Origin of the sequence: Streptomyces sp. T028, from assembly GCF_048159505.1 — a bacterium.
Classification (GTDB): Bacteria; Actinomycetota; Actinomycetes; order Streptomycetales; family Streptomycetaceae; genus Streptomyces.
Genome location: NZ_JBLRVZ010000002.1, coordinates 112724 through 168642 on the forward strand (window position 1 = coordinate 112724; position 55919 = coordinate 168642).

At 71.9% G+C, this 55919-nt stretch carries 51 protein-coding genes and 1 pseudogene (2 of these 52 running past the window's edge); 18 read left to right on the forward strand and 34 right to left on the reverse strand.

Annotated elements, in window-relative coordinates:
- Positions 1–784 carry the 5' portion of a glycoside hydrolase family 10 protein gene (locus ACLZN2_RS02040; protein WP_416976563.1) on the reverse strand. 461 nt of this gene lie to the left of the window's left edge, so the window shows 784 of its 1245 coding nt (coding positions 1–784); its start codon is at positions 782–784; its stop codon lies off the left edge, out of view.
- A 186-nt stretch (positions 785–970) separates the two neighbouring features.
- Here ACLZN2_RS02040 and ACLZN2_RS02045 point away from each other — a divergent pair, with 186 nt between their 5' ends.
- Together ACLZN2_RS02045 and ACLZN2_RS02050 are read left to right on the forward strand one after the other, a co-directional pair.
- Positions 971–1828: a 3-hydroxybutyryl-CoA dehydrogenase gene (locus ACLZN2_RS02045; RefSeq protein ID WP_416976631.1), complete on the forward strand. Its 858-nt coding sequence runs from the start codon at positions 971–973 to the stop codon at positions 1826–1828.
- A gap of 182 nt (positions 1829–2010) precedes the next feature.
- Positions 2011–2268 carry a hypothetical protein gene (locus tag ACLZN2_RS02050; protein WP_416976564.1) on the forward strand — a complete coding sequence of 86 codons (258 nt, stop codon included), beginning with the start codon at positions 2011–2013 and terminating at the stop codon, positions 2266–2268.
- Here the strand turns inward: ACLZN2_RS02050 and ACLZN2_RS02055 are convergent.
- The 9 genes from ACLZN2_RS02055 to infC form a co-directional block, all read right to left on the reverse strand.
- Entirely contained in the window at positions 2265–2813 is a 549-nt protein-coding gene (locus ACLZN2_RS02055; RefSeq protein WP_416976565.1) for an NUDIX hydrolase, read from the reverse strand. The genes ACLZN2_RS02050 and ACLZN2_RS02055 overlap by 4 nt on opposite strands.
- 79 nt (positions 2814–2892) lie before the next feature.
- On the reverse strand, positions 2893–4233 hold the full coding sequence (locus ACLZN2_RS02060) for a transcriptional regulator (protein WP_416976566.1): 1341 nt from the start codon (positions 4231–4233) through the stop codon (positions 2893–2895).
- A gap of 362 nt (positions 4234–4595) precedes the next feature.
- Positions 4596–7118, reverse strand: a complete 2523-nt coding sequence (pheT, locus tag ACLZN2_RS02065) for a phenylalanine--tRNA ligase subunit beta (RefSeq protein ID WP_416976567.1) — start codon at positions 7116–7118, stop codon at positions 4596–4598.
- Positions 7118–8239 (reverse strand): phenylalanine--tRNA ligase subunit alpha, encoded by a 1122-nt coding sequence (pheS, locus tag ACLZN2_RS02070; protein ID WP_416976568.1) that lies wholly within the window; start codon positions 8237–8239, stop codon positions 7118–7120. The genes pheT and pheS overlap by 1 nt, the downstream gene beginning before the upstream one ends.
- A gap of 149 nt (positions 8240–8388) precedes the next feature.
- The gene (locus tag ACLZN2_RS02075) at positions 8389–9504 is read right to left on the reverse strand and encodes an ATP-binding protein (RefSeq protein WP_416976569.1); all 1116 of its coding nucleotides are present in this window, start codon (positions 9502–9504) and stop codon (positions 8389–8391) included.
- A 55-nt stretch (positions 9505–9559) separates the two neighbouring features.
- Positions 9560–10411 carry a TrmH family RNA methyltransferase gene (locus tag ACLZN2_RS02080; protein ID WP_416976570.1) on the reverse strand — a complete coding sequence of 284 codons (852 nt, stop codon included), beginning with the start codon at positions 10409–10411 and terminating at the stop codon, positions 9560–9562.
- A gap of 278 nt (positions 10412–10689) precedes the next feature.
- Positions 10690–11073 carry a 50S ribosomal protein L20 gene (rplT, locus tag ACLZN2_RS02085; protein ID WP_055492778.1) on the reverse strand — a complete coding sequence of 128 codons (384 nt, stop codon included), beginning with the start codon at positions 11071–11073 and terminating at the stop codon, positions 10690–10692.
- A gap of 101 nt (positions 11074–11174) precedes the next feature.
- Positions 11175–11369, reverse strand: coding sequence for a 50S ribosomal protein L35 (gene rpmI / locus ACLZN2_RS02090; protein ID WP_004933563.1), 195 nt, complete (start codon positions 11367–11369; stop codon positions 11175–11177).
- 111 nt (positions 11370–11480) lie between these two features.
- Complete coding sequence (infC, locus tag ACLZN2_RS02095; protein ID WP_416976632.1) at positions 11481–12152, reverse strand: translation initiation factor IF-3; 672 nt, start codon at positions 12150–12152, stop codon at positions 11481–11483.
- A gap of 394 nt (positions 12153–12546) precedes the next feature.
- On the opposite strand from infC, the gene ACLZN2_RS02100 reads away from it, so the two are divergent.
- A complete protein-coding gene (locus ACLZN2_RS02100; RefSeq protein ID WP_055638854.1) occupies positions 12547–12921 on the forward strand; it encodes a DUF1844 domain-containing protein in 375 nt (124 codons plus the stop codon).
- Positions 12922–12975: 54 nt separating this feature from the next.
- On the opposite strand, the gene ACLZN2_RS02105 is transcribed toward ACLZN2_RS02100, so the two are convergent.
- Positions 12976–13707, reverse strand: coding sequence for an SseB family protein (locus ACLZN2_RS02105; protein WP_416976571.1), 732 nt, complete (start codon positions 13705–13707; stop codon positions 12976–12978).
- 150 nt (positions 13708–13857) lie between these two features.
- Here ACLZN2_RS02105 and ACLZN2_RS02110 point away from each other — a divergent pair, with 150 nt between their 5' ends.
- Complete coding sequence (locus ACLZN2_RS02110; protein ID WP_416976572.1) at positions 13858–14853, forward strand: serine hydrolase; 996 nt, start codon at positions 13858–13860, stop codon at positions 14851–14853.
- A 37-nt stretch (positions 14854–14890) separates the two neighbouring features.
- On the opposite strand, the gene mycP is transcribed toward ACLZN2_RS02110, so the two are convergent.
- Both mycP and ACLZN2_RS02120 read right to left on the reverse strand, forming a co-directional pair.
- On the reverse strand, positions 14891–16090 hold the full coding sequence (gene mycP / locus ACLZN2_RS02115; RefSeq protein WP_416976573.1) for a type VII secretion-associated serine protease mycosin: 1200 nt from the start codon (positions 16088–16090) through the stop codon (positions 14891–14893).
- Positions 16087–17214, reverse strand: a complete 1128-nt coding sequence (locus tag ACLZN2_RS02120) for a hypothetical protein (protein WP_416976574.1) — start codon at positions 17212–17214, stop codon at positions 16087–16089. Before ACLZN2_RS02120 ends, mycP begins: the two co-directional genes overlap by 4 nt.
- A gap of 2463 nt (positions 17215–19677) precedes the next feature.
- Between ACLZN2_RS02120 and ACLZN2_RS02125 the strand changes: the two genes are divergently transcribed.
- Positions 19678–20880 carry an amino acid deaminase/aldolase gene (locus tag ACLZN2_RS02125; RefSeq protein WP_416976575.1) on the forward strand — a complete coding sequence of 401 codons (1203 nt, stop codon included), beginning with the start codon at positions 19678–19680 and terminating at the stop codon, positions 20878–20880.
- Positions 20881–20883: 3 nt separating this feature from the next.
- Here the strand turns inward: ACLZN2_RS02125 and ACLZN2_RS02130 are convergent.
- The 3 genes and pseudogenes from ACLZN2_RS02130 to ACLZN2_RS02140 all read right to left on the reverse strand — a co-directional run bounded on the left by ACLZN2_RS02130 (position 20884) and on the right by ACLZN2_RS02140 (position 24419).
- Positions 20884–21667 (reverse strand): annotated as a pseudogene (locus tag ACLZN2_RS02130) (3-oxoacyl-ACP reductase).
- Positions 21664–23049, reverse strand: coding sequence for an aldehyde dehydrogenase family protein (locus tag ACLZN2_RS02135; RefSeq protein WP_416976576.1), 1386 nt, complete (start codon positions 23047–23049; stop codon positions 21664–21666). Before ACLZN2_RS02135 ends, ACLZN2_RS02130 begins: the two are co-directional and overlap by 4 nt.
- A gap of 11 nt (positions 23050–23060) precedes the next feature.
- Positions 23061–24419: a glutamine synthetase family protein gene (locus ACLZN2_RS02140; RefSeq protein ID WP_416976577.1), complete on the reverse strand. Its 1359-nt coding sequence runs from the start codon at positions 24417–24419 to the stop codon at positions 23061–23063.
- 114 nt (positions 24420–24533) lie between these two features.
- On the opposite strand from ACLZN2_RS02140, the gene ACLZN2_RS02145 reads away from it, so the two are divergent.
- Positions 24534–25268 (forward strand): FadR/GntR family transcriptional regulator, encoded by a 735-nt coding sequence (locus ACLZN2_RS02145; protein WP_416976578.1) that lies wholly within the window; start codon positions 24534–24536, stop codon positions 25266–25268.
- A 46-nt stretch (positions 25269–25314) separates the two neighbouring features.
- Positions 25315–26034: a gamma-glutamyl-gamma-aminobutyrate hydrolase family protein gene (locus ACLZN2_RS02150; protein ID WP_416976579.1), complete on the forward strand. Its 720-nt coding sequence runs from the start codon at positions 25315–25317 to the stop codon at positions 26032–26034.
- Here ACLZN2_RS02150 and ACLZN2_RS02155 read toward each other — a convergent pair.
- The 4 genes from ACLZN2_RS02155 to ACLZN2_RS02170 form a co-directional block, all read right to left on the reverse strand.
- A complete protein-coding gene (locus ACLZN2_RS02155) occupies positions 26009–26971 on the reverse strand; it encodes an aminoglycoside phosphotransferase family protein (protein WP_416976580.1) in 963 nt (320 codons plus the stop codon). The two genes, ACLZN2_RS02150 and ACLZN2_RS02155, sit on opposite strands and share 26 nt — an antisense overlap.
- A 125-nt stretch (positions 26972–27096) precedes the next feature.
- Positions 27097–28014 (reverse strand): LysR family transcriptional regulator, encoded by a 918-nt coding sequence (locus ACLZN2_RS02160; protein ID WP_416976581.1) that lies wholly within the window; start codon positions 28012–28014, stop codon positions 27097–27099.
- Positions 28015–28089: 75 nt separating this feature from the next.
- Positions 28090–28809 (reverse strand): helical backbone metal receptor, encoded by a 720-nt coding sequence (locus tag ACLZN2_RS02165; protein WP_416976582.1) that lies wholly within the window; start codon positions 28807–28809, stop codon positions 28090–28092.
- Positions 28809–29378, reverse strand: coding sequence for a helix-turn-helix domain-containing protein (locus tag ACLZN2_RS02170; protein ID WP_416976583.1), 570 nt, complete (start codon positions 29376–29378; stop codon positions 28809–28811). The genes ACLZN2_RS02165 and ACLZN2_RS02170 overlap by 1 nt, the downstream gene beginning before the upstream one ends.
- A gap of 406 nt (positions 29379–29784) precedes the next feature.
- Between ACLZN2_RS02170 and ACLZN2_RS02175 the strand changes: the two genes are divergently transcribed.
- The 3 genes from ACLZN2_RS02175 (at position 29785) to ACLZN2_RS02185 (ending at position 33514) form a co-directional block, all read left to right on the forward strand.
- Complete coding sequence (locus ACLZN2_RS02175) at positions 29785–30753, forward strand: 5'-3' exonuclease (protein ID WP_416976584.1); 969 nt, start codon at positions 29785–29787, stop codon at positions 30751–30753.
- Positions 30754–30923: 170 nt separating this feature from the next.
- Positions 30924–31769, forward strand: coding sequence for a siderophore-interacting protein (locus ACLZN2_RS02180; RefSeq protein WP_416976585.1), 846 nt, complete (start codon positions 30924–30926; stop codon positions 31767–31769).
- Between the two features lie 158 nt (positions 31770–31927).
- Positions 31928–33514, forward strand: a complete 1587-nt coding sequence (locus ACLZN2_RS02185; protein WP_416976586.1) for an amino acid permease — start codon at positions 31928–31930, stop codon at positions 33512–33514.
- Here the strand turns inward: ACLZN2_RS02185 and ACLZN2_RS02190 are convergent.
- Together ACLZN2_RS02190 and ACLZN2_RS02195 are read right to left on the reverse strand one after the other, a co-directional pair.
- A complete protein-coding gene (locus tag ACLZN2_RS02190; RefSeq protein WP_416976587.1) occupies positions 33411–33854 on the reverse strand; it encodes a tyrosine-type recombinase/integrase in 444 nt (147 codons plus the stop codon). The two genes, ACLZN2_RS02185 and ACLZN2_RS02190, sit on opposite strands and share 104 nt — an antisense overlap.
- 387 nt (positions 33855–34241) lie before the next feature.
- On the reverse strand, positions 34242–34685 hold the full coding sequence (locus ACLZN2_RS02195) for a hypothetical protein (protein WP_416976588.1): 444 nt from the start codon (positions 34683–34685) through the stop codon (positions 34242–34244).
- A 227-nt stretch (positions 34686–34912) separates the two neighbouring features.
- On the opposite strand from ACLZN2_RS02195, the gene ACLZN2_RS02200 reads away from it, so the two are divergent.
- Positions 34913–35578, forward strand: coding sequence for a PASTA domain-containing protein (locus ACLZN2_RS02200; RefSeq protein WP_416976589.1), 666 nt, complete (start codon positions 34913–34915; stop codon positions 35576–35578).
- Positions 35579–35868: 290 nt separating this feature from the next.
- Here ACLZN2_RS02200 and ACLZN2_RS02205 read toward each other — a convergent pair whose 3' ends face one another.
- A complete protein-coding gene (locus ACLZN2_RS02205) occupies positions 35869–36201 on the reverse strand; it encodes a hypothetical protein (RefSeq protein WP_416976590.1) in 333 nt (110 codons plus the stop codon).
- Positions 36198–36407, reverse strand: coding sequence for a hypothetical protein (locus tag ACLZN2_RS02210; RefSeq protein WP_416976591.1), 210 nt, complete (start codon positions 36405–36407; stop codon positions 36198–36200). The genes ACLZN2_RS02205 and ACLZN2_RS02210 overlap by 4 nt, the downstream gene beginning before the upstream one ends.
- Positions 36408–36580: 173 nt before the next feature.
- Between ACLZN2_RS02210 and ACLZN2_RS02215 the strand changes: the two genes are divergently transcribed.
- Together ACLZN2_RS02215 and ACLZN2_RS02220 are read left to right on the forward strand one after the other, a co-directional pair.
- Positions 36581–37336, forward strand: a complete 756-nt coding sequence (locus tag ACLZN2_RS02215; RefSeq protein WP_416976592.1) for a DUF6879 family protein — start codon at positions 36581–36583, stop codon at positions 37334–37336.
- Between the two features lie 15 nt (positions 37337–37351).
- Positions 37352–38203 (forward strand): helix-turn-helix domain-containing protein, encoded by an 852-nt coding sequence (locus ACLZN2_RS02220; RefSeq protein WP_416976593.1) that lies wholly within the window; start codon positions 37352–37354, stop codon positions 38201–38203.
- Between the two features lie 6 nt (positions 38204–38209).
- On the opposite strand, the gene ACLZN2_RS02225 is transcribed toward ACLZN2_RS02220, so the two are convergent.
- Positions 38210–38350 carry a hypothetical protein gene (locus ACLZN2_RS02225; RefSeq protein ID WP_416976594.1) on the reverse strand — a complete coding sequence of 47 codons (141 nt, stop codon included), beginning with the start codon at positions 38348–38350 and terminating at the stop codon, positions 38210–38212.
- Between the two features lie 273 nt (positions 38351–38623).
- On the reverse strand, positions 38624–39010 hold the full coding sequence (locus tag ACLZN2_RS02230) for a hypothetical protein (protein ID WP_416976595.1): 387 nt from the start codon (positions 39008–39010) through the stop codon (positions 38624–38626).
- A gap of 56 nt (positions 39011–39066) precedes the next feature.
- Between ACLZN2_RS02230 and ACLZN2_RS02235 the strand changes: the two genes are divergently transcribed.
- Complete coding sequence (locus ACLZN2_RS02235; RefSeq protein ID WP_416976596.1) at positions 39067–40014, forward strand: RluA family pseudouridine synthase; 948 nt, start codon at positions 39067–39069, stop codon at positions 40012–40014.
- A gap of 18 nt (positions 40015–40032) precedes the next feature.
- On the opposite strand, the gene ACLZN2_RS02240 is transcribed toward ACLZN2_RS02235, so the two are convergent.
- The 6 genes from ACLZN2_RS02240 to ACLZN2_RS02265 form a co-directional block, all read right to left on the reverse strand.
- Positions 40033–41514, reverse strand: coding sequence for a cytochrome P450 (locus ACLZN2_RS02240; RefSeq protein ID WP_416976597.1), 1482 nt, complete (start codon positions 41512–41514; stop codon positions 40033–40035).
- A gap of 63 nt (positions 41515–41577) precedes the next feature.
- A complete protein-coding gene (locus tag ACLZN2_RS02245; protein ID WP_416976598.1) occupies positions 41578–42198 on the reverse strand; it encodes a GTP-binding protein in 621 nt (206 codons plus the stop codon).
- Complete coding sequence (locus ACLZN2_RS02250) at positions 42179–42589, reverse strand: DUF742 domain-containing protein (protein WP_416976599.1); 411 nt, start codon at positions 42587–42589, stop codon at positions 42179–42181. The genes ACLZN2_RS02245 and ACLZN2_RS02250 overlap by 20 nt, the downstream gene beginning before the upstream one ends.
- Positions 42586–42993, reverse strand: a complete 408-nt coding sequence (locus tag ACLZN2_RS02255; RefSeq protein WP_416976600.1) for a roadblock/LC7 domain-containing protein — start codon at positions 42991–42993, stop codon at positions 42586–42588. The genes ACLZN2_RS02250 and ACLZN2_RS02255 overlap by 4 nt, the downstream gene beginning before the upstream one ends.
- Positions 42990–44624, reverse strand: a complete 1635-nt coding sequence (locus ACLZN2_RS02260; protein WP_416976601.1) for a sensor histidine kinase — start codon at positions 44622–44624, stop codon at positions 42990–42992. Before ACLZN2_RS02260 ends, ACLZN2_RS02255 begins: the two co-directional genes overlap by 4 nt.
- A gap of 298 nt (positions 44625–44922) precedes the next feature.
- Positions 44923–45558 (reverse strand): TetR/AcrR family transcriptional regulator, encoded by a 636-nt coding sequence (locus ACLZN2_RS02265; RefSeq protein WP_416976602.1) that lies wholly within the window; start codon positions 45556–45558, stop codon positions 44923–44925.
- 183 nt (positions 45559–45741) lie between these two features.
- On the opposite strand from ACLZN2_RS02265, the gene ACLZN2_RS02270 reads away from it, so the two are divergent.
- From ACLZN2_RS02270 to atzF, 4 genes are read left to right on the forward strand one after another with little or no spacing between them, the layout of a single operon-like run.
- Entirely contained in the window at positions 45742–46569 is an 828-nt protein-coding gene (locus ACLZN2_RS02270) for an urea amidolyase associated protein UAAP1 (RefSeq protein WP_416976603.1), read from the forward strand.
- On the forward strand, positions 46566–47171 hold the full coding sequence (locus ACLZN2_RS02275; RefSeq protein WP_416976604.1) for an urea amidolyase associated protein UAAP2: 606 nt from the start codon (positions 46566–46568) through the stop codon (positions 47169–47171). The genes ACLZN2_RS02270 and ACLZN2_RS02275 overlap by 4 nt, the downstream gene beginning before the upstream one ends.
- Positions 47168–50674 (forward strand): 5-oxoprolinase/urea amidolyase family protein, encoded by a 3507-nt coding sequence (locus ACLZN2_RS02280; RefSeq protein ID WP_416976605.1) that lies wholly within the window; start codon positions 47168–47170, stop codon positions 50672–50674. The genes ACLZN2_RS02275 and ACLZN2_RS02280 overlap by 4 nt, the downstream gene beginning before the upstream one ends.
- Before the next feature lie 14 nt (positions 50675–50688).
- On the forward strand, positions 50689–52338 hold the full coding sequence (gene atzF, locus ACLZN2_RS02285) for an allophanate hydrolase (RefSeq protein WP_416976606.1): 1650 nt from the start codon (positions 50689–50691) through the stop codon (positions 52336–52338).
- A 71-nt stretch (positions 52339–52409) separates the two neighbouring features.
- On the opposite strand, the gene ACLZN2_RS02290 is transcribed toward atzF, so the two are convergent.
- Entirely contained in the window at positions 52410–55265 is a 2856-nt protein-coding gene (locus tag ACLZN2_RS02290; RefSeq protein ID WP_416976607.1) for a DEAD/DEAH box helicase, read from the reverse strand.
- Between the two features lie 196 nt (positions 55266–55461).
- Positions 55462–55919: the end of a twin-arginine translocase subunit TatC gene (tatC, locus tag ACLZN2_RS02295; RefSeq protein WP_416976608.1), read on the reverse strand. It continues 487 nt past the right edge of the window; 458 of the gene's 945 nt are visible here — the last part of the coding sequence; the start codon falls outside the window, past its right edge — the gene reads right to left on this strand; its stop codon occupies positions 55462–55464.

Below are 55919 nucleotides of genomic sequence, written 5' to 3' on the forward strand. Positions count from 1 at the left end.
TGCCCGGGCGTACGGCCTTGATCCGGGCGGCCATCTCCCGCACCAGCCGGTTGACGTTGTCCCGCCGCCAGGCGGCCCGGGTGGCGAAGGCGCCGCCGTGGGCGTCGTACGCCTCGTCGTCGTCGAAGCTCTGGCCCGCGACGGGGTAGGGATAGAAGTAGTCGTCGAAGTGCACCGCGTCGACGGGGTACCGCTTCACCGCGTCCAGCATCGCGTCCTGGACGAAGTCGCGGACCTCCGGCAGGCCCGGGTTGTAGTAGAGCCTGCCGCCGTACTCCACCGCCCAGTCCGGGTGCTGGCGCACGGGGTGGGAGGTGACCAGTCTGGAGCGGTCGGCGTGGGTGGCGACCCGGTACGGGTTGAACCAGGCGTGCAGTTCGAGGCCGCGGGCGTGGGCCTCGGCGACGGCGGTGCCCAGCGGATCCCAGCCCGGGGACCTGCCCTGGGTGCCGGTGAGGACCTGGGACCAGGGCTCGAACGTGGACGGCCACAGCGCGTCGGCCGTGGGCCGCACCTGGAACACCACCGCGTTGAGCCGGCCTCGCACCGCCAGGTCCAGCCAGTCGATCAGCTCCTTGCGCTGCTGGGCGGCGGTCAGCCCCGGTTTGGACGGCCAGTCGCGGTTCGCGACCGTCGCCAGCCACACCCCCCGCATCTCGGCCGTCGCCCGGCCTTCCCCCGCTCCGCCCTGTGCGGGAGCGGGGGCCGCCGAGCCCGCCGCTCCCGTCGTGGTGAACGCCGTCAGCGCCGCAAGCGCGAACGTCCTCCGGGTCAGTCGCCCCATCGCACCCATCCCTGTGTCACGCCATGGATCCGCTCGGTCACGGATCGTCTCCGCGCACAGCATGCACCGACCCCGGTGATCGATCATCGATACTTGCTAGTAACGTGCACGATCGGAGCAGGCCGACCGGGACCCGGCAGACCTGTCACGGGCAGAGTCAGCGTGAGCGTCAGCGAAGGGGACGATGTGACGGACATCGAACGCGTCGGAGTCGTGGGCTGCGGCCAGATGGGAGCGGGCATCGCCGAGGTCTGCGCCCGCGCCGGACTCGACGTCAAGGTCGCCGAGACGACCGGCGAGGCCCTGGAGTTCGGCCGGACCCGGCTGTTCGGCTCCCTGGCCAAGGCCGCCGAACGCGGCAAGATCACCGAGGCGGAGCGGGACGGGACGCAGGCGCGCCTGAGCTTCACCACGGACCTCGGCGAGTTCGCCGACCGCGACCTCGTCATCGAGGCCGTCGTGGAGAACGAGCAGGTCAAGACCGAGATCTTCCAGGTCCTCGACCAGGTGGTAACCCGCCCGGACGCGATCCTGGCCTCCAACACCTCCTCCATCCCGCTGGTGAAGCTGGCGGTCGCCACCTCGCGGCCCGACCAGGTCGTCGGCATCCACTTCTTCAACCCGGCCCCCGTGCAGAAGCTGGTCGAGCTGATCCCGGCGCTGACCACCTCCGAGGGGACGCTGAGCCGGGCGCAGCTGTTCGCCGAGAAGGTGCTGGGCAAGCACGCGATCCGCGCCCAGGACCGCTCCGGCTTCGTCGTCAACGCGCTGCTGATCCCGTATCTGCTGTCCGCGATCCGGATGTTCGAGACGGGCATCGCCAGCCGCGAGGACATCGACAACGGCATGGAGATGGGCTGCGCCCACCCGATGGGCCCGCTGAAGCTGTCCGACCTGATCGGCCTGGACACGGTCGCCTCGGTCGCGCAGTCGATGTACGACGAGTACAAGGAGCCGCTGTACGCCGCTCCCCCGCTGCTGGCGCGGATGGTGGACGCGGGCCGGCTGGGCCGTAAGACCGGCTCGGGGTTCTACACCTACTGATGACCCACCGTGTTCGGTACGGGCCCGGCGCTCCGCGGAGTGCCGGGCCCGTCCGTTTCACACACCGTGTGCGGGCCGGGCCCGCATATGCCGCGCGCACACGCTCCCCACCGGCCCACCAGGCGAGTTGACTCACCATGCACATGCAGGGATGTGAGACGACTACGGAAAGGAGCGGACACGTGACCGCCGATCCCGAGCATCCCGTCGTCCATGGAGAACTCGCAGAGTTACGTCGCCGGCTCGACGTGGCGTACGCCCGCGTCGAGGGCGGGCTGGCACTGATCACTCATCGCGCCGAGGAGACCGCCAAGGAGCTCGACGACCTGAACACCCGCATGGCCACGCTGGAACACGCACGCTGGCCGCTGCCCTCCCTCGCGGTGCTCGCGGCGCTGGGCGCGCTCGTCGTGACGCTGTGGCAGGCGCTGGCCCGCTAGGGCCTGTCCTGGTCTCCCGTCAGCCTCAGATGGTGCAGGAGCATTAACGCGGCCGCCATGTTGGCGGCCGGGACCTCCCCCCGGGCGACCAGGTCGGGTACGACCTTCAGGGGGACCCACTCCCGGCGGTCCGACTCGAAGTCGTCCACGGGGTGTCCCACGTACTCGCCCCGGTCCGACCAGTAGATGTGGTGGACGGCGTCGGTGAGACCGTTGGACGGTTCCACGCTCATGAGGTGGTGCAGGGGCCCCGGCCGCCAGCCGGTCTCCTCCTCGAGTTCCCTGGCGGCCGCGCGGGCGATGTCCTCGCCGTCCTCGACGACCCCCGCCGCGAGTTCCCAGCCCCAGCTGTCGGTGATGAAGCGGTGGCGCCACAGCAGCAGGACCTCGTTCGCCTCGTTGACCACCGTGGCCACGGCGACGGGCCGCAGCCGTATCAGGAAGTGGTCCAGGTGCCGGCCGTCCGGCAGCTCCACATCGGCCAGGTTGACGCTGAACCAGCGGTTTTCATACACAGTTCGTTCGTTCTGCTTCGTCCACTGCACGGTTCTGCCACCTTCCGTCGGGTGAGTGGCAATATCGCAGCAGGGACTGTGGACCGCCCCAGAGGTCGGAAGCTGAGGTCTACAGCGGTACGCGCAGTGCTCCGTCGATGAGTTCGGCCGCGTCGGACGTGCCGGCGCAGCCGCTGCGCACCAGATGTTCGCGTACCGCCCGGAGTCTGTCGCGCAGCCGCTGGGACTCCATCCCCCTGGCCTGTTCGGCCATCTCGACGGCGGTGACCACGGCCTTGTCGGCGTGGCCCTGGCGCAGTTCGATCGTGCTGAGCATGGCGAGCCGGTGCACCCGGCCCCGGTCGTGCGCGGGCGTGCCCACGGCGGCATGGGCGTGCTCGGCGGCCGCGGCGATCTCACCGAGGCTGAGCAGCGCCTCCGCCACCTGGACGTTGACCAGACCGGGCTGGACATAGCCGGTCTCGTCGGGTTCGACCCCGCGCCGGATGCGTTCGGCGGCCGTCTCCGCCCGCCGGATGCACGACAGCGCGCTCGTGCCGTCGCCGAGGTGGGCGTACGCCTTGGCCTGCATCGCGTACAGGTCGGAGGAGAGAGCGGGCGTGATGTGCTTGCCGGCGGCCCGCAGCGCGGCCTCCGCGAAGGCCACGGCCTGCCGGTACTCCCGCATGAACAGCGACTGGTTGACGAGGAGCGCGATGACGTACGCGCCAAGTCCCCGGTCTCCGCTGGCCTTTGCGAGCCTGAGTGCCTGGTGGAAGTAGCGCTGGGCGAGGCCGTGCGCATCGGAGTCGTACGCGCAGATCCCGGCGACCGCCACCAACCCGCCCGTCGCACGGTGCAGTTGACGCCCCGTCTCGTCGGTGTAGCTGCCTCGCAGCAGGGGCGCGGCCTCGGCGTTGAGGAAGCCGACGATACGGCTGCGGGTCGCGATGCCGCCCGCCTTGCGGTACATCTGCTCGTAGTGGGTGCGGGCGGCGCGCAGCATCTCGAGGTCGGCGGAGGTCACGCGGTGCCGGCCGCCCCGGGATACGTCGACGTCCTCGGGTGGGTTCTCCCACTCCCACACCGGCATCACCGCCGGGGTCCCGGTCACGGCGGGCGCGCCGAGGAGGTGCGGGCGCTGCTGCTCGTCGGAGCGCCAGAGCGCGGTGGCCCGCTCGACGAAGCCGGAGAGGGAGGTGCCGTGCGGGGCGGACGGCTCGCCCGGTACGCCGAGGCCGATGTCGTCGAGGGTGACCGGCCGGTGCAGACGCCCCGCGAGGACCTCGCAGATCAGGTCGGGCACCTGGCCGCGCGGCCGCTGTCCCTTCAGCCACCGGGCGACCGCCGTGTGCTCGTAGCGCAGGGCCAGTCCGCGTGCTCGTCCTGCCTGGTTGACGTGGGCGGCGAGGCCCGCGTGCGAGATGCCCGCCTCGTCCAGGATCGCGTCGAGCAGAGTGTTGGGCTGCATTGGGTGCCCCCCGGTGCCTCGGTGCGCCCAGGTTAGTGGGTGCGTCTTCACACGGGGTGTGAAGAGAGTGCGCGCATCCGCACCGTGTGCGCGCTGTCGCGCAGAGTTTCCGCCCGGTTGACTGAAACGCCTCGAAAGAGGTTCGCCGGGCCGTCGGCTCCCCCTCACATACGCGACGGCCCGGCGGTGCGCCGTGATGAGGGTGCCTTGTCGGGTGCGGGTGCGTCGTGGTTGTTCGCGCCCGCGCGGCGGAGCCGCTGATGTCACAGCCCCGCGCCCCTGAAAGCGCTTGAGTGCAGCCCACCGAGGGGCGCGGGGAACTGCGCGACCAGCCGCAGTCCACCCGCACCCGGCGAACGACATCAGCCCCGCAGGACCGCTCCCGTCCGCTCCCCCGCGAGGGCAACCGCCGCATCCCGAGCGGCCGAAGCCTCGTCGACCGTCAGCGTCCGGTCCCCCGCGCGGAAGCGCAACGCGTAGGCCAGCGACTTCTTCCCGTCACCGAGCTGCTCGTCGTTGACGTACACGTCGAACAGCCGGATCCCCTCCAGCAGTTCACCCGCGCCCTCACGCAGCGCGGCCTCGACCTCGGCGTGCGGGACGAACTTGTCGACGACGAGGGCGACGTCCTGCGTGGCCACGGGGAACGTGGAGATGCTCGGCGCCTGCGGGGTGTCGTCGCCGACCGCCTCCAGGACGTCGAGGTTCAGCTCCATCGCGCAGCTGCGCGCGGGCAGACCCAGCGCCTTCAGCACCCGGGGGTGCAGCTCCCCCGCGTGACCGACGACCCGCTCCGCACCGTCGACGACGACCGCGAACTCGGCGCAGCGCCCGGGGTGCCACGGCCCGTACTGGCCCCTCCGCACGATCAGGTCGGCACCGGCCTCCCGCGCGACCGCGCGCCCCGCCTCGACGGCGTCGGCCCAGTCGGCCGGGCGGCCCTTGCCCCACCAGCCGGCCTGCTCGCGGGCGCCCGCGAGGACGACGGCGACATGGCGCGGCTGCTCGGGCAGGACGGCGTCGATCGCCGCGATCTCCTCGTCCGACGGACGGCGGTCGACCGGCAGGTGACCGGCGACACCGGCGCCCTCACGCGGGTGGAAGACCAGTCCGGTTTCGAAGAGGGCCAGGTCGTGGCTGCCCCGGCCGTCGTTGCGCCGGAGCGCGGCCAGCAGGCCCGGCAGCAGCGACGTACGGAGCGCGGGCTCCTCGTCGTTGAGCGGGTTGGTGAGCCTGACGACGCGGCGGTCCGGGTCGTCGGGGTCCAGGCCGAGCTGGTCGAAGACGCCTTCGCCGATGAACGGGTAGTTCGGCGCCTCGACATAGCCGGCGCCGGCCAGGGCGCGGCCGACGCGGCGGTGCAGGCGCTGGCGGTGGGTGAGACCGCGGCCCGACGGGGGCTTGGGCAGCGTGGAGGGCAGGTTCTCGTAGCCCTCCAGGCGGATGACCTCCTCCGCCAGGTCGTTGATCTCGGCGAGGTCGGGCCGCCAGGACGGGACGGTGACGATCAGCTCGTCCTGCCCGTAGACGTCGCAGCCGATCTCCTGGAGGCGGCGGACGACGGTCTCCCGCCCGTAGAAGACACCCGCGACCTTGTCGGGGTGGTTCGCCGGGACGGTGATGGTGTGCGGGCCGGACGGGGTGGTGATCTCCGTGACGCCCGCGTCGGCCGTACCGCCCGCGAGCAGCACCAGCAGGTCGACCGTGCGCTGGGCCGCCGCCGCGGCGGCGGCCGGGTCGACGCCCCGCTCGAAGCGGCGGGAGGCCTCGGAGGACAGCTTGTGGCGGCGGGCCGTGCGCGCGATGGACACCGCGTCGAAGTGGGCGGCCTCGATCACCACGTCGCCTGTGGAGTTCCCCCCGTTCTCGAAGGCATCGTGGTCGGCGATCTCCGTGTTGGCGCCGCCCATGACACCGGCGAGGCCGATGGGGCCGCGGTCGTCGGTGATGACCAGGTCCTCGGCGTGCAGCTTGCGGGTGACGCCGTCGAGGGTGACGATCTCCTCGCCCTCTCCCGCCCGGCGGACGCCGATGGTGCCCTGGACCAGCGAGCGGTCGTAGGCGTGCAGCGGCTGGCCGAGCTCCATCATCACGTAGTTGGTGATGTCGACGGCGAGGGAGATCGGGCGCATGCCGACCTTCTGCAGCCGGCGCTTCAGCCAGATCGGGGAGCGCGCCTCGGGGCTCAGTCCGGTGACGGTGCGGGCGGTGAAGCGGTCGCAGGCGAGCGGCTCGGAGACCTGCACCGGGTAGCCGAAGGCGTTCGGCGCCGGTACGTCGAGCAGGGCGGGGTCGCGCAGGGGCAGACCGTAGGCGATGGCGGCCTCGCGGGCGACACCGCGGATGGACAGGCAGTCGCCGCGGTTGGCGGTGACGGCGATGTCCAGGACCTCGTCGACCAGCTCGAGCAGCTCGATGGCGTCCTTGCCGACCTCGGTCTCCGGCGGCAGCACGATGATGCCCTTGGTGCCGTCGTCGCCCATGCCCAGCTCGTCGCTGGAGCAGATCATGCCGTGCGAGGTCTTGCCGTACGTCTTGCGGGCGGCGATCGCGAAGCCGCCGGGCAGGACGGCGCCCGGGAGGACCACGACGACCTTGTCGCCGACGGCGAAGTTGCGGGCGCCGCAGACGATCTCCTGCGGCTCGCCGGTGCCGTTGGCCGTGCCGACGTCGACCGTGCAGAAGCGGATCGGCTTCTTGAAGCCCTCCAGCTCCTCGATGGTCAGCACCTGGCCCACCACGAGGGGGCCCTTGAGGTCGGCGCCGAGCTGCTCGACCGTCTCGACCTCGAGGCCGGCGGACACCAGCTTGGCCTGCACGTCACGGCCGGTCTCGGTGGCGGGGAGGTCGACGTACTCCCGCAGCCAGGAAAGCGGGACCCGCATCAGATCTCCATCCCGAAGGGTCGGGTGAACCGGGTGTCACCCTCGACCATGTCTCGCATGTCTTCGACGTTGTGGCGGAACATCAGCAGCCGTTCGATGCCGAAGCCGAACGCGAAGCCGCTGTACTTCTCGGGGTCGACGCCGCAGGCGGTGAGCACCTTGGGGTTGACCATGCCGCAGCCGCCGAGCTCGATCCAGCCCTCGGAGGAGCAGGTGCGGCAGGGGCGGTCGGGGTTGCCGACGGACTCGCCGCGGCAGACGTAGCACACCATGTCCATCTCGGCGGACGGCTCGGTGAACGGGAAGAAGTTGGGCCGCAGCCGGGTCTTGATCCCCTCGCCGAACAACGACTGGACCATGTGGTCCATGGTGCCCTTGAGGTCGGCCATGGTCAGGCCCTCGTCCACGGCGAGCAGCTCGACCTGGCGGAACACCGGGGTGTGCGTGGCGTCCAGCTCGTCGGTGCGGTAGACGACGCCGGGGCAGATCACGTAGACCGGCAGCTCGCGGCTGAGCATGGAGCGGATCTGCACGGGCGAGGTGTGGGTGCGCAGCACGACACCGGACTCGGTGCCGCCGTCCGGGCCCTGCACGAAGAAGGTGTCGGCCTCGCCGCGGGCCGGGTGGTCGGGGCCGATGTTGAGGGCGTCGAAGTTGAACCACTCGGCCTCGACCTGCGGGCCCTCGGCGACCTCGTAGCCCATGGCCACGAAGATGTCCTCGATGCGCTCGGAGAGCGTGGTGAGCGGGTGGCGGGCGCCGGCCGGGACCCGGTCGTACGGCAGGGTGACGTCCACCGCCTCCTCGACCAGCACCCGGGCGTCACGCTCGGCCTCCAGCTCCTCCTGGCGGCCGGAGAGCGCCTTGTTCACCGCGCCCCGGGCCTGGCCGACCAGCTTGCCGGCGGCCGCCTTGGCATGCGGGGGCAGCGCGCCGATCTCGCGGTTGGCGAGGGCCAGCGGAGAGGTGCCGCCGGTGTGGGCGACCTTGGCCTCCTGGAGCGCGTCGAGGGAGTCCGCTGCGGCGAAGGCGGCGAGCGCCTCGTCCCGCATGCGCTCGATCTCTTCCGGTTTCAACGCCTCGACCTCGACAGGGTCGTACGACTTATTGGGTGCCGACATCTCTTCCCGTGCTTCCGATTAGCTGGCGGATGGTCCCCGTCACCGGCTCATGGACAGTGCTCTTGGCCAGTGCGTCTTGGTTTTCGGGACACAAAGGTGCCAAAGGCCGAGTCTAACGGGGTTGAGGTATACGAAGAGCCCGCGGGCCGTCAGGCGAGATACGCCGGGGCGCCCACAGGCAACGTAAATCGAAACTCGGCGCCGCCGCCGAGGGCGCGGCCGACTGTGATGGTGCCGCCGTGGGCTTCGACGATGCCCTTGACGATGTACAGCCCGAGGCCCGTGCCGCCGCGCTTGCTGCCCCGCCAGAAGCGGGTGAAGACGCGGTTCATGGACTCCTCCGGGATGCCGGCACCCTCGTCGCTCACGGTGACCGACGTGCCGGTGTCCTCCCCTTCCCGGGGGGACGCGGCGGGCGTGACGTCAATCGTGACGGTTCCCTCGCCGTGGCGCACCGCATTTTCGATCAGGTTGCTGAGCACCTGGTCGACCTTGTCGGGGTCGGCCCACAGAGCGGGCAGCGGCTGCTCGAGGCGGAGCAGGAACCGGTCGGCGGGCTGCCCGGCGGCGACGTAGGCCTGGATGTGCCGTCCCACGGCCGCGCCTATGTCGACGGGCTGGCGCCGCACCTCCAGCCGCCCGGAGTCGATCCGCGAGATGTCGAGCAGCTCGGCGATGAGCCGCGTCACCCGGTCGGCATCCGCATCGACGGTCTCCAGCATCAGCCGCTTCTGGTCGTCGGTGAACCGGGCCCATTTGGCGAGCAGGGTGGCGGTGAAGCCCTTGACGGAGGTGAGCGGGGAGCGCAGTTCGTGGGCGACGGTGGCGATCAGCTCGGCGTGGCTGCGCTCGGTGCGGCGGCGGGCCTCGGTGTCGCGGACGGAGACGACGACCCGGCGGACGGGTCCGGTCGGTTCGGTGCGGACGTACCGCACGGTGACGAGCACCTCGCGGCCGCCGGGCAGCAGCAGATTCCGCTCGGGCTGCCCGACCCGGATGGCGAGCCCGCCGTAGGGGTTCGTGAGCTGCCACCAGCGGCGGCCTTCGAGGTCCTCTAACGGCAGGGCCTTCTCCAGCCGCTGCCCGAGGGCTTCCCGCGCCGGTAGCGAGGTGATCCGGGCGGCGGCGGCGTTGAAGCAGATCACCCGCCCGTGCTCGTCGGCGACGACGAGCCCGTCGGGCAGGTCGTCGGGGTCGATGCCGAGTTCGGCCAGGTCACCGGCAGGCTGGACCGCTTCCGGTGCGCTGCTCGTGCCGACACTCATCCCCGTACCTCACCTCCCGTCCTCCCAGAGGAGGCCCCCCGAGCTCGTCACCCTACTAGCTCTCGGTGACGGAGCGGCACCCTCCGGAGGCGCGCTGTGCACGGGCCGATGCGTAGAGACATACGGCCGCGGCGGTCGCCAGGTTCAGGCTCTCGGCCTTCCCGTGGATCGGGACGCGGACGACGGCGTCGGCGAGGGCGCGGGTCTCCTCCGGGAGCCCCCAGGCCTCGTTGCCGAAGACCCAGGCGGTGGGGCCGCCCATGGTTCCCTTGTCGAGTTCGTCGTCGAGGTCGTCCTCGCCCGCCCCGTCGGCGGCGAGGATCCGCACTCCGGCGTCCTTGAGCCCCGCCACGGCCCGCTCGACGGGCACGCCGACGGCGACGGGCAGGTGGAACAGCGATCCGACGGAGGCGCGGACGGCCTTCGGGTTGTACAGGTCGACGGACGCGTCGGTCAGTACGACGGCCTCGGCGCCGGCGGCGTCGGCACACCGCAGGACGGTGCCGGCGTTCCCTGGGTCCCGCACATGCGCGAGCACGGCGACGAGCCTGGGCCGGGCGGCGAGGATCTCCTCGAAGGGCGTGTCGACGAACCGGCAGACCCCGACGAGCCCCTGCGGGGTGACGGTCGTCGAGATGTCGGCGATGACCTGCTCGTCGGCGAGATGGACGCGGGCGCCGACGGCTCGGGCCTCCCCCACGATGTCGGCGTACCGCTCCGCGGCCTCGACGGTGGTGAACAGTTCGGTGAGGGTGTCCTCGCCGTACGCCGCCGCCTCCCGTACGGCCTGCGGGCCCTCCGCGAGGAACAGTCGCTCCTTGCCCCGGAAGTTCCGGCGCGCGAGCCGGCGGGCGGCGGAGACGCGGGGGGAACGGGCGGAGATCAGCTCGGGGCTGGCGGGGGGCATGTTCTGGTTCACCTTCGGTATCCGTACTGCCGGAGGACGCTCACCGGCGCTGGCGGGGTGCCGCTGCGCCCACCCGTGCCGCCCCATCGGCACGACTGCCCGCAGCGGCGGCACGTTTTCGGGCAACGCAGCTGCAACCCCCCAGGGGCGCGGGGAACTGCGCGATCAGCCAACGACTGTCCGCAGGCGAACGACTGCCGGTGGGTGTCAGCAGCAAAGGACCCGCAGGCGTGAAACCTGCGGGTCCCCGGTCACGTCGACTCAAAGCCAGCGCAGCGTCACGCGGCCTTGGGCGCGTTGACGTCCGCCGGCAGCGCCTTCTGCGCGACCTCGACGAGCGCGGCGAACGCACCCGCGTCGTTCACGGCGAGCTCGGCCAGGATCTTGCGGTCGACCTCGACGTTCGCGGCCTTCAGACCCTGGATGAAGCGGTTGTAGGTGATGCCGTTGGCGCGGGCAGCGGCGTTGATGCGCTGGATCCACAGCTGACGGAAGTCGCCCTTGCGCTTCTTGCGGTCGTTGTAGTTGTAGACCAGCGAGTGGGTGACCTGCTCCTTGGCCTTGCGGTACAGGCGCGAACGCTGACCGCGGTAGCCGGAAGCCTGCTCGAGGATCGCCCGGCGCTTCTTGTGGGCGTTGACTGCCCGCTTGACGCGTGCCACTTGTTAACTCCTTGTAGCGGGGCCGTGGGTGTCGTCACACGGCCCGGAATCGATGGGGTCCCGGTCCAGACGTACGGCGCTCACGCAGAGCGCCGCGTACGTCACTTGCCGAGAAGCTTCTTGATCTTCGCGGCGTCGCCCGGGGCCATCTCGGCGTTGCCGGTGAGGCGACGCGTCACTCGGGACGACTTGTGCTCGAGCAGGTGGCGCTTGCCGGCGCGCTCACGGAGCACCTTGCCGGAGCCGGTGACCTTGAAGCGCTTGCTGGCACCGCTGTGCGACTTGTTCTTCGGCATAGCGCCGTTCTCTCCTCGTCGGTGGCGCTCCGGTGCCCGGTCGTGAAACCGGGCACGGGGTGGAGCGTCGCTGCTGTATGGGTTGCGTCCAGGGGACGTACGTCCCTCGGATCACGCCTCGGCGGAAGCCTCGGCAGGGGCCTCGGCGGTCTCGGTGACCTCGGCGTCGGTGATCTCGGCGTCCGCGGGGTTCTGCGAGCGGCCGGGGTTGGCCTTCGCTTCTGCCTTGCGGGCCTCCTGCGCCTGACGCGCCTCGGCCATCGCCTCGGTCTTCTTCTTGTGCGGACCGAGGACCATGATCATGTTGCGGCCGTCCTGCTTGGGGTTCGACTCGACGAACCCGAGCTCCTGGACGTCCTCCGCGAGGCGCTGCAGCAGTCGGTAGCCCAGCTCGGGCCGGGACTGCTCGCGACCACGGAACATGATCGTGATCTTGACCTTGTCGCCCTGCTTGAGGAACCGGACGACGTGACCCTTCTTGGTGTCGTAGTCGTGCGGGTCGATCTTCGGCCGGAGCTTCATCTCCTTGATGACCGTGTGCGCCTGGTTCTTGCGCGCCTCACGGGCCTTCATGGCCGACTCGTACTTGAACTTCCCGTAGTCCATGAGCTTGCAGACCGGCGGGCGGGCGTTCGCCGCGACCTCGACCAGGTCCAGGTCGTACTCCTGCGCAAGCTCCAGTGCCTTGGCCAGGGGGACGATGCCCACCTGCTCGCCACTGGGACCGACAAGTCGCACCTCGGGAACGCGAATCCGGTCGTTGATGCGGGGCTCGGCGCTGATGGATCCTCCTCGGTAGCACCACGCGAGCGTCTGGCGGACGGCCGCGTAACGTCTGTGTCGTTAGACCTGTAACCACGCCGAAGCACAAAAAATGCCCCGAACGATCACATGCGGGGCTCCAAGCACTACCGGAGCACCGTCGCGATGGATCGCGGGGCGCACTACCGGGCGACTCCATCGTCCGTACGGAACGATGGCGGCCGCCTGACCGGATGACCCGCCGTCCCGGAGGACAGTCGGGTGGGAGCTCGGAGTCTCCACTTGTGGGCCGGGCCCGCCTGCTGGGTGGCACGCGTGTCCGACCGGTCGTTAATCGAGATTAGCAGCCCGTGCCGGGAAGGGCGAATCGAGCCTAGGTGCGGGGGCCCGGCGGCCTGCGCCTATCGTGTGGGGCATGAGTGAGACCTCCCCCGCCGGCTCCCCGGACCCCGCCTCCGCCGACTTCGACGAGATGACCCGCGACATCGCCGAGGTCCCGGCCGTCGAGGTGATCGTCACGGTCGCCGTCAACCTGATGAGCGCGGCCGCCGTGAAGCTCGGACTGACCGAGGAAGGCGACAAGTACAAAGACCTGGACGAGGCCCGCAAGCTGGTCACGGCCCTCGCCGGGCTGCTGGACGCGAGCGCGACCGAGATCAGCTCGTTCCACGCGGCCCCGCTGCGCGACGGCCTGAAGTCGCTGCAGCTGGCGTTCCGCGAGGCGTCGATCGTCCCGGACGAGCCGGGCCAGGGCCCGGGCGAGAAGTACACCGGGCCCGTCTACGGCTAGTCGTCCGTCGCGGCTGGTCGTCTGTCTGCGGCTGGTCCGCCCGGTCGGGCCGGCTCATCCACGTACGTACAGGGGCTCGCCCGGAGGCGTGGTCCCGGCCGGCAGGAGTGCCAGGTCGAGGCCGCGCACCAGGCGGGCCCTCAGTGTCTCGTCGGCGGCGAGGCGGCCGGCCACGGCCCGGGCGGCCTCGGCGGGGGCCGCGGCCGGATCGAGGACGAGGGCGAGGGTGCCGTCCGCCTCCCCCGGCCCGAGGTACGCGCCGACCACGGCGGACTCGGCGGCCACCGCGGCGCGCACCGCTTCGCGTACGGCCGGATCGGCGAGCGGATCGGTCGTCGTACGGCCCTCCGCGAGCGCCAGCAGCGCCGGTCCCGTCAGTTCGAACGCCACCGGCCCGGCCATGTCGAGCACCACGGTGTCCGCCTTCTCGTGCGCGGCGGCCCGCAGCGCCTGGTGCAGGGGTACGGCGACGGGGCGCGCCGCCGGGTCCCAGCGGGCCAGGGAGTCGGTGGACGTGAAGGCGGGCAGGGCGGTGCGGCCGCCGGCCTTCAGGGTGGGGACGGCCATGTCGCTGGTCTTCTCGCGGCGCAGCCCGTTCTCGTCCACCTCGACCTCGCCGAGCACGGCGACCACGGGGACGAGCAGCCGGGTACCCTCGAGGGCCTCCAGGACGGGGCCGACGGCGGTGCGGTCCTCGGCCCAGGCGGCGAGCGCCGCGCTCAGCCGGGGGTCGGCGGAGCCGTCGTCGTCGGAGTAGCCGGGGTCGGGAATGTTCTTGTTCGCCACGGTCACCGACCTTATCGGGGGGATGCTGCTGGGCTTGTGCGGGGTCCGAAACGCGGCGGAGACAGCTTTCACAGGATTCTCAGCCTCCGCTGACGTACCTCTTACGTGCGTCTAACGGCCCGCACAGTCGGTGCCGCCACCATCACGGGCATGGAGTCTCGCAGAGCTCGTCGCGGTCGCCGCGCCCGCCCGTCCAGGCGCCGTTCCCTCCTCTACACCGCGCTCGCCACCGTGGCCGTCCTCGGCGCCACGGCGGGCGGCACCGTCTATGTGAAGGCGCAGGCGCACTCCGGTGAGGGGGCCGTATCGTCGTCCTCCGCGGAGCCGTCGGCGTCCGCGTCGGAGTCGGCGGACGGAGGGGTGAGCGTGGAGTCGGTGGCGGCGCCCGAGGTGGACTACGACGCGCTGCTGGCCGGGGCGATGGAGTCGGTGACCGTGCCGGACACGGCGAAGGTGTCCGTGGCCGTGCTCGACGTCGACTCCGGGGACAGCGCCACGTACGGCTCCGCCGCGTTCGACACGGCGAGCATCGTGAAGGTGGACATCCTGGCGACACTGCTGCTCCAGGCGCAGGACGCGGGCCGGCAGCTCACGGCGACCGAGAAGTCGTACGCCACCGCGATGATCGAGAACAGCGACAACGCCTCGGCGTCGGAGCTGTGGCGGACCATCGGCAAGGCGGAGGGGCTGGACGCGGCGAACGAGCGGTTCGGGCTCACGGGCACCGAGGGCGGCGACGACATGCTGTGGGGGCTGACCCAGACCACGGCCGCCGACCAGCTCAGGCTGCTCCAGCAGGTCTTCGGTGACGACTCGGAGCTGAGCGAGGCGTCGCAGACGTACATGCGGGGCCTCATGAAGCAGATAGCCGCCGACCAGCACTGGGGTGTCTCGGCGGCGGCCGACGGCTCGTCGTGGGCGCTGAAGAACGGCTGGCTGGCCAGGAGCACCACCGGGCTGTGGGACGTCAACAGCATCGGGCAGGTGACGTCCGGCGGGCGCACGTATCTGGTGGCGGTGCTGTCGAAGGGCAACGCGACGCAGGCGAAGGGCATCTCGCTGGTGGAGGCGGCGGCGCAGGCGGCGGTGTCGACGTTCGCGGACGACAGCGCGTCGGCATCGGCGTCGGCATCGGCCACCGAGTAGCCGTGCGCTGTACGGACCTCCAGGACGTCTCGTAGATCTAATAGGTCTCGAAGTTCTCGAACTCGTCCGGCTCGCGTCGGCCGCGCCACACGACGACCGCGCCGATCAGGAGCACCGCTCCGGCGCCGCCCGCGAGCGGGGCGGCCCAGCTGGAGGTGTCGTCGGCGGCGCGGGCGGTGTCGGGGCCCGTGCCGAAGTACTTCTTGCCGTAGGACGCGGACTTCAGGCCCTCCGGCTCGAGGTCACCGGCGGCCCGGATCGCGGCGGCGGGGTCGATGAAGCCGAAGCCCCGGGAGTCGTCGCGGCCGCCGGCGGGGGCGTTACGGGCGGTGTCCTCCAGGAGCTTCTTGATCTGCGCCGGGGTGAGACCGGGGTGGGCGGCCTTGATGAGCGCGACCGCGCCCGAGACGAACGCGGAGGCCGCGCTGGTCCCCCAGCCCTCGTAGTACTTCTGGTCGGGGTCGGCGATCACGACCTTCTGGCCGGGGGCGGCGACCGTGGCGTACCAGCGGCGGGTGGAGAACCAGGCGCGGGTGCCGTAGCGGTCGACGGCGGTCGCGACGATCACGCCCGGGTAGGCCGCAGGGTAGGAGATGTGGTCGTCCTTGTCGCCGCCGTTGCCGGCCGAGGCGACGACGACCACCCCCTTCTTCAGGGCGTACTGCACGGCCTCGTCCTCGGCGGGTTCCGGGTGGGCCGAGGCGGAGTCGTCGCCCAGGGAGAGGTTGATGACGTCGACACCCTGGTCGGTGGCCCAGCGGATGCCCTCGGCGAGGGCGTTGCCACGGCTGTTGCGGGCCTTGGTCCGCTGCGGGTCCTCGTCCTCAAGGATCACGCGGACGGGGAGGATCCTGGCCTCGGGCGCGATGCCCATGACCCCGTCCCCGTTGCCGTATCCGTGGCCGTGACCGGCGATGATGCCGGCCATGGCGGTGCCGTGCCGGGCCCAGGGGCGCTGTCCCTCGACGGCACCGAAGCCGACCATGTCCTTGCCTTCGAGGACGTTGCCCTCGAGGTCGGGGTGGTCGGCGTCCACGCCGGTGTCCAGGACGGCGACGGTGATGCCCTTGCCCTTGGTGGTCTCCCATGCCTCCTGGGTGTGCATGGCGTCGAGGGCCCACTGCTGGGCGCGGATGCCGTCGGCGTACGCGGGGGCGGCGGGCAGCAGGGCCACGGCGCCGGCGAGGAGACAGCAGAGCAGCCCGGCCCGGTGTTTGTGACGGCTACGACGGCTCATGAGGGCTGCTCCGAGGGCGGTGTGACGGCGGTCTTGCGCAGGCTTCGCTCGATGCGGTCGGCCAGGCCCTGGGCCTCGTTGCCGAGGCCGGCCTGGGCGGGGGCCGTGGTGGCGCCCGAGGCGGTGGCCTGCGAGGCGGGCTGCGGGCTGTCGACGGTACGGCCGTCGGCCCAGCCGGAGACGGCGTAGACGACGACCGGCGCGTCGGTGAGGACGGAGATCGTCCACGAGGCACGCTGCTTGTCCCCGAAGGACGCGGCCGCGGTGCCCTTGGCGGCGTACGGCTTCGGCATCAGGTCGGTGCGGCGGGCCAGGCCCTCCTTGTCGAAGCGGGTGTCGAGGGCGCGCATGTCGGCCGCGTCGGCGGTGGTGAACAGCAGGCCGACGGTGGTGACGTAGCTCTGGGTGGCGTCGGTGTAGGTGGCGCGCAGGAGCCGCTGGCAGCCGACCGGGGTGAGGGCCTGGCGCAGCAACGGGTCGAAGGCGTCGGCGCAGCCGCTGTCCGGGGCGACGGCGATCCGCGTCCAGGTCCGGTCGGCGCCGCCGGGCCCGGCGCCCTGGCCGTTGATGGTGACCGGGAAGAGCTCGTCGACGGGAACGTTGTGCCACAGCCCGCCGGCGGCGGCGTACGTGTCCCGCGCGCCGCTTCCCTCCGCGTCCCCGATGAGCCAACTCCCGGTGACGGCCCCGCCGATGAGGCCCAGCCCGAGCACGACACAGGCGGCGGCCACGACGGCACGCGTCCGCCGCCCGGCCGCGCGGGGCGCGTCCCCGAAACCCTCCGGCTCCCCGAACGTCACGACGGGCCGCGTGGCGCCCGGGGCACCGCCGGGGGCCATGGGGGCACTCCAGGAAAGAGCGGGGTCGGGCGAGACCCCGCCGGCGCCGAGGGGGACGGTGGGCCGGGCGGGGGCGCCCTGTCCCGTGGCGGAACCGGGCGGGGCACTCGCGGAAGCGCTCGGCCCGGCGCCCTGTCCGGTGGCACGGCTGGGCGGAGCGCTCGGCGCCGCAGGGGCGGGGATGTGGGCGAAGGAGCCCGGAGCGGACTTGGGACGCGGGGGCGTGTTCGGCGCGGCGGTGGGGCGCGGGGGCGTGCTGGGCGCGGCCGTCGGACGCGGGGGCATGCTGGGTGTGGCAGGGGGGCGGCCGGAGCCGGCTTGCCCAGCCGTGGGGCCTGCGGGGGCGCCCGGCCCGGCATCACCGAACGCGGAGGGCCGAGCGGAGGCGTCCGCCCTGGCAGCGGGGCGCGTCGCGGTTCCCGACCCGGAGGCGGGGCGCATGGAGGTGTTCGGCCCGGCATCGGGACGACCCGAGGCTCCCGGACCGGTGGCGGGGCGGCCGGAGGCCCCCGGACCAGCAGTGGGACGCACGGAGGTGTTCGGCCCGACGTCCGAAAGCCCCGAGGCTCCGGGACCCTCAGTGGGACGGCTGGAGGCTCCCGAACCCATAGCGGGACGGGCCGAGGCCCCCAGCCCGGAGACGGGACGCACGGACGCCCCCGGACCGGCATCGGGACGCACGGACGCCCCCGGACCGGCATCGGGACGACTGGAGGCTCCCGGCCCCATAGCGGGACGGGCGGAGACGTTCGGCCCCGAGGCGGAGCGCACAGACGTCCCCGGACCGGCATCGGGACGACTGGAGGCTCCCGGCCCCATAGCGGGACGGGCGGAGACGTTCGGCCCAGCATCGGGACGACCCGAGACGCCAGGCCCCGTAGCGGGACGGCCGGAAGCTCCCGCACCCGTGGCGGGACGCCCGGAAGCTCCCGCACCCGCAGCGGGACGGCCGGAGACGTTCGGCCCAGCATCGGGACGACCCGAGACGCCAGGACCCGCAGCGGGACGCCCGGAAGCTCCCGCACCCGCAGCGGGACGGCCGGAGACGTTCGGCCCAGCATCGGGACGGCCCGAAGCGCCGGGACCCGCAGCAGGGCGGCTGGGGGCTCCCGGACCGGTGGCAGGGCGGGCGGCGGAGGTGCCCGGCGCGGAAGCGGGACGCACAGAGGTCCCCGGCCCGGCGCCGGGACCGGCATCGGTGGCAGGGTGAGCGGAGGTGCCCGGAGCGGGAGTGGGGTGCGTGGGGGGTGTGGGGCGGGTGGTCGTGTTCGGGGTCGGCGCGGGGGGCGTCGGGGCGGGGTTTCCGGCCGTGGGACGGGTGGTGGGTTTCGGGGGCACCGTCCTGGGCGCCGGCTGCGGGACGGTGAAGTCGGGGGGCGGTACGGCGGAGGTGGGCGACCAGGCCGGCTGGGAGTCCGCTTCGGCTGCCGCCGACTGCGCGGAGGCGGCCCGCCGGACGGACGCGGCGCCCTCCCGCGCCTCCGGCTCCACGCCCACACTCGGGCTGGGGACCCAACTGCGGGGCAGAGGGCTCCAGGCGCTGCCGGAGACGGGAGCGGTGGGACGCGAGCCGATGCTGTCGACGGGCTCGGCGGGACGCGCGCCGAAGAAGTCGGAGGGGCGGGGAATCGACGAGCCCGGGGTGTGGGGGTTACCCGGTTCGGCGGCTTCCGGGGCGCGAGCGGCGCCGGGACCGCCGGGGCGCGCGTCGGCACCGCTTCCCGCACGGCCGGTGCCGCTTCCCGCACGGCCGGTGCCCGGGGTACCGGCGCGCGAAGTGTCGGAACCCTCCGGGGCCGAGGACCTGCGCGGCGCCTCGGTGTCGGCCGTGCCGCACGGTCGGTACGTGGGTGAGCCACTGCCCGGGCGGGAGGCACCGGGGACGCCGGGCGTCCGTGAGGTGGGCGACGCGGGGGGCTGCGGCCGGGGAGGCGCGTCGGGGAAGCGGGCGGACGCGGGAGGCGGAGGCGGCGCGCTCGCGGGGTCCGTACGGAAGGGGGAAGGAAAGCGGGACGCAGGGTCCGAGGCGCCCTGGGCAGGCGTCGAGGTGCCCCGTCCGGGGGCCTCCGGGGAGGTGTTCCCCTCCTGGCCGGCCGACGGGGCGTACGGGCGGACCCAGGGGGCCGGGATCCTCGGGGACCTCGGGGTGGTGGCTCCGGTGGGACGGGCCGGCCGGGTTCGCGGGGCGGTGTTCCGCGCCCCGGCCGCGCCTGCCGTGCCCTCGGTACCAGGCGTAACGTCTCTGCGGTTCACACCGCCGCCCGCGCCACTCACGTCACCCGCACCATTCACGCCGTACGTGCCGTTCTCGTCGGCGCCGGACGGCCTCCCTGTGTCGTTCGCGGGTTTCTCCCCGAGTGCGTCGCTCTGCTGGTCCTCCCCGCTCTCGCCCGCCGTGGGCGGCTGGGGTGGGAGGGGTGGGACGTCCGGGCGCGGGGGGATCGAGGCGCGGCGTGCTTCCGTACTCATGCACCCCCCGTTTCCTCTGGCCCGGGCCGTCGTTCTCGTACGCGGGCCGTCCTGCGCGTGCCCGGGCGGCCCGTGCGGACACGGTCGTCCGTTCAGGCACGCATACCCGCGCGAAGGGAGCGGCATCCCGGCGCGGATCTCCGGCCGGAGCCGTCCTCCGTGCGTGCGCGTCACTCTACGGCTTGTTGCCGAGCGAACGGGAACCAGTCCGGGACCCGTGGGGCATCTGCCCGGAACATCCCCCTACCCTGCGGTAATCGAGTCTGGCAGGCTTCGTTCATGACTGCGCGCGCCGCCGACCGGGCCCGTTACGACCGGGCCACCGAGCATCTCGACGCCCCTCTCGCGATCGTCGACCTGGAGGCTTTCGACGCCAACGCCGGGGACCTCCTCCGCCGGGCCGGCGGCAAGCCGATCCGTGTGGCCAGCAAGTCCGTGCGCTGCCGGACCCTGCTGGAGCGCGTCCTCGCGAAGGACGGCTTCGCGGGGATCATGTCGTTCACCCTGGCCGAGTCCCTGTGGCTGGCCCGCTCCGGCTTCGACGACATCCTGCTCGCCTACCCCTCCGCCGACCGCGCCGCCTTCGCCGAACTCGCCGCCGACCCCAAGCTCGCCGCCGCCGTCACGGTCATGGTCGACGACGTCGCGCAGCTCGACCTGATCGACGCGGCGCGCGCCGGCGGTACCGAAGTCGTGCGGGTCTGCCTGGAGTTGGACACCTCGCTGAAGCTGCTCGGCGGCCGGGTGCGGGTCGGCGCCCTGCGTTCCCCGCTGCACTCCCCCGCCCAGGTCGCCGAGGTGGCACGGGCGGTGGCCCGGCGGCCGGGGTTCAGCCTCGTGGGGATCATGGCGTACGAGGGTCATATCGCCGGTGTCGGCGACGACGTGGCGGGGCGGCCCTTCCGGTCGCGGGCGATCCGGCTGATGCAGGCCACGGCCCGCCGTGAACTCGCCGAGCGGCGCGCCGCGGTGGTGCGCGCGGTGCGGGCCGTCGCCCCGGACCTGCAGTTCGTCAACGGCGGCGGCACCGGCAGTGTGCAGCACACGGCCGCCGAGGACGCGGTGACGGAGATCGGCGCCGGGTCGGGGCTGTACGTGCCGCGGCTGTTCGACAACTACACGTCGTTCACAGGGCGTCCGGCCGCCCTGTTCGCCCAGCCCGTCGTACGGCGGCCGGGGGTTGGGGTCGTGACGGTCCTCGGCGGCGGCTACCCGGCCTCCGGTGCCGCCGGGCCCGACCGGCTGCCGGTGCCGTACCTCCCGGAGGGGCTGCGGTACGACTCCCAGGAGGGCCCCGGCGAGGTGCAGACCCCGCTGATCGGCTCTCCCGCCGACGATCTGCTGATCGGCGACAAGGTGTGGTTCCGGCACGCGAAGGCCGGTGAGCTGTGCGAGCGGTTCGACGTGCTGCACCTCGTGGAGGGGGACACGGTCACGGCGACCGTGCCCACCTACCGCGGCGAGGGCCACACCTTCCTGTGAGTCCTACAGGGGCGTCACGTACGCCCCCCGCGATCCCGCCGTCCACCAGGAAGTCGGTGGCGTTGACGAACGAGGAGTCGTCGCTGGCCAGGAAGGCCACGGCCGCGGCGATCTCCTCGGCCTCGGCGAACCGGCCGACCGGGATGTGCACCAGTCGCCGGGCGGCCCGCTCCGGGTCCTTCGCGAACAGCTCCTGAAGGAGCGGGGTGTTGACCGGTCCCGGGCAGAGGGCGTTCACACGGATACCCTCCCGCGCGAACTGCACCCCCAGCTCACGGGACATGGCGAGGACACCGCCCTTGGAGGCCGTGTACGAGATCTGCGAGGTCGCCGCCCCCATCCGCGCCACGAAGGACGCCGTGTTGATGATGGAGCCCTTCCCCTGGCGCTGCATGTAGGGGATGGCGGCCTTGCAACACAGGTAGACGGAGGTCAGGTTGACCTCCTGGACGCGCTTCCAGGCCTCCAGTCCGGTCTCCAGGATGGAGTCGTCGTCGGGCGGCGAGATGCCCGCGTTGTTGAAGGCGATGTCGACACTGCCGTAGGTGTCGTACGCCGTCTTGAACAGCTCCTCGACCTGCTCGGGGTCGGTGACGTCGACCTTCACGAAGGTCCCGCCGATCTCGTCGGCGACCGCCTTGCCGCGCACCTCGTCGACGTCGCCGCAGACGACGTGCGCGCCCTCTGAGGCGAGCCGGCGGGCGGTGGCGAGGCCGATGCCGCTGCCGGCCCCGGTGATGACGGCCGTCCGGCCGACGAGGCGACGGCACACAATCTGTTCGGTCACTGTGCGGGGCCCTCCGTGCTGGTTTCCGTGCTGATGAAGACGTTCTTGGTCTCGGTGAAGGCGGTCAGGGCGTCCGGGCCCAGCTCACGGCCGACACCGGACTGCTTGAAGCCGCCGAACGGGGTCCAGTAGCGGACGCTGGAGTGGGAGTTGACGGACAGGTTCCCCGCGCGCACGGCCTGCGAGACGCGCAGGGCGCGGCCCACGTCCCGGGTCCAGATGGAGCCGGAGAGGCCGTAGGGGGTGTCGTTGGCGAGCCGGATCGCGTCCGCCTCGTCGGTGAAGGGGAGGAGGACGGCGACGGGGCCGAAGATCTCCTCGCGGGCGGCGTCGGAGTCGGGCGCGGCGCCGGTGAGGACGGTCGGCGGGAACCAGAAGCCGGGCCCGTCCGGGGCACCGCCCCGCAGCCCGGGGGCGTCGTCCGGCACGAACGACCGTACGCGGTCCACCTGTTGACGGGAGATCAGCGGCCCCATCTGGGTGCCCTCGTCGGCGGGGTCGCCGACCACGACGGCGGACAGCGCGGCGGCGAGCAGCGCGGCGACCTCGTCGTGGACCGACTCCTGGACGAGGATCCGGGTGCGGGCGCAGCAGTCCTGGCCGGAGTTGTCGAGGAAGGAGAAGGGGTCGACGGCGGCCTTGAGGTCGGCGTCGGCGAAGACGACGTTGGGGCTCTTGCCGCCGAGTTCGAGGGTGACCGGCTTGACCTGGCGGGCGCAGCGCTCCATGACCTCGCGGCCGGTGCGGGTGGAGCCGGTGAACACGATCTTGGCGACGCCGGGGTGGTCGACGAGCGCGCGTCCGGTGACCGCGCCGTACCCGGGCAGGACCTGGAACAGCCCCTCGGGCAGGCCGGCTTCGAGCGCGAGTTCGGCGAGCCGCAGGGCCGTGAGCGGGGTGGTCTCGGCGGGCTTGAGGACGACCGCGTTACCGGCCGCGAGGGCCGGGAAGGAGCCCCAGGCGGCGATCGGCATGGGGAAGTTCCAGGGGGCGATCACCCCGACCACGCCGAGCGGCTCGTGGAAGGTGACGTCCCAGCCGCCGGGGACCGGGATCTGCCGGCCGGTGAGGCGTTCGACGCCGCCGGCCGCGTACAGCAGCAGGTCGCGGGCGTTGCCGGCCTCCCAGCGGGCGTTGCCGAGGAGGTGTCCGGCCTCACGGACCTCCAGCCGCGCCAGCTCCTCCAGGTGGCTGTCGACGACGTCGGCGAACCGGCGCAGGAGACGGGCGCGGTCGGCGGGCGGGAGCGCGGCCCACTTCCGCTGTACGCCGGTGGCGCGTACGACGGCGGCGTCCACGTCGGCCGCGTCGGCCGCGGGGACGGTGGCGACGACGTCCTCCGTGGCCGGGTTCAGGACGATGAGCTCGTGCGGGTCGGACAAGAGATGACCTTTCACAGGCGTTCGAAGGAGCGGCGCAGCTCCCAGTCGGTGACCGCGGCGTCGAAGGCGTCCAGCTCGACGCGGGCCATGTTGCGGTAGTGGGCGACGACCTCGTCGCCGAAGGCGGCCTTGGCGACCGGGCTGTTCTCCCACAGCTCGGCGGCCTCGCGGAGCGTGGTCGGGACGTGCGCGTAGTCGGCGGTGTAGGCGTTGCCGGGGCAGGCCTCGGGCAGTTCCAGCTGCTGCTCGATGCCGTACAGCCCGGCCGCGACCAGTCCGGCGACGGCGAGGTGCGGATTGACGTCCCCGCCGGGCAGCCGGTTCTCGAACCGGAGCGAGCGGCCGTGTCCTACGACCCGCAGGGCGCAGGTGCGGTTGTCGTGGCCCCAGGCGACGGCTGTCGGGGCGAAGGAGCCCGGCTGGAAGCGCTTGTAGCTGTTGATGTTGGGCGCGTAGAGGAGCGAGAAGTCGCGCAGGGCGGCGAGCTGGCCCGCGAGGAAGTGCCGCATGGTGTCGGACATGCCGCTCGGGGAAGCGAAGGCGTTGTCGCCGTCCGCGTCCGCCAACGACAGGTGGATGTGACAGGAGTTGCCCTCGCGCTCGTTGAACTTGGCCATGAAGGTGAGCGAGACACCCTCCTGCGCGGCGATCTCCTTGGCGCCGGTCTTGTAGATCGCGTGCTGGTCGCAGGTGACCAGGGCCTCGTCGTAGCGGAAGGCGATCTCGTGCTGGCCGGGGTTGCACTCGCCCTTGGCGGACTCGACGGTGAGACCGGCTCCGGCCATCTCGTTGCGGATACGGCGCAGCAGGGGCTCGATCCGCCCGGTCCCGAGGACCGAGTAGTCGATGTTGTACTGGTTGGCCGGGGTCAGCCCCCGGTAGTTCGCGTCCCAGGCCTGCTCGTAGCTGTCCTTGAAGACGATGAACTCCAGCTCGGTGCCGACCTGGGCGGTGAGGCCGTGCTCGGCGAGGCGCTCCAGCTGCCGGCGCAGTATCTGGCGCGGGGCGGCGACGACGGGTGAGCCGTCGCTCCAGGCGAGGTCGGCGACCAGCATCGCCGTACCCGCGTTCCAGGGCACGCGGCGCAGGGTGGACAGGTCCGGGTGCATGGCGAAGTCGCCGTAGCCCCGCTCCCAGGAGGACATGGCGTAGCCGTCGACGGTGTTCATCTCGGTGTCGACGGCGAGGAGGTAGTTGCAGCCCTCGGTGCCGTGGTGGAGGACCTCGTCGAGGAAGAACCGGGCGGCGAACCGTTTTCCCTGGAGACGCCCTTGCATGTCGGGGAAGGCCAGGACGACAGTGTCGATCTCGCCGCTCGCGACCAGGGCGTGCAGTTCCTCGGCACTGAGCGGGGGTGTGCGGTCTGCCACGGGAAGGGCCTCCTTCGACTTCCTCGGCTTCCTCGGCTCCCTCGGCTTCTTCGGGCGGGCCGGGAGCCATAAGGTATTGCCGAGAACCATTGCTTGGGAAGGGGGCACGGCCAGATGGCGGTGGACGCGGACGGCGGCCTGGCGGACCGGTTGACTCCGGTGCTGCGGCCGGTGCGCGCGGGGAACGGCTTCGAGGAGGCGCTGGAGCAGATCCTGCAGGTCGTACGGCTGGGTCTGGTGCCCGGGGGCGAGCGGCTGCCGGCCGAGCGGGACCTGGCGGAGCGGCTCGGGATCAGCCGGGTGACGCTGCGCGAGGTGCTGAAGGTGCTCCAGGACCAGGGGCTGGTGGAGTCCCGGCGGGGCCGGTACGGCGGAACGTTTGTCCTGCCGCGCGCGGACGCCGGCGGCGAGGACGAGCTGCGGCGCAGGATCGCCGAGGTCGACATCGAGGACGTCCTGCGCTTCCGCGAGGTGCTGGAGGTCGGCGCGGCGGGACTGTGTGCCGCGCACGGCCTCACGGACGAGCAGGCGGACCGGCTGCGCGACGCCCTCGCCCGGACCGCGGACGCCCCGCTGGCCGACTACCGGCGCCTGGACACCCTGCTCCACCTCACGCTGGCCGAGCTGTGCGGCTCGCCCTCGCTGACGGCGCAGTACGCGGCCGTCCGGGCGAGCGTGAACGACCTGCTGGACTGCATCCCGCTCCTTGTGCGCAACCTGGAGCACTCGCAGCGCCAGCACACCGCGCTGGTCGAGGCGGTGCTGGACGGGGACGCGGACGGGGCCAGGGAGATGATGCGGGAGCACTGCGCGGGGACGGCGGCGCTGCTCAGGGGGTTCCTCGCATGACATGCTATTGGTCTGGAGACGGTCCATTGCGGGGGCGGGAGGACACATGACGGACGGCGGGCGGCCGCTGATCGGGGTCAGTACGTATCTGGAGGCCGGGGCGCGCTGGGGCGTGTGGGAGCTGGACGCCGCGCTGCTGCCGGCCGGCTATCCGCGGCTGGTCCAGCGGGCGGGCGGCCTGGCCGCGATGCTGCCGCCGGACGCTCCGGAGCACGCGGCGGCGACGGTCGCCCGCCTCGACGGCCTGGTGATCGCGGGCGGCCCCGACGTCGAGCCGGTCCGCTACGGCGCCGAGCGCGACCCCCGTACCGGCCCGCCGGCCCGGGAGCGCGACGCGTGGGAACTCGCCCTGATCGACGCGGCGCTGGCGGCGGGCGTGCCGCTGCTGGGCATCTGCCGGGGCATGCAGCTGCTGAACGTGGCCCTCGGCGGCACGCTGACGCAGCACGTCGAGGGGCACGCGGAGGTGGTCGGCGTGTTCGGCGGCCACCCGGTCAAGCCGGTCCCGGGCACGCGGTACGCCGCCGCCGTCCCGGAGGAGAGTTCCGTACCCACGTACCACCACCAGGCCGTCGACCGCCTCGGCGCCGGTCTGATCCCGAGCGCGTACGCGGTGGACGGGACCGTGGAGGCGGTGGAGCCGTCCTCCCCCGACGGCTGGGTCCTCGGGGTGCAGTGGCATCCGGAGATGGGCGAGGACCTGCGGGTGATGCGGGCGCTGGTCGAGTCGGCCGTGGCCGCTACGACCGCTTCCACCGCCTCCTGAGCCAGGCGAGGGCCGCCTCGCCCTGGGCGCGCTGGAAGGCGCGCAGGGTGGGCAGACCGGGCGGGGAGGGGCGCAGCGAGGACGCGACGAAGTAGCCGGCCAGCGCGGCCAGCGCCACGGTCACCGCGTCCGGGTCGGCGTCCCGGCCGCACGGGTGCGTGGTGAACAGCTCCTCCGGGTCCGGTCCGCCCTGGGCCCGTACGCAGGGCAGCATGACCAGCAGGTCGAACCAGGGGGCGGCGCGTACGGCGTGCGGCCAGTCGACGAAGACGACGCGGTCGTCGGCGGTGAGCAGGATGTTGTCGGCGCGCAGGTCGCCGTGGGCGAGGGTGTCGCCGGCGGTGGCGTCCGCCCAGTCCGCGGCGAGGTCGGCGAGGGCCGGGAGCCGGTCGCGGGTCCAGGGGTCGAGGCCGGGGCGGAGCCGTTCCGCCTCCGGCGCCGTCAGCCGCTCCCAGCCCGCGAAGGACTCGGTGAACGACTCGGCCGCGGGCGGGGCCGGGACGGGGGCCGGGGTGAGGGCGCGGCCCAGATCGGCCACCGCGTCCAGCACTCGGCGCAACTCCGGTTCCTGCCAGGGGACATGGGGCTGGCGGCCGGGGACCTCCTCGAAGACCAGGGCGACCCAGGTGCCGTCGTCGTAGGTGCCGAGGAGGCGGGGGGCGGGGACGGTGGGCGGGAGGGCGGCGGCGTTGCGGGCCTCGGTGCGGTGGAGGTCGGGGCTGTGGGGGTTGGCGTCGGCGCTGACCGCCTTGACGAAGGCGCGGTGGCCGGTGGCCGTACGGAGGCGGGCGGCCACGCCCGGGGAGAAGCCGCCGGGTTGGGTGGTGGCGTGGGTGACCGGGGCGCCCAGGAGGTCGGCAACCGCTGTGCGGACGGGGGTGGGGAGGGCTTCCCAGGGGGTGCGGGTGCCTTCGGCGGGTGGGGCGGGGGTGGTCATGGGCCATGGTGGCCGGGGGGCGTCTTCGGCCGCCAACGTTTTTCGCCGGCTTTCCTCCCAACCGAGTCGGGTGGTGGGTGGGCATAGGCCGGGTCCAGGGGGCGGAGCCCCCTGGGACGGGCCGGTCAGCCTCGGGTCAGGGACAGCAAGTCCCTGGCCGGCCCCGTGGGGCGGTGTCCGGTCGGCCACACGGCTCGGAGCTCGCGGGCAAGGGCCAGCCCCTCCACCGGGACGCCCACCAGGCGTCGTAGGGACAGCTCCTCGCCGACCGCCAGTTCGCTCAGCACCGCAGGCCCCGCACCGCTCACCGCCGCCGCCTTCACGGCCGTGGTGGAGGAGAGCTCGATGAGAGGTCGGGCCAGTCCGCCCAGGGCGGTGTCCAACACCTGCCGCGTACCCGAGCCCTTCTCCCGGAGGATCAGCGGCGTCGAGGCCAGCTCGGCGGCGGCCAGTGCCCTCCGACGGCGGGCCCAGGCGTGGCCGGGCGCGACCACGACGATCAGGCGGTCGTGGGCGATGACCGCGGAGTCGAGGCCGGTCGGGACCGTGAGCCCCTCCACAAACCCCAGATCCGCCTCCCCGGACAGCAGCCGCTCCGCCACCGCCGCCGAGTTCCCGGCGTGGAGGGACACAGCCGTGTCGGGGCGGCCCTCGCGGAGCGCGACCAGCCACCCGGGCAGCAGATACTCCGCGATCGTCATGCTCGCCGCCACCCGCAGCCGCGAGTCCCGCCGGTCCCGTAGCGCCTGCGCCCCCGCGTCGAAGGCCTGCGCCGCCTCCACGATCCGCCGCGCCCAGTCCGTCACCAGCGCCCCGGCGTCGGTGAGCCGCGACCCGCGCGGCGAACGGTCCACCAGCGCCACCCCGAGCTGCCGCTCCATGGAACGGATCCGGCTGCTGGCGGCAGGCTGGGTGATGCCCAGCTCGCGCGCCGCCGCCCCCAGACTGCCCAGCCGGGCCACGGCCAGCAGCAGCTCCAGAGCCCCGAGATCCGGCACGCGATGGGCGAGGGAACCGGTGACTCCGGGCTGTTCCTCCGACATCCCCGCCACCTTCCCCGCACCCAAACTCATAAGCCCAGTTTATGCCCCCACAGCGACGTCGTCCGGCTCGGCTCGTCAGCGGAGCGCTGCTCGCAAGGCCTCGCCCAGCGCCCGCGGAGCCTCGGTGAGCGACGGGCCGTACCAGGTCAGATGCCGTCCGCTGACGAGTGCGCAGGGCAGGCCGGGGAAGGCCTCGGGGCCGTCGTCGGGGGTGAAGCGGTAGGGCTCGTCGGGCAGGACGACGACGTCGGGGGCGGCCGCTCGGAGGTCCTCCAGGGCGATCTTCGGGTAGCGGTCCTCGTGGGCGGTGTAGAGGTGGTCGACACCGAGGCGGGCCAGGACGTCACCGGCGAAGGTGTCGCGGCCGAGCACCATCCAGGGGCGGCGCCAGATGGGTACGACGGCCGTGAGGCGGCTCTCCGGCTCCTTCAGCCCGGTCCACTCCTCCTCCGCCTCGTCCAGCCAGCGCGGGCGGGATCGCGCGCCGCACGCCGTGAGGACGCGGGCCAGCTCGCGGAAGGCCTGCGGGACGTCCCGCACCTCCGTGACCAGCACCTCGACACCCGCCGTACGCAGGGCGGAGAGGTCCGGCTCGCGGTTCTCCTCCTCGTTGGCGATCACCAGGTCGGGCGCGAGGGCGGCGATGTGTTCGACATCCGGGTTCTTGGTGCCGCCGATCCGGGTGACGTCGAGGTCCGCCGGATGGCTGCACCAGTCGGTGGCGCCGACCAGCGCGCCGGGCACGGTGACGGCCACCGCCTCCGTGAGGGAGGGCACCAAGGAGACGACGCGCACTAGCGCTTCCGGTTCCTGACCGCCTCGATGTGCTCCGCGACGGCGACGACGACCACCCGGGTGTCCGCGACGGTCGCCCGCCAGCGGTGGCGGACCCCGCCGGTCAGATACAGGGTGTCGCCCCGGCCCAGACGGTAGGCGCGGCCCTCGGCCTCGATCTCCACGGCGCCGTCGGCGACGTACATCAACTGGTCGTTGCGGTACTGGAATTCACGGCCGGCCTCGTGGTCGCCGGTGAACTCCGTGGCGTGCATCTGGTGATGGCCGCGCACCAGGGAGCGGGAGCGCGGTTCGGGTGCCGACGTCTCGGTGTCCTCGGCGCGGACGACGTCCACGCTGCACGCCGGGTCGGCGGCGGCGAGGAGTTCGACGGCCGTGGTCCGCAGGGCGTCGGCGAGCTTCTCCAGGGAGCTGGTGCTGGGCCGGGCCCGGTCGTTCTCGATCTGGCTCAGGAACGGGACCGACAGGCCGCTGCGCTCGGCCACGACGGCGAGGGTGAGGTCCAGGGACCGGCGTCGCCGCCGTACGGCCGCGCCGACCCGCAGAGGCTGTTCTTTGTGGTCGCCCATCGCTCCGGCTCCCTCCTTCGCTCGTCGAAAAGTCGGTGCGTCGAAAAGTCGGTGCTCTGAAGAGTTCTCTGCACCCTACGCATGTTCGGCAAACCGTTTCATGTGCCCGTCACATCGAGGACACGCCAGGTGACACACCACCCCACAGATCGCGCCAGCGAAACGGGTCACCGATGTCGCCGGGCGCTCACGCGCCCTCCCCTTTTCCGGTTCAATGCGCGAACGGCCGTGAGTGTTCCCGCTCGTCCCCGGCTTCCCAACCACATCACCCCAGGCCCGGGGATAGCGCTGCGTGGTTGGCCGGATCCTTGCCGTGGTGACAGGGCGTCCCATCTGCGGGCATGACACGAAACATGACACGGCCCATGACACGAGGGGCGGGGCTGTCAGGTCGAGACCGCAATGGATGCCACACCCGTGCGGCATGATGCGAGGCGTGACCGGACGACTCATGCTCCTCGACACCGCCTCACTCTACTTCCGCGCCTACTTCGGCGTCCCGGACTCCGTGAAGGCCCCGGACGGCACGCCGGTGAACGCCGTGCGCGGACTGCTCGACTTCATCGACCGCCTGGTCAAGGACCACCGGCCCGAGCAGCTGGTGGCCTGCATGGACGCCGACTGGCGCCCGAAGTGGCGGGTCGACCTGATCCCCTCCTACAAGGCGCACCGCGTCGCCGAGGAGCGCCCGGTGGGCCCGGACGAGGAGGAGGTGCCGGACACGCTCTCGCCGCAGGTGCCGGTGATCGAGGCGGTGCTGGACGCGCTGGGCATCGCGCGCGTGGGCGTCACCGGCTACGAGGCGGACGACGTGATCGGCACGTTCACCGCGCGGGCGGCGGGCCCGGTCGACATCGTCACCGGCGACCGCGACCTGTACCAGTTGGTGGACGACGCGCGCGGGGTGCGGGTGCTGTACCCGCTCAAGGGCGTCGGCACGCTGCAGACGACCGACGAGGCGTGGCTGCGCGAGAAGTACGGCGTCGACGGGCGCGGGTACGCGGATCTGGCGCTGCTGCGCGGCGACCCGAGCGACGGGCTGCCGGGGGTGCCGGGCATCGGGGAGAAGACGGCGGCGAAGCTGCTGGCCGAGTTCGGCGACCTGGCCGGGATCATGGCGGCGGTCGACGACCCGAAGGCGAAGCTCACCCCCTCGCAGCGCAAGCGGCTGGACGAGGCGCGGCCGTACGTCGCGGTCGCACCGACGGTGGTCCGGGTCGCGGCCGACGTACCGCTGCCGGACGTGGACATCTCTTTGCCCCACGCGCCGCGGGACGGGGCGACACTGGAGGGGCTCGCGGAGCGCTGGGGTCTGGGCGGGTCGCTGCAGCGGCTGCTGCAGACGCTGGGCGCGTCGGGGGCCGCCGGCGCATGAGTTCCGGGGCGCCCGGCGCGTGAGCATTGTTCTCGCCGTACGGAATGACATGCGCGGGGGCGGAAAGCCATCCTCGGCACGAGGGGTGAATCAACCTCTCACAGCAGAGGCATCACCGGGGGAGAGATGCTAACTTAGGTAAACCTAACCATAGAACATGGGAGGCCGTCATGGCAGAACGTCCGGCACGGCAGCCGCGCAAGCCCCACTCCGCGCAGGTCGTCCGCACCGAACGGCTGACCCCGCACATGCAGCGCGTGGTGCTCGGCGGCGAGGGTCTGGCCGGGTTCACGGTCGGCACCTGCACGGACCACTATGTGAAACTGCTCTTCGGCCCCGAGGGCGTGACCTACCCGGAGCCCTTCGACATGGAGCGGATCCGCGCCGAGTTCCCGCGCGAGCAGTGGCCCGTGACCCGGACGTACACCGTGCGGGCCTGGGACCCCGAACACCGTGAGCTGACCCTGGACTTCGTGATCCACGGCGACGAGGGCCTGGCCGGGCCGTGGGCGACGCGCGTCCAGCCGGGCGAGACCGTCCGCTTCATGGGCCCCGGCGGCGCCTACGCCCCCGACACCGAAGCGGACTGGCATCTGCTCGCCGGTGACGAGAGCGCGCTGCCCGCGATCGCGGCCGCGCTGGAGTCACTGCCCTCCGGCGCCGTGGCGCACGCCTTCATCGAGGTCGACGGACCCTCGGAGGAGCAGAAGATCGACTCCGATGTCGAGGTCACCTGGCTGCACCGCGACGGCCGGCCGGTCGGCGAGCGGCTCGTCGAGGCGGTCCACGCGCTGGAGTTCCCGGAGGGCCGGGTCCACGCGTTCGTGCACGGCGAGGCGGCCGCCGTGAAGGAACTGCGCCGACTGCTCCGCATCGACCTGCAGATCCCGCGCGAGGACCTGTCGATCTCCGGCTACTGGCGCCTCGGCCACAACGAGGACGGCTGGCAGGCCTCGAAGCGGGAGTGGAACGCGCGCGTGGAGGCCGAACAGGAGGGCGCGTCCTCGGCCGCGTAACGATCCAGGCCACACACGGCCCCCGGCCGCACAGCGCTCCCGGTGGGGGAGCGTGAGGAGTTGGGCCCGTCCCGGACATGACGGCGTGACACCTGCGAAACAGCGCGTCCCTAATTTCTGTCGCCCGACAGGAATTCGCGCCCAAGGCAGGTGCCGCCGTGACGACCACCTCTCCCGCCGACGTACGCCCCGACCCGCCGCACTCCCCCGCCCCCTCCGGCTCCTCCGCCGACGACCGCTCCCTCGCCGAGTTCGGCTACCGCCAGGAACTGCACCGCAGCCTCGGCCGGTACGCCTCGTTCGCCGCCGGATTCTCCTTCATCTCCGTCCTCACTACCGTCTTCCAGTTCTTCGCCTTCGGGTACGCCTTCGGAGGCCCCGTCTTCTTCTGGACCTGGCCGGTGGTGCTGGTCGGGCAGCTGCTGGTGGCCGCCTGCTTCGCCGAACTGGCGGCCCGCTACCCGATCTCCGGCGCGATCTACCAGTGGTCGTCGCGGCTGTCGACGCCGTCGTTCGGCTGGTTCGCCGGCTGGATCATGGTGATCGGGCAGATCGTCGTCGTCGCGGCGGCCGCGCTCGCCCTGCAGATGGTGCTGCCGGCGATCTGGTCCGGCTTCCAGCTGATCGGCACCGACCCCTCGCCCGTCTCCGCGGACGGCGCGGCCAACGCGGCGCTGCTCGGCGTGGTCCTGCTGGTCCTCACCACGCTCGTGAACGTCGTCGACAACCGCGTGATGTCCGTGGTCAACCGGGTTGGCGTGACCGCCGAGATCATCGGCGCCGTCCTCATCGTCGTCCTACTGCTGACTCACTCCGAGCGCACCCCCGGCATCACATTCCACACCACCGGCGCCGCCCAGTCCGGCCTGTTCGGGGCCCTGGCCGTGGGCTCGTTCACCGCCGCCTACGTGATGATCGGCTTCGACAGCGCGGGCGAGATGAGCGAGGAGACCCGCAACCCCCGTCGTACGGCGCCCCGTACGATCCTCACCGCGCTCGGCGCGGCCGGACTGCTCGGCGGGCTGATCGTGCTCGGCGGACTGCTCGCCGCGCCCAGCCTGACCGACGGGCGTCTCGGCGTCGAGGGACTCTCCTACGTCCTCACCAGCAGCCTCGGCGACGGCGTCGGCAGGGTGCTCCTCGCGGACGTGGTGGTCGCGATCGCGGTGGCCACGCTCGCCATCCAGACGGCGGCCTGCCGGATGCTGTTCTCCATGGCCCGCGACGGGCAACTCCCCTTCTCCGCCCGCCTCGCGCGCGTCAACCCGCGCACCGGCATGCCGAGCGCCCCCGCCCTCGTCGTCGGTGTCCTCGCGGCGGCCCTGCTGCTGCTGAACTTCGCCTCGCCGGACGCCTTCCTGGCCATCGGCACCACGTGCATCGTGATGCTGTACCTGGCCTACGCGATGGTCACCGGCCCTCTCCTGGTCCGCCGTCTGCGCGGTGGGTTCTCCTCGGCCGGCACGGACGAGACCGGCGCCCCGCTGTTCTCCCTGGGCCGCTGGGGCGTCCCCGTCAACGCCCTCGCCCTCCTCTACGGCCTGCTGATGACCGTCAACCTGGCCTGGCCCCGGGCGGCGGTGTACGACCCGGCGGGCGGCCACTGGTACTTCCAGTGGTTCACCGTGCTGTTCTTGCTGGTCACGGTAGTGAGCGGACTCCTCTACCGGACTGTGAGGGCACAACGAGGGCACTCGGCTCAGAAATCGGCTGCTGCGGAACCTCTCCCAGAACCGACTCGATAGCGTCGGCCGTGGTGTCCTCGCCCGTCGGCCAGAGGCCCGTGTACTTGTCGAGCGTGATGCTCGGCTTCGAGTGCCCGAGGCGCACCTGAACGGTCTTGACGTTCTCGTTCTTTTTGATCAAGCATGACGCGTAGAAGTCCCGGAGCGAGTGCAGCGTGCACTTCTCCGGGACTTGCACTCGCTCCGGCTCGGATCCCTCGGGCCTCCCGAGACGCTCCCACTTCGCGTACGCCTCGGCATGCTGCTCGTCGAGCGCCTTGTTCGCGCCGTCCTTGACGGACTTCCAGACGCGGGACCAGGTCGACCGGCGGACCGGCCGGCCGTTGTCGTCGGTGAACACCAGACTGGCTTTACGGGTCTTGGGGGGAGCGGGTCCGTCCGGTCCTCGATCTCCACAGCAACAGGCGGGAACTCCGCCATATGCATGGACACCGCGGTCACCGCCGACGGCGCGAGCGGCACCTCGCGGTACGACTCCGGGGTCTTCAACGGCCCAAGGTACTGCGGCCCCTTGTCGGGCGTGACCAGCTGCTGACTCGCCTCCACCTTCCGGCGCAGGAAGTCGAGCCCCTCCTCCAGACCGAGCAGCTCGCCCTGACGCAGGCCATTGGACGCTGAAACCCGCCACCGGTTCGGCACTCCTCGCGAATATGCAGCGTCTCGTGCCGGTGACACAGGACGAAGACGCCGCACTGGTCATCGCCTACCTGCCGCGTGTCGAGCTGAGCTACACCGAGGGCGAGACCCCGGTGAGGTCGTTGGCTTGGAGGGACCCGGCGGACGCGTCCCCCATGCGCGCCCAATAGCAGTCGTACGCCGAGTCGGCCGGGCCCTTCGTGGTGTACGTACCCGGAGTGATGTACTCGTCGTCGAGTGCCTGGGCGGGGTCCTCGTAGTCCGGCTGGGAGTTGGTGACTTCGTAGGTCCCTTCCTGCACGCCGATCGTTTCGCCGAGTGCGTCATCACTGTTCTTCAGCGACTCCTCGAACTCCTCCTCGGCATCCTTCAGTGCGTTTTCGGCGGAAGTCGTCGATTCCTCGACGATGGGCGTGGCCGTGTTCGGTTGCTTGCTGGCGGCCTTTGACTCGGCGGTGTCGCTCGCGCCGCTGGAGCAGCCGGTGGTGAGCGCGGCGAGTAGCAGGGTGGTGGCGAGCACGGTGATGTGGCGCATGGTCCCCCCAGGACGTGCGTGGTGGAGGTCGCATCATCGTGGCTTGGATGCCACCGTATGGCGAGTATGGCCGTGTTGTGACCCTGTGGGGTGATGTGAACGCGGAAGTCCTGCCGCCATGCGCGCGCCACCCGTTCAGGTCACAGAACAGCCACACGCCCCACACGCCTCCGCACCCCCTCATACGCTCCCCCCTCACCACAACTCGCGCCAACAGGGGGACAACCATGGCCAACTGGAAACTCATCGGCGGTATCGCAGGTGGCGTCATCGTCATCGGCGCGATCGGCAACGCCATCGACGGTGGCGACTCCGGCAGCAGCACCTCGACGAAGACGAGTAGCAGCGCACCGGCCACCAGCACCGCCACCAAGGACGCCGGGAGCAGCGACGCCAAGGCCAGCAGTGACGAGAAGAAGGCCGTTCCCGACTTCGTCGGCATGGGCCTCCAGTCCGCCCAAGACGCCGCGCAGGAACAGGGCTTCTACACCCTCACCTCCCACGACAGCCTCGGCCGCGCCCGCATGCAGATCCTCGACCGCGACTGGAAGGTCTGCTCCCAGAACATCGCCGCCGGCAAGAGCGTGTCGACGGACACGGAGCTCGACTTCGGCGCCGTCAAGCTGAAGGAGACCTGCCCCAAGACAGATCAGGCCGAGCCCACGACCGCCGACGGGAAGATGCCGGACTTCGCCGGGAAGAGCGTGAAGGCCGCCCGTGCCGCGCTCGACTCCGATACGTCGATCACCGTGGAAGACGTGTCCGGCGACGACCGGTTCATCCTCGTCGAGTCGAACTGGAAGGTCTGCGGCCAGACCCCGAAAGCGGGCACGGCTCTGAACGGGCAGCCTGTGGAGTTCACCGCGGTCAAGTTCGATGAGACCTGCCCCTGAGCATCAGCGAGACCCGAGGCAACTCGACCGCGGGGCCCCGCCCGCCCTCATAACGCCTGGGGTGCGAGGACTGGCGGGAGATCAGAGGGGTGGCATGACCTTCTGCGGTCGTGCGCACCCGTGGCCGGGCATGCACTCGAACACCTCGACGGAGTACCACCTACCCCGCCGGCTGGTGGCCCGACCAGCAGAGCGGCCGCCGTGCTCCAGGGAGGCCCCGCACCAGACGCACGCCCACCCGGAGTAGCGGGCCCGGGGTAAGTCCCACGCGTCGGGAAGGGCGCGGGCGGTCACGGGGTGCTCGCCTGGATGAGCCGGTTGAGTGCCTGGCCGGTCACGCACTCCGGGGACGCCTTGCACGTCGTGCAGGGCTTGTCCCCGGTGCAGTGGTCGAACAGTGCGCCCATCGCGTTCCGGCCCACGTGCGTACGACACCCGCGCAGGAACACCCGGCGGCCGTCGTGCTCGCATTCCCCGACCGTGACCGCGGTCTGCACGGTGAGCGTCTCGCCGCCCCACAGGCAGACGTGCCCGTCGAGCTGCTGCTCAGAGAGACGGTCGAGATCGGGGATCGGCAGGGCCGCCAGCACCTCGGCCGTTACGCCGTCCGCGGTGATGCTCATGCCGTTGGCTCCCCTGGCTGGAGGGCGTGGGCGAGGCGGAGGGCGACGTCGGCGCGTACGCGGCCGAGTTCCACCAAGCGCAGAGAGGGCGAGCCGGGGTCGACGCCGAGGGACGGCAGCACGATTCCGGCCCGGTCGAGCGCGGCCCGAAGGGATTCCATGGCGGTGAAGGGGTCGACGTCTCGCGTCGAGCGTGCGGAGGCCATATCGGGACGCTAGGAACGATCTGGTGGCGGGCACCATCACGGTTGCGCGAAGTTGCACACCCGACAGCCCGAGTTGCGGCATGTTGCGGAAAAAGCCCCACTCGAACCACCGCCAGAGCACCCGCACCTCGTAGACGCTTGCAGTCCCACCGGTACGGCGAAGCGAAGTAGCCATGGCACGTCGACTGCGCTTCAACGGCACGGGCAGCGGGGTCAACGGATGCCCGTCCATCCACGAGGACCTGGACACCGGGGAAGTCATCGTCCACGGGCCTGTGCTCACGAACCCCGACGACGTCGCCCAGCTGCGCCACCTCGGCGAGGGCGAGGTGCCCGTCGTGGTGCCGCGCGAGGTGCTCGTCGACTTCGGGCCCAAGGAGGTCGACCGCATGCCGGACATCATCACCCTGGACGAGTTCGACCGGTTGTTCACGCGGTTCGAGCACACCGCCTGGCGGCTGGAGACACGACGCCGGTACGCCTCCGACGAGACCACCGGCACCTGGGCGCAGTTCAGCCGCGGCAAGCCCGTGGACTGGGACGGTGTCGACGCCGCCTGGTGCGCCGAGCGCCGGGAGCAGGTCGCGCTGGGCAAGAGGTTCGAGCGGGCACGCATCGTCGACAACCCGCCCACCGCCGGGCAGCTGTACCTGCTCGACAACGCCGGCCGTAACAGCGCCGTGGGCGAGACGATCCTCAACGTCTGGCGTGCGGACGCCGACCGCGTGGGCTTGCCAGAGGAAGACTTCTGGATCTTTGACTCCAGGCTGGTCGCGCTGCTCAACTTCGACGACGCGGACAACCTCGTCGACGTCGAGCTGATCCGGGAGCCGGCCGCGGTGCTGCGGTACGCCATGGCCCGCGACGCGGCGATGCACTACGCCGTGCCGTACGAGGAGTTCGCGGCGCGGCTGGCCGCAGGAGAGTAGGCAGGGGCGTCACCGGTGAGTACCGATTACCAGCAGGCACGGGAGGCCCTCGGAGTACGGCTCCGTGAACTCCGACTCTCAGCGCCTGCTGGCCGGCTCACCGGTGCCCAGCTCGCCCAGCAGCACGGGTGGAACAAGTCGAAGGTCAGCCGCCTGGAGAACGGCCGGCAGACACCCACGCCCGAGGACCTGCGCGCCTGGGCGGAGGCCACGGGCCAGCCCGACGCCTACGACGAACTCCTCGCCCGCCTCCGGGGCTTCGAGTCGCATATCCGGTCGTGGCGGCGTCAGTTGGCTGCCGGGCACAAGGCGGTGCAGGACACCCACCTCAACGCGCACGCGGACGCCAGCGTGTTCCGCGGCTGGGAGCCCGCCATGGTCTTCGGGATCCTCCAGACTCCGGACTACGCCCGGCACATCTTCACCCGGTACGCGGAGCTGCAGCGCACACCGCGCGACACCGAGGAAGCCGTCCGCTCCCGCATGCGGCGGCAGGACGCGCTGTACGACTCCTCCAAGCGCTTTCACCTGCTGCTGTGGGAGCCCGCGCTCCACGCCCTGGTCTGCCCGCCCTCGGTGCTCGCCGCTCAGCTTGACCGTCTGGCCGGGACGATCGGCCTCGACACCGTGGAGCTGGGGATCATCCCTCTGTCCGCGTCGGTGAAGATCCCCCCGGCTACCGCGTTTTGGCTCTACGACGACCGGCAGGTGATCGTCGAGAACTGGCACGCGGAGTTGTGGATCGATGACCCGTCCAGCGTCGACACCTACCTCCGCACGTGGAACACGCTGCGGGAGTCGGCGGTGTACGGGGCGGACGCGCAGAACGTCGTCCTCCGCGCCCGGCGGGCGATCAGCACCCGATAGGGGGCGTCAGTCTTCGAGGAGGCTCAAGACGACGAGCGCCACCACCACAGCGCCCACCGCGGTCACCTGCACCGCGCGCCCCTTCATACCGACGACCAGTATCAACAGTCCAGCCGCCCCGATCCCGACGAGGCCCTGCTCTGACACGTGGTCCGCAATCCAACTCTCCGGCCACCCCATAGCCCGTGCCCCCGTCCTCTCGTCGTGGTGCAGGCATGCCCAGCCCCGTGCATGACCATCCCGGCACGTGTACGAAGCCGCCCCCGTAAAGATCGGACGGGCGGCTTGCGGTCAGGGGAGGCCCGTTTCCCGATGACGGCCTTGCTGGGCGCTAGTTTCCTGCTCAGATCCCGGTTTTGCCGCTAGTGGGGCTGCTGGACCCAGCGGTGCGGGGTGCTAGGTCCAGCAGCCTCTGGGGGCCTACGCGGCGAGCCGGTCGGCCTCTCGGCGGGTGATCTCGGCGACCACATCGGCGCGCTTGATGCCGCGCCGGTTCTTGCCGTCGCCGTCGTCGGTCTGGCCCCACACCTGCTCGGTGCGGATGTCCCACGGCTTCACCGCACCGGTGACGGTCTCGCCCTTCCACTCGCCGTAGACGTCGGGGCGCAGCTCGGCCAGACGGGCGGCGATCCGCTCGCACCACACGGCCTTCTCGTCGACGGCCATCACGCTGAGGACGTCGCCGAGGACGTCCACGCCGACGGTCGCGGCGGGGCCCTCGCCGAGGGCGTGACCGGTGACGTTGCCGTACTCCTCGCGCAGCTGGGGTGCCGCTGGCGCCGCGGAGCATGCCGCGCATCCTGCCAACGGTGCCTGCCCCGGCCAACGGGTTTTCCGGCCCCACCCCCGTACCCTTGACCCCGATGAGACGCCGTACCCCTTCCCCTCCCTCCCCCCTCCCACAGCGCGACGGGGTGGATCCGGTGCGGGTGCGGCTGCCGGGCGAGGGCGACTGGGCCACCGTGCGCGATCATCTGGTGGAGCGGCTCAGCGGGGCCGGTGCCGGGGTCGTCGACGGGATGCTGCGGGCCGGGCTGGTGGTCGGCGCCGACGGGGCGGCGGTGACGCCGGACGCGCCGTACGTACCGGGCATGTTCGTGTGGTTCCACCGGGAGCTGCCCGCCGAGGTGCCGGTGCCGTTCCCGCTGGAGGTCGTGCATCGCGACGAGCACATCGTCGTCGTGGACAAGCCGCACTTCCTGGCCACCACCCCGCGCGGCAGCCATGTCACCGAGACCGCGCTGGCCCGGCTCAGGCGGGAGCTCGGCATCCCCGCCCTGGGCGCGGCGCACCGTCTGGACCGGCTCACCGCCGGGCTCGTGCTGTTCACGGTCCGGCCGCAGGAGCGCGGCGCCTACCAGACCCTGTTCCGCGACCGGCGGGTGCGCAAGGTGTACGAGGCCGTCGCCCCGTACGATCCGGCGCGGGCGTGGCCGGTGACCGTGCGCAACCGGATCGTGAAGGAGCGGGGCACACTGACCGCCCGCGAGGTGCCGGGCGAGCCCAACGCGGTCAGCGACATCGAGCCGGTCGAGCACCGGGCGGACGGACTGGCCCGCTACCGCCTGGTCCCCCACACCGGCCAGACCCATCAACTGCGCGTTCACATGGCCGCGTTGGGCGTGCCGATCCTCGGCGACCCCCTCTATCCGGAGGTGGCCGAGCCGCGCCCGGCCGGTGACTTCCGGCGCCCGCTGCAACTGCTGGCGCGGGAGCTGGAGTTCACCGACCCGGTCACGGGCACGGAGCACCGGCTGCGCAGTGGCCGCGCGCTGGAGTCCTGGACGTCGTACGCCCGTTGGGCCGGTTAGCCGCCCAGGAGTACCGGCTCAGTACCCTCGCCACCAGAGCAGGAACCGCTGCCAGGCGCCCGGGCGGCGGGTCGGCTGCGGGGCGGGAGGCTCGGGCTGGGGGGCGGCCACCCGCTCGGGGGCCGGGGCGGGGGCCGCGGGCCTGGGGTCGATGTGCAGCGGGCGGAAGCCGCGCTGCGACGGAACGACGGCCGCGTGGGTCGGCCTGAGCCTGACGTCCTGCTGGGGCTTGGGCTCGAAGTACGCGGGCAGCGCCACCAGGTGCCGGGAGGCGATCGACGTCGTCCAGCACAGCTCGTCCTCGTCGCAGGCGAGCTGGATGTCCGGCAGCCTCGACAGCAGCCCGTCGACGCCGACGTCGGCGATGGCGCGGCCGATGTCCTGGCCGGGGCACTCGTGGGGGCCGCGGCCGAAGGCGAGGTGGGAGCGGTTGCCCCGCATGTGGGCGGAGAGGTCGGGGCGCACCCGGGGGTCGACGTTGCCCGGGGCGGGCGCGAAGAAGAGACCGTCGCCGGCGCGGATGCGCTGGCCGCCCAGCTCGGTGTCCTGTTTGGCGAAGTAGCCGAAGATCGTGCTGAACGGCGGTTCGTCCCACAGGGTCTGCTCGACGGCCTCCGGAACGGTCATCTCGCCGCCGTTGAGCCGGGCGACGAAGCGGGGGTCGGTGAGGACCACGCGCAGCACGTTGGCCAGCAGGTTGACCGTGGTCTCGTAGGCGGCGAAGAGCACCAGGCGCAGGTGTTCGCGGACCTCGTCGTCGGTCAGTCCGGCCGGGTGGGCGATGAGATGGCTGGTGAAGTCGTCGGCGGGTTCGGCGCGGCGGAGCGTGGTGAGCCGGCTCAGCGCGTCGACGACGTACTCGTGGCTGACGAGGGCGGTCTCGGTGCCCTTGAGCGCGTCCCGGGCGCAGGCGACCATCTTGTCGTTGTACTCGTCGGGCATGCCGAGGAGCTGGCACATCACCGCCATCGGGAGGTGCTCGGCGAACTGTCCGACCAGGTCGGCGCGGCCCTCCTCGCAGAAGCGGTTGACCAGGGCCTGTGTGGCCCGGTAGATGTGCCGGCGCACGCTGCGCTCGTCGAGGGTGTCCATGGCCGCGGTGACCGCGCCGCGCAGTCGCTTGTGTTCGTCGCCCTCGGCGTGTGCGCAGATGGGCTGCCAGGCGATGTGCGGCATGTACGGGTGGTCGGGCCTGACCTGGCCGTCGCGCAGCGGTGCCCAGACACGGGTGTCCTTGGTGAAGGTCGAGGGCGTACGCAGCATCTGCAGGTTCTCGGCGTGGCCGAGGACCATCCACATGGGCAGGTCGTCGTGGAGCAGGACAGGTGCCACGGGGCCGTACTGCTCGCGCAGTTGCTCGTACAGCGCGCCCTGGTCCTCGGCGCCGGGGCCGTAGAGCCGGGTCAGTCCGCCGGGGCCGGTGGCGTGGGCGGGGCAGCCGGGCGGCGGGTCCAGGGCGAGGTCGTGGGGTCCGTTCGTCGTGGGGTGTTCAGGCGTCACAGGGGGTCGCTCCGAAACTGTGGGGGATCCGTTGTCGGGGGTGGGCAGGGGTGGTTCGGGGGGTCAGGTGAGGCTGTCCCTGAGCGAGAGGGAGTGCAGGAACCGCATGAGGGTCATCAGGACGTCACGGCTGGAGGCACGGCGGCGGACGTCGCACTCCACGATCGGCACGAACGGGTGCAGGTCGAGTGCGGTCCGGAGGTCTTCGACGGGGTAACGGGGGCCGTCGGGGAAGGTGTTGACGGCGACGACGAAGGGCACTCCGCCCTCCTCCAGCCGGCCCATGACCTCGTAGCTGACCTCCAGGCGGCGGGTGTCGACGAGGACGACCGCGCCGAGGGCGCCTTCGAAGAGGCCGTTCCACAGGAACCAGAAGCGTTCCTGGCCGGGGGTGCCGAAGAGGTAGAGCACCACCTGGTCGGTGATGCGGATGCGCCCGAAGTCCATGGCCACGGTGGTGGCGGTCTTGGTGTCGGAGCCGAAGTCGTCGTCGACCCCGATGCCGGCCTGGGTCATGGTCTCCTCGGTGGTCAGCGGTCTGATCTCGCTGACGGAGCCGACCATGGTCGTCTTGCCGACGCCGAAGCCGCCCACGATGACGATCTTCGCCGCGGCCGTGGTGGTCTGCGGGAGCAGGTCCTCGACCCGTGGGCCGGGGACCGTGTCAGAGCCTTTGAAGTCCATGCATCACCGCTTCGAGCAGGGATCGGTCGGGGAGCTTCTGCCGGACGATCGGGGCGCGTGCCTGGACCAGTTCGGCCGCCAGCATCTCGGTGAGCAGGACCGTCACGACGCTGAACGGCAGGCCGAGGTAGGCGGACACCTCGGCCACCGAAAGGGGGGCGGCGCACATACGCAGCAGCACGGTCTGTTCCGGGGTGGCCGAGGAGGGGGGTTCGGCACACGCCACGACCAACGTCACCAGGTCGAGCGGCGCCCGCTCCCCCTCGGCACCGGTGATCGTGTAGAGCCGGTCGGGCTGCTTCTCCCTGTCCGTCGGGGATTCGGCGGGCGGGGCCGGTGCGGGGGGCGGAGGCGGCAGGGGCCGGCGCCGCCGACGTTGGGGAGGCGTCATACGGTGTGCCTGTTGCGGCGGGGCGGGCTGGTCAGATGGGCACCGATGCGGACGACGAGGTCGCGCATGGAGCCGCTCATCCGGCCCGGTTCGCAGCACACGTCGGAGAGGACGGCGAGGTAGGCGTTGGCGCCGGCGGACATCATGTAGAAGTAGCCGCCGTCCATCTCGATCATGATGAGGTTCATGTCGCCCTCGACGCACTCCATCTCCTGGGCGATGGCAGTGGCGAGGCTCTGCATGCCCGCGCAGGCGGCGGAGACCCGGTCGGCGGCGTCGGGTTCACCGGCGTAGCGGGCGATGCGCAGGCCGTCGGAGGAGAGGACGACGATCATCTCGATGCCCGGGACGCCGTCGTAGAGCTCCTTGAGCACCCAGTCGAAGTTCTGGCGCTGCTGGATCACGTGAGGTCCCCTTCGTCGTCGGCCTCGGGCGGTTTGGGCTTGTCTTCGATCAGGTGCAGGTAGGCGGTGGGGTTGCGGGTGAAGTCGGTGGGGTGGACGCCGGGCGGGGCGATCTTCTTCAGTCCCTCCCAGAAGGCCTCGAAGGCCACTCCGGGTTCTTGTTTCTTCTTCTTGGGCTTCGGCGGCTCGGGCGCTGCCTGGGCGAACGGGTCGGGCCTGCCCTCGCGTTCGGCGCGCTCGGCGGCCTCCTGGGCGGCGTACGCCGCCGCGTAGCGCTCGGCGATCGGGATGATCTCCTTGGAGCGGCGCTGCGGCAGGCCCTTGTCGGTCCACTCGGTGATCACGGGCACGTCGTCCTCGAGGGAGACGTTGGCCGGGATCTTCGGGTTGGTGGGCCGGCGCCGCTTGGGCGGCCGCTTGGGGCCCTCGAGGTTGCTCAGGTCGATCTGCGCGGAGGCGGCGCCGATGCCGTGGGCGTAGCCGGGTGCCGGGTCGGAGGTCATCATCTCGCGGGGCACGACGAGGACGGCGCGGACGCCGCCGTACGCCGAAGTGCGCAGCGCCACCTGCAGGTTGAAGGAGGTGCACAGGCGGCCGACGACCGCGAGGCCGAGGCGCGGGGCGCCGCCGAGGTCCTGCATGGTGACACCGCGCATGGCGTCGTCGAGCATCTTCTCGGTCTTGGCGCGGGACTCCTCGCTGAGGCTGACGCCGGCGTCCTCGATCTCGATGGCGATACCGGTCTGCACCTCTACGGCGTTGACCTGCACCTTGGATTTCGGGGGCGAGAACCGGGTGGCGTTGTCGAGGAGTTCGGCGATCGCGTGGATCAGCGGTTCGACGGAGACGCCGCGGATGTTGACCTTGGCGATGGAGTTCAGCTGGATGCGCGGGTACTCCAGGATGCGGGACATGCCGCCGCGCAGCACGCTGTAGAGCGGGACCGGCTTGGGCCAGCTGCGGCCGGGGCGGCCGCCGCCGAGGACACCGATGGAGTCGGCGAGGCGGCCGATCATGGAGGTGCCGTGGTCGATGCGGAGCAGGTCGTCGAAGACCTCGGGGTTGCGGCCGTGGTCCTCCTCCATCTCCCGCAGCTCCGCGCACTGCTGATGGACGATCGCCTGGACGCGGCGGGCGACGTGGACGAAGGCGCGCTGGAGGGAGTCGCGCAGGGCGTTCTCGTAGTCGAGGGCTTCGAGGAACCGCTTGACGAGGGCGCGCTGTCCGTCGTCGATGTCACGGAAGAACGGTTCACGCTCACCCAGGTGGAAAATCACCTCGTCGGGGGAATTTCCGCCGCGCACCCATTCCGCGGCGAGGGGGACGAGCTCCTTGGCGATGAACTTGTTCTCCTCCTGCTGGGCGGCGAGACGCGCCTCCAGCTGGGCGATGCGCTGGTCCGACGCCGCGCGCAGTTCCCAGAGCCGGCCGTGGCGTCGCCGCGCGCCGGCCCCCGCCGCGGTGATGAGCAGGGTGGCCACGGCTCCGCAGACGCCGACGGCGAGCCGTGCCGGCCCCGCCACCAGGGCGACGGCGGCTCCGGTCACCGCGGCCATCAGTATCGCCGGCAGCAACAGGAGTCGGGTGAAGGAAAGTTCTCGGCGACCGGGTGGGGACTGAACACTCACCATGTGGGCACCCTCATGTAGGGATCTGTCGGCATCTTCGGAGCATTTGGGAACAGGCGCACGAATACACCGCAACTCGGTGCGCCGCGGGCGAGCTTAGTCCGACCGGATCATCGCTGTGTCATATTCAGCGACCCCCTGAAACCGACCGTGCGAGTGGAGTAACGTCGGCCCCATTTACACACTCGGACATCATTCGAACACGTGGAGTAATCACGTACGGGCGTGCGAGATGCGACCCGCCCGGACGGGTGAGCCGGTCACTCGCAGGCTGTGTTCCAGGCCGGCACTACGGCGGTGCTCAGGCCCCGGTGATGCGCAGCGCCGCGTCGGCGGTGGCGCGGGCGAAGTCCGAGACGGGCCGCTCGGGATCGGAGCGGTGGACGAGGATGACGCCCTCGATGAGCCCGAAGACGAGATCGGTCCGCAGATCCAGCTCGCTCTTGACGAACCCGCCGCCCACCGCCGTCGCCGCGATCAACTGCCGGTAGGCGTCCTTGAGTTCGGCACGCACCGCATGGAAGCCGGCGAACCGCTCGGTGCGCACCTCGGGCAGCAGATAGAGCCCGCCGAGGTTGTGCGGCCCGCCGCACAGCAGTTCCACGTCGGTGCGGCACAGCTCCCACAGCCGCTCCTCGGCCGCCCGCCCGTCCTCGGCGAGCAGCGCACGTGCGTACGTCAACGACGGGGTGACGGTGGACTCCAACAGGTCGGCGAGGAGTTCCTCCTTGCCGGAGACGTAGTGGTACATCGAGGCCTGGCGCATGCCGGCCCGCTCGGCGACCGCCCGGGTGGTGGTGGCGGCGTAGCCGCGCGTGGTGAACAACTCCGCGGCGGCGGCCAGGAGTTCGGCGCGCGGTTCGAGGCCGCTGTCCGGCCGCTGCGCGGCCCGCGGCCTGCCGACCCGGCGTCCACCGCGTCCGTCGTTCGTCCCCATGCGTTCGATCCTCGCACACGGCGGCGGGCGGCGATCTTCGAGCGGGCGGTCAGGGATCTTCGCGAGGGTCGCCCGTGAGGGGTCGGTAACCGGGCGGCAACGGGCGCGCAATGCCGGTGACCCGGCCAGGCCCTAATTTCTGTCACGCGACAGAAATTACCCCCGTCAGTTGGGAGGGCCGCGATGGCGGCGACAGCGACCACGTACGGAGCACGCGCCCACGCCCGCGCCCAGGAGGGCACCCGCGCCGAGGCCATGCCCGTCGTCCCGGCGGCCGACTGGCCGGCCCCGCCCTGCGAGGCGGGCCATCTGGTGTGGGCCGAGACCGTGGCGGGCGGCAACTACACCCATCGGGTCCTCGCCCGCGGCACCGAACTGCGCCTGACCGACCTGCGCGGCGACGCCTGCGCCCATCTGCTGCTGTACGTGGACGGCCGCCCCTGGGAACGGCTGAACGTCGCCGACACGGTCAAGGTCCAGTGGAACGCCTACCTCGGCGAGGGCGTGCTCCTCCTGTCCGACCAGGGCCGTGTCCTCGCGTCCGTGATCGCCGACACCTCGGGCCGGCACGACGCCCTCGCCGGCACCTCCACACTCGCCCGCAACACCGCACGCTACGGCGACGGCACCCCGCAGGGCCCCTCCCCCGCCGGCCGCGAGCTGTTCAAGCTGGCCGCCGCCAAGAACGGCCTGGAACCCCGCGACCTGCCGCCGTCCCTCTCCTTCTTCCAAGGCGTCGAGGTACGCGACGACGGCACCCTCGACTTCACCGGCTCGGCCGGCCCCGGCGGCAGTGTCACCCTGCGCGCCGAACAGGACCTCACCGTCCTGATCGCCAACGTGCCGCACCCGAGCGACCCCCGCCCCGACTACGTCAGCACCCCGCTGGAGGTCCTCGCCTGGCGCGCGGCACCCACCGGACCCGGCGACCCGCTGTGGGACGCCACCCCCGAGGGCCGCCGCGCCTTCCTCAACACGGCCGAATTCCTCACCGCCAGGGGGCTCGCATGAGCACGAAGACCGTCGTCCCGGCCCGCGCCGCCTGGTCCGCGATCGTCCGCGAGGGCGAGACGCTCACCATCACCGACCTGCACGGCAACCAGGCCGTCGACTTCCTCGTGTACGACGCCCACGACACGTCCGTGCGCTACAGCGCCCCCGACACGATCCAGGCCCAGGGCGGCATCTTCCTCACCACCGGCAGCGTGCTCATGTCCAACGAGCACACCCCGCTGATGACGGTGACCGCCGACGCGGTCGGCCGCCACGACACGGTCGGCGGCGCCTGCTCCAAGGAGTCCAACACCCTGCGCTACGGCCACCACACCTACTCCCAGCACGCGTGCGTGGACAACTTCCTCGCCGAGGGCGCCAGGTACGGCCTCGGCAAGCGGGACCTGGTCTCCAACATCAACTGGTACATGAACGTGCCCGTCGAGAAGGACGGCACCCTCGGTATCGTCGACGGCCTCTCCGCACCCGGCCTCGCCCTCGCCCTGCGCGCCGAGCGGGACGCCCTCGTCCTCGTCTCCAACTGCCCCCAGATCAACAACCCGTGCAACGGCTTCGAGCCGACGGCGGTGGAGATGACGATCACCGGGGCCGGCGCATGACCTTCGACACCGTACTGGTCGCCAACCGGGGCGAGATAGCCGTCCGGATCATCCGCACCGCCCGCGAACTGGGCCTGCGCACGGTCGCGGTGTACTCCGACCCCGACCGCTCGGCGCCCCACGTCCGGCTCGCCGACGAGGCGGTCCGGCTGGGCCCGGCGCCCGCGAAGGAGTCGTACCTCGACGCCGACCTCGTCCTGAAGGCCGCCAAGGACACCGGCGCGGGCGCGATCCACCCCGGCTACGGGTTCCTCTCCGAGGACGCGGCCTTCGCCCGCCGCTGCGCCGACGCCGGGATCGTCTTCGTCGGCCCGACGCCCGAGCAGCTGGAGCTGTTCGGCGCCAAGCACACGGCCCGCGCGGCGGCCGAGGCGGCGGGGGTGCCCCTGGCCCCGGGCACCGGACTGCTGCCGGACCTCGCCGAGGCCCTCGCGCGGGCCGAGGCCGTCGGCTATCCGGTCATGCTCAAGGCCACGGGCGGCGGCGGAGGCATCGGCATGTCCGCCTGCCGCTCCCCCGAGGACCTCACCGACGCCTGGGAACGCGTCCAGCGCGTCGCCGCCGCCTCCTTCTCCTCCGCCGGCGTCTTCCTGGAACGGCTCGTGGAACACGCCCGCCATGTCGAGGTGCAGGTCTTCGGCGACGGCGAGGGAAAGGTCGTCACCTTCGGCGACCGCGACTGCTCGCTCCAGCGCCGCAACCAGAAGGTCCTGGAGGAGGCCCCGGCCCCCGGCCTCCCCGACCACGTACGACGGCAACTGGCCGTATCCGCCCGCGACCTGTGCGCCTCGGTCGGCTACCGCTCCGCCGGCACCGTCGAGTTCGTCTACGACGCGGCCCGCGAGGAGGCCTGGTTCCTGGAGGTCAACACCCGCCTCCAGGTGGAACACCCGGTCACCGAGGAGATCTACGGCGTCGACCTCGTCGCCTGGATGCTGCGCCTGGCACGCGGCGAGCGGGACGTCGTACGCGACCCGGGACCGGCGCGCGGGCACGCCGTGGAGGCCCGGCTGTACGCCGAGGACCCCAGCCGCGACCACCGGCCCGGCGCGGGCCTGCTGACCCGGGTCGAGTTCCCCGGCGGCGTCCGCGTGGACGGCTGGGTGGAGACCGGCACCGAGGTGACGACGTCGTACGACCCGATGCTCGCGAAGGTCATCGCGTACGGCTCCGACCGCGCCCATGCGCTGCGCCGCCTGGACGAGGCGCTGGCCCGCACCCGCGTCGACGGCATCGAGACCAACCTGGGCCTGGTGCGCGCGGCCCTCGCGGACAGGCGCTTCAGGACGGCGGCCCACTCGACGGCCACCCTGGCCCAGGTGCACGACCCCACCCCGCGGATCGAGGTCGTCACCGGCGGCACCCTCACCACCGTGCAGGACTGGCCCGGCCGCACCGGCCACTGGCAGGTCGGGGTCCCGCCGTCCGGCCCGATGGACGACCGGTCCTTCCGGCTCGGCAACCGGGCGCTCGGCAACCCCGAGGGCGCCCCGGGCCTCGAATGCACCCTCCAGGGGCCCGCGCTGCGGTTCACCCACCCCACGACCGTGTGCGTGACCGGCGCCCCGGCCCCGGTGACGGTCGACGGCGTGCCTGTGCCGCAGTGGGAGCCGGCCACGGTCCCGGCCGGGGGCGTGCTGGAGGTCGGCGCGCCGACGGAACACGGCCTGCGCACCTATGTCCTGATCGCCGGCGGCGTGGACGTCCCCTCCTTCCTCGGCAGCGCGAGCACCTTCACACTGGGCCGGTTCGGCGGGCACGGCGGCCGCGCCCTGCGCACCGGGGACGTCCTGCACGGCGGCTCGGTCACCGAGGGCGCCCCGGTCACGGTGCCTCCGTCGTTCACCTCCGTCTGGCACATCGGCGCCGTCGAAGGCCCCCACGCGGCACCGGAGTTCTTCACCGAGGACGACATCCGCGACTTCTACGCCGCCGACTGGAAGGTCCACTTCAACTCCGCCCGCACCGGCGTGCGCCTGGTCGGCCCCAAGCCGCGCTGGGCCCGCACCGACGGCGGCGAGGCGGGGCTGCACCCATCCAACATCCACGACACGCCCTACTCCGTCGGCGCCGTCGACTACACCGGCGACATGCCGGTGCTGCTCGGCCCGGACGGCCCCTCGCTCGGCGGGTTCGTGTGCCCGGCGACGGTCCTCAGCTCCGAACGCTGGAAACTGGGCCAGCTGCGGCCCGGCGACACGGTCCGCTTCCAGCCCGTGGAAGTGAACGGCGTACCGCGCCCCGAGATCGTCGACGGCGGCGTCCTCGCCCGGGACGGCGACGTCACCTTCCGCCGCAGCGGCGACGACAACCTGCTGGTCGAGTTCGGCCCGATGCAGCTGGACCTGGCCCTGCGGATGCGCGTCCACGCCCTCATGGAGGCGGTGACCCGGGCCGACCTGCCGGGCGTCACCGACCTCACCCCCGGCATCCGCTCCCTCCAGATCCGGACGGACCCTGCCCACCTCCCCCAGCACGAACTCCTTGCGGCCGTACGGCGGATGGCGCGCACCCTCCCGCCCACGGACGAACTGGTCGTCCCCTCCCGCACCGTGCACCTCCCCCTGTCCTGGGACGACCCGGCGACCCGCGAGGCGATCGCCCGCTACATGGCCGGGGTCCGCGAGGACGCCCCCTGGTGCCCGTGGAACATCGAGTTCATCCGCCGCGTCAACGGCCTGGAGTCGGTCGCGGACGTCTACGACACGGTCTTCGAGGCGGAGTACCTGGTCCTGGGTCTCGGGGACGTCTATCTGGGCGCCCCGGTGGCCACCCCGCTCGACCCGCGCCACCGCCTGGTGACGACGAAGTACAACCCGGCCCGCACCTGGACGGCCGAGAACTCGGTCGGCATCGGCGGCGCCTATCTGTGCGTCTACGGCATGGAGGGCCCCGGCGGCTACCAGTTCGTGGGCCGTACGACGCAGGTGTGGTCGCCGTGGCAGCAGCGCGGCGCGTTCGAGCCGGGCTCGCCCTGGCTGCTGCGCTTCTTCGACCGGATCCGCTGGTACCCGGTCGAAGCGGACGAACTCCTCGACCTGCGCGCCGACCTCGTCTCCGGCCGTTTCGTGCCCCGCGTCGAGGAGGGCACCTTCTCGCTCGCGGACCACCAGGCCTTCCTGACCGAACACGCCGACTCCATAGCGGAGTTCAGGGGACGGCAGCGGGCGGCGTTCGCGGCGGAGCGCGACGCGTGGGAGGCGGCGGGCGAATTCACGCGCGCGGAGGCGGCCCTTGCACCGCCCGCTCCACCGGCCGAGGTGACCGTCCCGTCGGGCGGCCGGCTGATCGAGGCCGAATTCGCCGCGTCGGTCTGGCAGTTGAACGTGTCGCCGGGCGACGAGGTGGCGATGGGACAGCCACTGCTCGCGCTGGAGGCGATGAAGATGGAGTCCAGGGTGCACGCGCCGATGGCCGGCGTGGTGGCGGAGGTCCTGGCCCGCCCGGGCGACCAGGTGGAGGCGGGGACGGCACTGCTCGTCCTGGCCCCGGCCGCGAACTGAAAGAGGAACAGCCGATGTCCACCACACTCTCCCGAGTCCGCGCCGCCTACGCCCGTATCGAGGCGGTCGACCGCCCGGAGATCTGGATCGACCTGCGCCCGAGGGACGAGGTCGAGACGGAGGCCCGCGCACTGGACGACCGCGTGTCCCGGGGCGAGCGCCTCCCCCTGGCCGGGCGCCTCTTCGCCGCCAAGGGCAACATCGACGTGGCGGGCCTGCCCACCACGGCGGCCTGCCCCGCGTACGCCTACCGTCCCGCCGCCGACGCCCCGGTGGTCGCCGGCCTACGGGCGGCGGGCGCCCTGCTGCTCGGCACGACCAACCTGGACCAGTTCGCGACGGGCCTGGTGGGCACCCGCTCCCCGCACGGCGCGGTACGCAACGCCGTGGACCCCCTGCGCATCAGCGGCGGCTCCAGCTCCGGCTCGGCCGTCGCGGTGGCCCTCGGCCTGGTCGACTTCGCCCTCGGCACCGACACGGCGGGCTCGGGCCGGGTCCCCGCCGCCTTCAACGGCATCGTCGGCCTCAAGCCCACCCGTGGTCTCGTCCCCACCGAGGGCGTGGTCCCGGCCTGCGCCTCACTCGACTGTGTGACGGTGTTCGCCCGCACACTCCGGGAGGCCGAGCAGGCCCTGTCCCACATGACGACGGGCACGGTCCCCCCGTCCGTCCCCGCCCGCACACCCGGCCCCTGGCGCATCGCGGTCTCCCCGCTCGCCCAGCTGGGCGAACTCGACGAAGGCTGGTCGCGGGCCTACGAGACAGCGGTACGGCAGCTCGCGGCATCCGGCGCGGAGATCCGCACCCTTGACCTCACCGCGTTCACCGAGGCGGCCGCGATGCTCTACGAGGGCGCGTTCGTGGCCGAGCGCTACACAGCGGTGGGTGCCTTTGTCGACAAGTTGACGGAAGAGGGTGGCGAGGGCCTCGACCCCACGGTCGCCGGCATCATCACCCGCGCCCGGGACATCCCGGCCCACCGCCTCTTCGCGGACCAGGACCGCCTGGCCGCCCTGCGCACCCGCGCCCTGACCGAACTGGCCGACGCGGACGCCCTCTTCCTCCCCACCACCCCCGGCCACCCCACCCTTGCCGAGGTCGCCGCCGACCCCCTGGGCGCCAACGCCCGCCTGGGCCGCTTCACCAACTCCACCAACCTCTTCGACCTGGCGGCGGTGGCCGTCCCGGCGGGCGAGGTGAACGGCCTCCCGTTCGGCGTGATGCTGATCGGCCCGTCCCACACGGACGAGCGCCTCGCGAGGATCGCGGCCCTGCTCCAACCCTCGGCGTACGTGGCCGTCGTGGGCGCCCACCTGACGGACCAGCCCCTGAACCCCCAACTCCTGTCCCTGGGCGCCCGCCTGGACCGTACGACGACAACGGCGCCGGTCTACCGCCTGCACGCCCTGCGGACGACACCACCGAAGCCGGGCCTGGAGTATGTGGGCGAAGGAGGCGCGGAGATCGAAACGGAGATCTGGCGTCTCCCGGCGGAGGGATTGGGCCGCCTGCTGTCGTCGCTCCCCCGCCCGATGGCCCTGGGAAGCGTGGCCCTGTCGGACGGAAACACCGTCCCGGGCTTCCTGTGCGAGCCGAGCGCGCTGAGAGACGCGAACGACATCACCGCGTACGGAAGTTGGCGCTCATTCCTGAACAAGCGCTAAGGGGACGCACCTAAGGGGCGCGGGGAACTGCGCGACCAGCCACAGACTCCCCGCACCCGCAATACAACAAGTCACCCGACGGACGAATAGGCGACAACACCCCGCAGCACCTGCTCAACAGCCTTACGCGCAGCCTTCGCCACGGTAGAGCCCTCCGCAGGAGCAGCCGCAGAGATCTGCCCGAGCACATCAATCACCTGCTTGCACCACCGCACGAAGTCGCCCGCCGGCATCTCCGCCTCCCGCAGCACCTCGTCGAGCCCCTTCCCGGAAGCCCACATGTACGCGGCCCAGGCGAACCCGAGATCGGGCTCGCGCTGCCCGACCCCTTCGGTCTGGTTGATCCGGAAGTCCTCCTCCAGGGCGTCGAGCCGCCCCCAGATCCGGACCATCTCGCCCAGCGCGGCCTTGGCCTTGCCCGACGGCAGCTTCGGTGCCATCGCGTCGTCGCCGACCCGCGCCTCGTAGACCAGCGCGGAGACGCAGGCGGCGAGTTCGGCGGGGGCGAGTCCTTCCCACACGCCGGCCCGCAGGCACTCGCTGGCCAGCAGGTCAAGCTCGCCGTACAGCCGGGCAAGCCGCTTTCCGTCGTCGGTGACCTCGTCGCCCCGCAGGTAGTCGAGTTCGGTGAGCAGCGCGACGATCCGGTCGAAGGTGCGGGCGATGGTGTTGGTCCGTCCCTCGATCCGCCGCTCCAGCTGCGAGGTGTCCCGCAGCAGCCGGTGGTAGCGCTCGGCCCAACGGGCGTGGTCCTCACGCTCGTTGCACCCGTGGCAGGCGTGGGCGCGGATCGTGGTCCGCAGCCGCGCGATCTCGCGGTCGTCGGCGGCCTGCGACCGCTTCTTGCGGGCCCTCTCCGGCGGGATGTGCCCGGCCTTGGTGCGCAGCGCGGACGCCAGGTCCCGACGGGACTGCGGGGAGCGCGGGTTGAACGACTTGGGGATCCGCATCCGCTCCAGCGCCTCGACCGGCACCGGGAAGTCCATCGACGCCAGCCGCTTGACCTGCCGTTCGGCCGTCAGCACCAGCGGTCGTGGACCGTCGTGCTGTTCGAAGCCGCGGTGCCCGTTGGCCCGCCCGGCCGGCAGTCCGGGGTCCAGGACCAGTGCCAGACCGGCGTACTTGCCCGTCGGGACGTGGATGACGTCGCCCGGCTTGAGCTTCTCCAGGGCGACGGCCGCCTCGGCCCGCCGCTGGGACGCGCCCTCCCGGGCCAACTCGGTCTCGCGGTCCTTGAGTTCGCGCCGCAGCCGGGCGTACTCCTCGAAGTCGCCGAGGTGGCAGGTCATGGAGGCCTTGTAACCCTCCAGGCCCTCCTCGTTGCGCTGCACCTGGCGGGAGATCCCGACGACCGAGCGGTCCGCCTGGAACTGGGCGAAGGACGTCTCCAGCAGCTCCCGCGAGCGGTGCCGCCCGAACTGGTCGACCAGGTTGACCGCCATGTTGTACGACGGCTTGAAGCTGGAGCGCAGCGGGTACGTGCGCGTGCCGGCCAGTCCCGCGAGGTGGTCGGGGTTCATGGCGCGCTGCCACAGCACGACGGCATGGCCCTCGACGTCGATCCCGCGCCGTCCCGCACGGCCCGTCAGCTGGGTGTACTCGCCGGGGGTGATGTCGGCGTGCTGTTCGCCGTTCCACTTGACGAGCTTCTCCAGGACCACCGACCGGGCGGGCATGTTGATGCCGAGGGCCAGGGTCTCGGTCGCGAAGACGGCCTTGACCAGGCCGCGCACGAACAGTTCCTCGACGACCTCCTTGAACGTCGGCAGCATGCCCGCGTGGTGGGCGGCGATACCGCGCTCGAGGCCCTCCAGCCATTCGTAGTAGCCGAGGACGTGCAGGTCCTCGCGGGGGATCGCGGCCGTGCGCTCCTCTACGAGGGTGCGCACTTCGGCCCGCGCGTCCTCGTCGTTGAGGCGCAGTCCGGCGTACAGGCACTGCTGGACGGCGGCCTCGCAGGCGGCGCGGCTGAAGATGAAGGTGATCGCGGGCAGCAGGCCCTCGGCGTCGAGCCGCTCGATGACCTCGGGGCGGCCGGGCGTCCAGACCCGGGACCGCTGTCTACGCTCGCGCTCCCGGTCAGCCTCGCGCATGTTGTTACGGCCGCGTCTGCGGTCCTGGTAGGAGGGCCTGCTGGCCTCCATCCTGGCCAGGCGGGTGAGGTCGGGGTTGACCGCCCTGCGGTGGCCCTCGCCCTCCTCGAACAGGTCGTACATCCGCCGTCCGGCGAGCACGTGCTGGAACAGCGGCACGGGCCGGTGCTCGGAGACGATCACCTCGGTGTCGCCGCGGACGGTGTCCAGCCAGTCGCCGAACTCCTCGGCGTTGGACACGGTCGCGGAGAGGGAGACCAGGGTGACCGACTCGGGGAGGTGGATGATCACTTCCTCCCATACGGCGCCCCGGAAGCGGTCGGAGAGGTAGTGCACCTCGTCCATGACCACGTACCCGAGGCCGAGGAGGGTCTGCGAGCCGGCGTACAGCATGTTCCGCAGGACCTCGGTGGTCATCACGACCACCGGGGCGTCGGAGTTGACGCTGTTGTCGCCGGTGAGCAGGCCGACCTTCTCGGCGCCGTAACGGCGGCACAGGTCGGAGTACTTCTGGTTCGACAGCGCCTTGATGGGTGTCGTGTAGAAGCACTTCTTGCCCTGCTGGAGGGCGAGGTGGACGGCGAACTCGCCCACGATCGTCTTGCCGGAGCCGGTGGGAGCGGCCACCAGGACGCCCTTGCCCGCCTCGAGTGCCTGACAGGCCTCGATCTGGAAGGGGTCGAGACCGAAGTCGTACATCTCGCGGAAGGAAGCGAGCGCGGTGGCCTGCTCGACGGCACGCCTGCGCGCCGCCGCATACCGCTCGGCCGGGGAGAGGTCCTCTGTCATCGTGCTTTCGAGCGTACCGGGAGCCTGTGACAACAGGACGATCAATATCCGGATCAGAGCCCGTGAAACCTGCGATCACGCAGTTCAGGGGCCTACTGTGCGTGCTGTCGCGGCCACAGCGTGCGCCGGGCCCCGCGCGGGGACGCGGAAGCGGGGCCCACGCCGGAACGCACCAGCGGCCGGCCGCGCAGGGTGTGCGCGCCGGCCGCTGTCCGTCACGGTGATCAGGTCACGTCGTCGATCAGGTCACGTCGTCGTATCCGTTGACGCGTTCCGGGCCCGCCTGTTCCGGCAGGGTGCGGCTCGCCGACACGGACTCGACCTCGCCGATGTCGTCGGGGGTGAGGTCCAGCTCGGAGGCCTCGTCGTCGGCGGGACCCAGCGCGTCGCGACGACGCTTTCGGCGGTCGTTCAGCAGGGAGAAGGCGGTCGCGCAGAAGTAGAGAATCCAGATCGGTCCCGCGAGCGCCAGCATGGTGAGCGGATCGGTGCTGGGCGTCGCCACGGCCGCGAAGACCGTGATGCCCATGATCATGCCTCGCCACCAGCCGAGCATGCGCTTGCCGGTCAGCACTCCGGTCAGGTTGAGCATGACCAGCAGAAGCGGCAGCTCGAAGGAGAGACCGAAGACGAGCACCATGCGGACGATCAGGTCGAGCAGGTCGTCCAGAGGGAGCTGGTTGTCCAGATCCGCCGGCG

Excerpts from the sequence above, each read along its gene's own strand:
- ACLZN2_RS02060 (WP_416976566.1), bottom strand. The coding sequence starts at position 4,233 with ATGCAGCCCAACACTCTGCTCGACGCGATCCTGGACGAGGCGGGCATC.
- pheT (WP_416976567.1), bottom strand. The coding sequence starts at position 7,118 with ATGCGGGTCCCGCTTTCCTGGCTGCGGGAGTACGTCGACCTCCCCGCC.
- pheS (WP_416976568.1), bottom strand. The coding sequence starts at position 8,239 with ATGTCGGCACCCAATAAGTCGTACGACCCTGTCGAGGTCGAGGCGTTG.
- ACLZN2_RS02075 (WP_416976569.1), bottom strand. The coding sequence starts at position 9,504 with ATGAGTGTCGGCACGAGCAGCGCACCGGAAGCGGTCCAGCCTGCCGGT.
- ACLZN2_RS02080 (WP_416976570.1), bottom strand. The coding sequence starts at position 10,411 with ATGCCCCCCGCCAGCCCCGAGCTGATCTCCGCCCGTTCCCCCCGCGTC.
- rpmI (WP_004933563.1), bottom strand. The coding sequence starts at position 11,369 with ATGCCGAAGAACAAGTCGCACAGCGGTGCCAGCAAGCGCTTCAAGGTC.
- ACLZN2_RS02100 (WP_055638854.1), top strand. The coding sequence starts at position 12,547 with ATGAGTGAGACCTCCCCCGCCGGCTCCCCGGACCCCGCCTCCGCCGAC.
- ACLZN2_RS02110 (WP_416976572.1), top strand. The coding sequence starts at position 13,858 with ATGGAGTCTCGCAGAGCTCGTCGCGGTCGCCGCGCCCGCCCGTCCAGG.
- mycP (WP_416976573.1), bottom strand. The coding sequence starts at position 16,090 with ATGAGCCGTCGTAGCCGTCACAAACACCGGGCCGGGCTGCTCTGCTGT.
- ACLZN2_RS02120 (WP_416976574.1), bottom strand. The coding sequence starts at position 17,214 with ATGCCCCCGCGTCCGACGGCCGCGCCCAGCACGCCCCCGCGCCCCACC.
- ACLZN2_RS02125 (WP_416976575.1), top strand. The coding sequence starts at position 19,678 with ATGACTGCGCGCGCCGCCGACCGGGCCCGTTACGACCGGGCCACCGAG.
- ACLZN2_RS02145 (WP_416976578.1), top strand. The coding sequence starts at position 24,534 with ATGGCGGTGGACGCGGACGGCGGCCTGGCGGACCGGTTGACTCCGGTG.
- ACLZN2_RS02150 (WP_416976579.1), top strand. The coding sequence starts at position 25,315 with ATGACGGACGGCGGGCGGCCGCTGATCGGGGTCAGTACGTATCTGGAG.
- ACLZN2_RS02155 (WP_416976580.1), bottom strand. The coding sequence starts at position 26,971 with ATGACCACCCCCGCCCCACCCGCCGAAGGCACCCGCACCCCCTGGGAA.
- ACLZN2_RS02160 (WP_416976581.1), bottom strand. The coding sequence starts at position 28,014 with ATGTCGGAGGAACAGCCCGGAGTCACCGGTTCCCTCGCCCATCGCGTG.
- ACLZN2_RS02170 (WP_416976583.1), bottom strand. The coding sequence starts at position 29,378 with ATGGGCGACCACAAAGAACAGCCTCTGCGGGTCGGCGCGGCCGTACGG.
- ACLZN2_RS02175 (WP_416976584.1), top strand. The coding sequence starts at position 29,785 with ATGCCACACCCGTGCGGCATGATGCGAGGCGTGACCGGACGACTCATG.
- ACLZN2_RS02180 (WP_416976585.1), top strand. The coding sequence starts at position 30,924 with ATGGCAGAACGTCCGGCACGGCAGCCGCGCAAGCCCCACTCCGCGCAG.
- ACLZN2_RS02195 (WP_416976588.1), bottom strand. The coding sequence starts at position 34,685 with ATGCGCCACATCACCGTGCTCGCCACCACCCTGCTACTCGCCGCGCTC.
- ACLZN2_RS02200 (WP_416976589.1), top strand. The coding sequence starts at position 34,913 with ATGGCCAACTGGAAACTCATCGGCGGTATCGCAGGTGGCGTCATCGTC.
- ACLZN2_RS02205 (WP_416976590.1), bottom strand. The coding sequence starts at position 36,201 with ATGAGCATCACCGCGGACGGCGTAACGGCCGAGGTGCTGGCGGCCCTG.
- ACLZN2_RS02210 (WP_416976591.1), bottom strand. The coding sequence starts at position 36,407 with ATGGCCTCCGCACGCTCGACGCGAGACGTCGACCCCTTCACCGCCATG.
- ACLZN2_RS02215 (WP_416976592.1), top strand. The coding sequence starts at position 36,581 with ATGGCACGTCGACTGCGCTTCAACGGCACGGGCAGCGGGGTCAACGGA.
- ACLZN2_RS02235 (WP_416976596.1), top strand. The coding sequence starts at position 39,067 with ATGAGACGCCGTACCCCTTCCCCTCCCTCCCCCCTCCCACAGCGCGAC.
- ACLZN2_RS02245 (WP_416976598.1), bottom strand. The coding sequence starts at position 42,198 with ATGGACTTCAAAGGCTCTGACACGGTCCCCGGCCCACGGGTCGAGGAC.
- ACLZN2_RS02250 (WP_416976599.1), bottom strand. The coding sequence starts at position 42,589 with ATGACGCCTCCCCAACGTCGGCGGCGCCGGCCCCTGCCGCCTCCGCCC.
- ACLZN2_RS02260 (WP_416976601.1), bottom strand. The coding sequence starts at position 44,624 with ATGGTGAGTGTTCAGTCCCCACCCGGTCGCCGAGAACTTTCCTTCACC.
- ACLZN2_RS02265 (WP_416976602.1), bottom strand. The coding sequence starts at position 45,558 with ATGGGGACGAACGACGGACGCGGTGGACGCCGGGTCGGCAGGCCGCGG.
- ACLZN2_RS02270 (WP_416976603.1), top strand. The coding sequence starts at position 45,742 with ATGGCGGCGACAGCGACCACGTACGGAGCACGCGCCCACGCCCGCGCC.
- ACLZN2_RS02275 (WP_416976604.1), top strand. The coding sequence starts at position 46,566 with ATGAGCACGAAGACCGTCGTCCCGGCCCGCGCCGCCTGGTCCGCGATC.
- ACLZN2_RS02280 (WP_416976605.1), top strand. The coding sequence starts at position 47,168 with ATGACCTTCGACACCGTACTGGTCGCCAACCGGGGCGAGATAGCCGTC.
- atzF (WP_416976606.1), top strand. The coding sequence starts at position 50,689 with ATGTCCACCACACTCTCCCGAGTCCGCGCCGCCTACGCCCGTATCGAG.